The 57,671-nt window shown below is 65.8% G+C and carries 43 protein-coding genes, 1 tRNA gene and 4 pseudogenes (1 of these 48 running past the window's edge); 13 read left to right on the top strand and 35 right to left on the bottom strand.

From position 1 onward, the window contains the following. From ACG02S_RS24170 to ACG02S_RS24125, 10 genes and pseudogenes are all read right to left on the bottom strand, one after another. Window positions 1–543, bottom strand: partial view of a ComEC/Rec2 family competence protein gene (locus ACG02S_RS24170; RefSeq protein ID WP_394473057.1) — the beginning only. 594 nt of this gene lie to the left of the window's left edge; the window shows 543 of its 1,137 coding nt (coding positions 1–543); it begins with the start codon at window positions 541–543; the stop codon falls past the left edge of the window. Between the two features lie 89 nt (window positions 544–632). Beyond that, window positions 633–1,565, bottom strand: coding sequence for a hypothetical protein (locus tag ACG02S_RS24165; protein WP_394473056.1), 933 nt, complete (start codon window positions 1,563–1,565; stop codon window positions 633–635). Window positions 1,566–1,580: 15 nt separating this feature from the next. Beyond that, on the bottom strand, window positions 1,581–2,705 hold the full coding sequence (locus ACG02S_RS24160) for a patatin-like phospholipase family protein (RefSeq protein WP_394473055.1): 1,125 nt from the start codon (window positions 2,703–2,705) through the stop codon (window positions 1,581–1,583). Window positions 2,706–2,976: 271 nt separating this feature from the next. Further along, a pseudogene (locus ACG02S_RS24155) lies at window positions 2,977–3,273 on the bottom strand (IS630 family transposase); the annotation flags it as partial. Between the two features lie 176 nt (window positions 3,274–3,449). Continuing rightward, window positions 3,450–4,559, bottom strand: a complete 1,110-nt coding sequence (locus ACG02S_RS24150; RefSeq protein WP_394473054.1) for a cytochrome-c peroxidase — start codon at window positions 4,557–4,559, stop codon at window positions 3,450–3,452. Beyond that, window positions 4,549–7,509 (bottom strand): TonB-dependent receptor, encoded by a 2,961-nt coding sequence (locus ACG02S_RS24145; RefSeq protein WP_394473053.1) that lies wholly within the window; start codon window positions 7,507–7,509, stop codon window positions 4,549–4,551. Before ACG02S_RS24145 ends, ACG02S_RS24150 begins: the two co-directional genes overlap by 11 nt. 135 nt (window positions 7,510–7,644) lie before the next feature. After that, on the bottom strand, window positions 7,645–8,652 hold the full coding sequence (locus tag ACG02S_RS24140; protein WP_394473052.1) for a FecR domain-containing protein: 1,008 nt from the start codon (window positions 8,650–8,652) through the stop codon (window positions 7,645–7,647). Continuing rightward, a complete protein-coding gene (locus ACG02S_RS24135) occupies window positions 8,649–9,161 on the bottom strand; it encodes a sigma-70 family RNA polymerase sigma factor (RefSeq protein ID WP_394473051.1) in 513 nt (170 codons plus the stop codon). The genes ACG02S_RS24140 and ACG02S_RS24135 overlap by 4 nt, the downstream gene beginning before the upstream one ends. Before the next feature lie 467 nt (window positions 9,162–9,628). Then, window positions 9,629–10,333, bottom strand: a complete 705-nt coding sequence (locus tag ACG02S_RS24130) for a glutamine amidotransferase (RefSeq protein ID WP_394473050.1) — start codon at window positions 10,331–10,333, stop codon at window positions 9,629–9,631. Between the two features lie 60 nt (window positions 10,334–10,393). Beyond that, window positions 10,394–10,939 carry a carboxymuconolactone decarboxylase family protein gene (locus tag ACG02S_RS24125; protein WP_394473049.1) on the bottom strand — a complete coding sequence of 182 codons (546 nt, stop codon included), beginning with the start codon at window positions 10,937–10,939 and terminating at the stop codon, window positions 10,394–10,396. A gap of 137 nt (window positions 10,940–11,076) precedes the next feature. On the opposite strand from ACG02S_RS24125, the gene ACG02S_RS24120 reads away from it, so the two are divergent. After that, on the top strand, window positions 11,077–11,997 hold the full coding sequence (locus ACG02S_RS24120) for an AraC family transcriptional regulator (protein ID WP_394473071.1): 921 nt from the start codon (window positions 11,077–11,079) through the stop codon (window positions 11,995–11,997). A gap of 522 nt (window positions 11,998–12,519) precedes the next feature. Here the strand turns inward: ACG02S_RS24120 and ACG02S_RS24115 are convergent. Both ACG02S_RS24115 and ACG02S_RS24110 read right to left on the bottom strand, forming a co-directional pair. Further along, window positions 12,520–13,275 (bottom strand): hypothetical protein, encoded by a 756-nt coding sequence (locus tag ACG02S_RS24115; RefSeq protein ID WP_394473048.1) that lies wholly within the window; start codon window positions 13,273–13,275, stop codon window positions 12,520–12,522. 290 nt (window positions 13,276–13,565) lie between these two features. Continuing rightward, the gene (locus ACG02S_RS24110; protein ID WP_394473047.1) at window positions 13,566–13,829 is read right to left on the bottom strand and encodes a DUF2024 family protein; all 264 of its coding nucleotides are present in this window, start codon (window positions 13,827–13,829) and stop codon (window positions 13,566–13,568) included. Window positions 13,830–14,064: 235 nt separating this feature from the next. On the opposite strand from ACG02S_RS24110, the gene ACG02S_RS24105 reads away from it, so the two are divergent. Further along, the gene (locus tag ACG02S_RS24105) at window positions 14,065–14,586 is read left to right on the top strand and encodes a redoxin domain-containing protein (protein WP_394473046.1); all 522 of its coding nucleotides are present in this window, start codon (window positions 14,065–14,067) and stop codon (window positions 14,584–14,586) included. Between the two features lie 128 nt (window positions 14,587–14,714). On the opposite strand, the gene norR is transcribed toward ACG02S_RS24105, so the two are convergent. Continuing rightward, window positions 14,715–16,256, bottom strand: coding sequence for a nitric oxide reductase transcriptional regulator NorR (gene norR, locus ACG02S_RS24100; RefSeq protein WP_419964805.1), 1,542 nt, complete (start codon window positions 16,254–16,256; stop codon window positions 14,715–14,717). Between the two features lie 146 nt (window positions 16,257–16,402). Here norR and hmpA point away from each other — a divergent pair, with 146 nt between their 5' ends. After that, entirely contained in the window at window positions 16,403–17,587 is a 1,185-nt protein-coding gene (hmpA, locus tag ACG02S_RS24095) for an NO-inducible flavohemoprotein (protein WP_394473044.1), read from the top strand. On the opposite strand, the gene ACG02S_RS24090 is transcribed toward hmpA, so the two are convergent. The 4 genes and pseudogenes from ACG02S_RS24090 to ACG02S_RS24075 all read right to left on the bottom strand — a co-directional run bounded on the left by ACG02S_RS24090 (window position 17,545) and on the right by ACG02S_RS24075 (window position 19,439). Continuing rightward, window positions 17,545–18,309, bottom strand: coding sequence for an MOSC domain-containing protein (locus ACG02S_RS24090; RefSeq protein ID WP_394473043.1), 765 nt, complete (start codon window positions 18,307–18,309; stop codon window positions 17,545–17,547). The two genes, hmpA and ACG02S_RS24090, sit on opposite strands and share 43 nt — an antisense overlap. Before the next feature lie 11 nt (window positions 18,310–18,320). Continuing rightward, the gene (locus ACG02S_RS24085) at window positions 18,321–18,578 is read right to left on the bottom strand and encodes a hypothetical protein (RefSeq protein ID WP_394473042.1); all 258 of its coding nucleotides are present in this window, start codon (window positions 18,576–18,578) and stop codon (window positions 18,321–18,323) included. A gap of 261 nt (window positions 18,579–18,839) precedes the next feature. Then, window positions 18,840–19,070 (bottom strand): annotated as a pseudogene (locus tag ACG02S_RS24080) (transposase); the annotation flags it as partial. A gap of 9 nt (window positions 19,071–19,079) precedes the next feature. Then, window positions 19,080–19,439, bottom strand: coding sequence for a hypothetical protein (locus ACG02S_RS24075; RefSeq protein ID WP_394473041.1), 360 nt, complete (start codon window positions 19,437–19,439; stop codon window positions 19,080–19,082). Here ACG02S_RS24075 and ACG02S_RS24070 point away from each other — a divergent pair. Then, window positions 19,404–19,541: pseudogene (locus ACG02S_RS24070) on the top strand (ISL3 family transposase); the annotation flags it as partial. The gene ACG02S_RS24075 and the pseudogene ACG02S_RS24070 overlap by 36 nt on opposite strands. 62 nt (window positions 19,542–19,603) lie before the next feature. Here the strand turns inward: ACG02S_RS24070 and ACG02S_RS24065 are convergent. From ACG02S_RS24065 to ACG02S_RS24055, 3 genes are all read right to left on the bottom strand, one after another. Then, entirely contained in the window at window positions 19,604–21,241 is a 1,638-nt protein-coding gene (locus tag ACG02S_RS24065; RefSeq protein WP_394473040.1) for a histidine kinase famiy protein, read from the bottom strand. Between the two features lie 12 nt (window positions 21,242–21,253). After that, window positions 21,254–21,544, bottom strand: a complete 291-nt coding sequence (locus ACG02S_RS24060; protein WP_394473039.1) for a hypothetical protein — start codon at window positions 21,542–21,544, stop codon at window positions 21,254–21,256. Window positions 21,545–21,880: 336 nt separating this feature from the next. After that, window positions 21,881–22,162, bottom strand: coding sequence for a hypothetical protein (locus ACG02S_RS24055; protein ID WP_394473038.1), 282 nt, complete (start codon window positions 22,160–22,162; stop codon window positions 21,881–21,883). Between ACG02S_RS24055 and ACG02S_RS24050 the strand changes: the two genes are divergently transcribed. Further along, window positions 22,162–22,398 carry a hypothetical protein gene (locus tag ACG02S_RS24050; protein ID WP_394473037.1) on the top strand — a complete coding sequence of 79 codons (237 nt, stop codon included), beginning with the start codon at window positions 22,162–22,164 and terminating at the stop codon, window positions 22,396–22,398. The genes ACG02S_RS24055 and ACG02S_RS24050 overlap by 1 nt on opposite strands. A gap of 334 nt (window positions 22,399–22,732) precedes the next feature. Here the strand turns inward: ACG02S_RS24050 and ACG02S_RS24045 are convergent, their stop codons facing one another. The 9 genes from ACG02S_RS24045 to ACG02S_RS24005 form a co-directional block, all read right to left on the bottom strand. Continuing rightward, entirely contained in the window at window positions 22,733–23,929 is a 1,197-nt protein-coding gene (locus ACG02S_RS24045) for a CaiB/BaiF CoA transferase family protein (RefSeq protein ID WP_394473036.1), read from the bottom strand. Next, window positions 23,926–25,746, bottom strand: a complete 1,821-nt coding sequence (locus ACG02S_RS24040; RefSeq protein ID WP_394473035.1) for a glycoside hydrolase family 127 protein — start codon at window positions 25,744–25,746, stop codon at window positions 23,926–23,928. The genes ACG02S_RS24045 and ACG02S_RS24040 overlap by 4 nt, the downstream gene beginning before the upstream one ends. After that, on the bottom strand, window positions 25,743–27,917 hold the full coding sequence (locus tag ACG02S_RS24035; protein ID WP_394473034.1) for a formylglycine-generating enzyme family protein: 2,175 nt from the start codon (window positions 27,915–27,917) through the stop codon (window positions 25,743–25,745). The genes ACG02S_RS24040 and ACG02S_RS24035 overlap by 4 nt, the downstream gene beginning before the upstream one ends. Next, window positions 27,914–28,819: a ribokinase gene (locus ACG02S_RS24030; protein ID WP_394473033.1), complete on the bottom strand. Its 906-nt coding sequence runs from the start codon at window positions 28,817–28,819 to the stop codon at window positions 27,914–27,916. Before ACG02S_RS24030 ends, ACG02S_RS24035 begins: the two co-directional genes overlap by 4 nt. A 12-nt stretch (window positions 28,820–28,831) precedes the next feature. After that, the gene (locus ACG02S_RS24025; RefSeq protein WP_394473032.1) at window positions 28,832–30,991 is read right to left on the bottom strand and encodes a TonB-dependent receptor; all 2,160 of its coding nucleotides are present in this window, start codon (window positions 30,989–30,991) and stop codon (window positions 28,832–28,834) included. Window positions 30,992–31,371: 380 nt separating this feature from the next. Next, complete coding sequence (locus ACG02S_RS24020) at window positions 31,372–32,253, bottom strand: LysR family transcriptional regulator (RefSeq protein ID WP_394473031.1); 882 nt, start codon at window positions 32,251–32,253, stop codon at window positions 31,372–31,374. Between the two features lie 6 nt (window positions 32,254–32,259). After that, window positions 32,260–34,596 (bottom strand): sodium:solute symporter, encoded by a 2,337-nt coding sequence (locus tag ACG02S_RS24015; protein WP_394473030.1) that lies wholly within the window; start codon window positions 34,594–34,596, stop codon window positions 32,260–32,262. Next, entirely contained in the window at window positions 34,593–35,459 is an 867-nt protein-coding gene (locus tag ACG02S_RS24010; protein WP_394473029.1) for an HpcH/HpaI aldolase/citrate lyase family protein, read from the bottom strand. The genes ACG02S_RS24015 and ACG02S_RS24010 overlap by 4 nt, the downstream gene beginning before the upstream one ends. Window positions 35,460–35,764: 305 nt before the next feature. Next, window positions 35,765–36,853: an alpha/beta hydrolase gene (locus tag ACG02S_RS24005; RefSeq protein ID WP_394473028.1), complete on the bottom strand. Its 1,089-nt coding sequence runs from the start codon at window positions 36,851–36,853 to the stop codon at window positions 35,765–35,767. Between the two features lie 647 nt (window positions 36,854–37,500). On the opposite strand from ACG02S_RS24005, the gene ACG02S_RS24000 reads away from it, so the two are divergent. Continuing rightward, on the top strand, window positions 37,501–38,067 hold the full coding sequence (locus ACG02S_RS24000; RefSeq protein WP_394473027.1) for an F-box protein: 567 nt from the start codon (window positions 37,501–37,503) through the stop codon (window positions 38,065–38,067). A gap of 155 nt (window positions 38,068–38,222) precedes the next feature. On the opposite strand, the gene ACG02S_RS23995 is transcribed toward ACG02S_RS24000, so the two are convergent. Beyond that, a complete protein-coding gene (locus ACG02S_RS23995) occupies window positions 38,223–38,990 on the bottom strand; it encodes a DNA/RNA non-specific endonuclease (protein ID WP_394473026.1) in 768 nt (255 codons plus the stop codon). Between the two features lie 389 nt (window positions 38,991–39,379). Between ACG02S_RS23995 and ACG02S_RS23990 the strand changes: the two genes are divergently transcribed. The 4 genes from ACG02S_RS23990 (at window position 39,380) to ACG02S_RS23975 (ending at window position 43,207) form a co-directional block, all read left to right on the top strand. After that, entirely contained in the window at window positions 39,380–40,780 is a 1,401-nt protein-coding gene (locus tag ACG02S_RS23990) for a Fic family protein (RefSeq protein WP_394473025.1), read from the top strand. Window positions 40,781–41,068: 288 nt separating this feature from the next. After that, entirely contained in the window at window positions 41,069–41,974 is a 906-nt protein-coding gene (locus tag ACG02S_RS23985; RefSeq protein WP_394473024.1) for a hypothetical protein, read from the top strand. A gap of 80 nt (window positions 41,975–42,054) precedes the next feature. Continuing rightward, entirely contained in the window at window positions 42,055–42,624 is a 570-nt protein-coding gene (locus ACG02S_RS23980; protein WP_394473023.1) for a hypothetical protein, read from the top strand. Between the two features lie 508 nt (window positions 42,625–43,132). Further along, window positions 43,133–43,207, top strand: a tRNA-Gly gene (locus tag ACG02S_RS23975). Between the two features lie 59 nt (window positions 43,208–43,266). On the opposite strand, the gene ACG02S_RS23970 is transcribed toward ACG02S_RS23975, so the two are convergent. The 3 genes from ACG02S_RS23970 to ACG02S_RS23960 form a co-directional block, all read right to left on the bottom strand. After that, window positions 43,267–44,205 (bottom strand): diguanylate cyclase, encoded by a 939-nt coding sequence (locus tag ACG02S_RS23970; RefSeq protein WP_394473022.1) that lies wholly within the window; start codon window positions 44,203–44,205, stop codon window positions 43,267–43,269. Then, entirely contained in the window at window positions 44,202–46,745 is a 2,544-nt protein-coding gene (locus tag ACG02S_RS23965; protein ID WP_394473021.1) for a response regulator, read from the bottom strand. Before ACG02S_RS23965 ends, ACG02S_RS23970 begins: the two co-directional genes overlap by 4 nt. A gap of 193 nt (window positions 46,746–46,938) precedes the next feature. Next, complete coding sequence (locus tag ACG02S_RS23960; protein ID WP_394473020.1) at window positions 46,939–48,618, bottom strand: bifunctional metallophosphatase/5'-nucleotidase; 1,680 nt, start codon at window positions 48,616–48,618, stop codon at window positions 46,939–46,941. 432 nt (window positions 48,619–49,050) lie between these two features. Here ACG02S_RS23960 and ACG02S_RS23955 point away from each other — a divergent pair, with 432 nt between their 5' ends. After that, complete coding sequence (locus ACG02S_RS23955) at window positions 49,051–52,383, top strand: TonB-dependent receptor (RefSeq protein ID WP_394473019.1); 3,333 nt, start codon at window positions 49,051–49,053, stop codon at window positions 52,381–52,383. A gap of 90 nt (window positions 52,384–52,473) precedes the next feature. Here the strand turns inward: ACG02S_RS23955 and ACG02S_RS23950 are convergent, their stop codons facing one another. Beyond that, window positions 52,474–53,958: an NAD-dependent succinate-semialdehyde dehydrogenase gene (locus ACG02S_RS23950; protein ID WP_394473018.1), complete on the bottom strand. Its 1,485-nt coding sequence runs from the start codon at window positions 53,956–53,958 to the stop codon at window positions 52,474–52,476. A gap of 104 nt (window positions 53,959–54,062) precedes the next feature. Here ACG02S_RS23950 and alaS point away from each other — a divergent pair, with 104 nt between their 5' ends. Both alaS and ACG02S_RS23940 read left to right on the top strand, forming a co-directional pair. Beyond that, window positions 54,063–56,687: an alanine--tRNA ligase gene (gene alaS / locus ACG02S_RS23945; protein WP_394473017.1), complete on the top strand. Its 2,625-nt coding sequence runs from the start codon at window positions 54,063–54,065 to the stop codon at window positions 56,685–56,687. Window positions 56,688–56,974: 287 nt separating this feature from the next. Next, a complete protein-coding gene (locus tag ACG02S_RS23940) occupies window positions 56,975–57,484 on the top strand; it encodes a transposase (protein ID WP_394473070.1) in 510 nt (169 codons plus the stop codon). Between the two features lie 11 nt (window positions 57,485–57,495). Here ACG02S_RS23940 and ACG02S_RS23935 read toward each other — a convergent pair. After that, a pseudogene (locus tag ACG02S_RS23935) lies at window positions 57,496–57,671 on the bottom strand (IS5/IS1182 family transposase); the annotation flags it as partial.

Raw genomic sequence — 57,671 nt, 5'->3', positions numbered from 1 at the left:
CACCGCTGGCGAGGTGGTTTCTCCGAGGACGACACCGTTGGCCGCCACGACATGGGCCTCGGCGCCGTCACCCAGGGCGATGCGCAGGCCCACGGGGATGGGTTTGAACTTCTTGGCCCAGGTCTTCTGCGCCGGATCGAGCCAATGGGACTTCATGGTTCTCGAGATGGACTTCGTCGTGCCGGGTTCGTAGTTCGCGATCGAGACGTTGAAGCCGTCCTTTTCGACGAAATGCTTGTAGCCCAGGTAGTGATCCTTGTCGGCGTGGCTGACGATTGCATAGTGAACGGGGTCACCTTCGCGCATGCCTACTTTCTCCCGCAGGTACTTGCCGATGTTCTTGCCGCCCGGCAGATTGCCGAAGTCATACATGATCTTGGTGCCGTTGGGGCCGACGATCAGTGTTGCGCCGCCTTGTTCGACATTGATGTAGTGGATCTGCAGCTGCTTGACCGTTGCGGCCGTTGCGGCGACTGCAGGCTTGGATTGGGGCTTCGGCTGGGCGAGCGTCGCGGGCTTGGACTGAGCCTGGACCAGGGACATCGCCAGACCGCACAGCAGCCCCGTGGCGACGGCTCGCAGGCTGTGCCGACGCGATAGGCACCTGGGCCGCTGCGCAGTGGCCATCACGCTCACTTTTCCTTGCCGGTGGTCTTCAGATCGGTCAGCATGCCGGTGATCAAGTCGCGGCGCATCAAATCGTTCTGGATCTCTTCCCGTGCCAACTGCTTGGTCAGGAAGATGCGGATCGCATCCGACCCCGGATCTACCTTGCGGACGGAGTCGAGGTTCAACTTCTCACCCAGCACGCTGATCGTCTTCTCGATGGCCCCGTAAACGACCTTCACGCCGACACCGGTCAGGAAGCCAAGCGCGCCGGCCTTCAACTGCAGTCCGCCCGCCGTGAAAGTGGTGGGGTCATAGATGACCTGAACGACGCCACCCAGGATGGCACCCAGCAGGATGCGTGTCGCCCAGCCGCTGGAGATGGTCTCGTCGTAGCAGCGAGCTTCCGTGAAGTCGGACAGGCGCTTGAGCAGATAGACGCAGGATCCCAGTGCGCCCCACAGGAAGGGCTCCAGGACCTCCAGCACATAGCGATGAAAGTTGACGATCCACACGGCTGGTGCCAAATCCTCGGGCTCAGGATCCTCGCCAATCCAAAGGTTCAGCGACTCGTTGGCGAGCACCAGCACAAGGATGACCGCGCAGGTCAGGTAGAGCGGCCAAAGCAGCTTCCACGACGGGCCCACCGTGTCCATCACGCTGCGACCCGTGACCGGCTTGGTGAGCTCCGTCAGCTGGCCGTAGCGAACCATGATGTCGGTCCGCGACTGCCTTCCAGCTTCCCGCGTTGCGCCCCGTTCGGGTCCTTCATCGTCGGCACTTTGCAAGGTCGTGGGTGGCAGGGTGCCGAATTCGTACGTCTGGACCGCATCCATGAGCGGTCGCGTGATGGTTCCCTGAGGGTCGAGCCCTTGATCGGTGGCGTATTGCAGCAGCGCCTTGACCTCGGCCAGGTTCACCGGCTCGGCCTTGTTCTTGAGCTCTTCGTTTTGATCCATAGGTGGGCCCTGCGTTCAGCCGAGATGGAACTCGGGTACCGGCCACTGCGGGGTGGACGCAACGCCGGGCACCACGTGCTTGCGCATCGCTGCGTCTGCGAGTGCGTAGCCCCAGTTGATCAGGTATCCCTGCTCCTGGGCCGTGAAGGTGTTGAGTCGTGTGCGGATCTGGCAGAGGCCATCCGACTTCTTGGAGTCCTTCATCAATGCAGAGGCGAGCCCGTAGTCGTCGATGCGCGTCCGGATGCCCCAGTAGCTGCCCTTGCGGACCTGGTCGATGAAGTCGTTCACAAGCCGGCGCTTGCGCAGGGCTCGCGCTTGATTGGTGACGATGTCCATGACGCGCAGTGACTGCTCAGTCCACGCCGCGGCCGCAGAGGGGACCACGTCCAGGGGCGCCCCGGCATCGCTGACGAGGACGGTGCCGCAGCGGTCCCAGATCCCTTCCAATCCCAGGTTGTCGTAAACGCCGCCGTCCGTGAGCGAGACCTGGGTGCGCAGTTCCACAAGTTCATCAGAGAAGCAGTCGGCACCCTCAAGTGGCTTCCAGGCGTTGGCTGGGAACTTCAGAATCACCGGTGACAACACCGGCGGAAACGCGCTGGACGCTGCGACGGCACTGGCGAGAGACAGCGTGGGCTTCTCGATCATGCCGATGCGATAGTCCGCCAGGAACGGTTGCGAGAACCGGAAGCTGGATCCGGTCTGCAGATTGGTTGCATAGAGCGTGAACCGGGGTGCGCCAGCTCCCTTGGGAAAGTCCTGTAGCGTGGCGTTGCCGAACAGGCCGTCGGCGTACTTCTCGGTGACCTTGTCGCTGATGGAACTGTGGAAGGACAGCAATCCCTCCAGGCCGGCGCTGACGTCAATGCCCTTTGAACAGAAGGTGCGCAAGGGCGTGGCGATCTTGGATACGAAGTGCGGCGATATCCCTTGCGCATCGAACTGCAATTCGTGCCACCGCAGGCCAAGCAACGCCGCCGTGATCGATCCGCCAGACACGCTGCTGTAGCGATTGACTTTTGGTAGCCAGCCCAACTCATTGAGCCGCCACAGGCTGCCCACATGAAACAAGGTGGCGCGAAAACCTCCGCCCGACAATGCAAGTCCGATCTCATCCGATGTTGCTGCCTTTGGCATGAAGCCTCCTCACCGACACGCTGTCACGGTCTTTGCGCCGCCATCAGCGCGCTGGGTCAGCACAGCAGCAGTTTGATGCGGCGAGGGGCGGGCAGGCAGCTGTGTTCAGCGCTTTTCGCCTGCCCATACTCACATTTGAGGATGGGTGGCATTGGGTTGGGGATAGGGTATTCAGCACCAACGCCCCGCCGATTGAGGGGGCATGACCATGGGGCCGCTTCGTCAACTTGTGAGAACCCTCGGCCAAGTTCCTTGGCCTGTATCCACTGAATCAGGAGAATTGGTGGTGTCGGCGCCTGGGGTTGGCGCACTTCCACTGCAGCGTTTCGGGGTTGTTGTTGCGCTGGCGGATGTAGCGCATGAGCTTCTTGTCCAAGTCCCAGATCGAGGTGAAGACGCCACGGCTGATCACGTCGCGCTGGATGCGTTGGGACCCGCTCTCGACCTGAGTGAGCCATGACGAGTTGTTGGGCGTGTAGTGGGTCTGCACGTTCGGGTGCGTGGCCAGAAACGCGTCGACAAGGCCGGTCTTGTGGCTGCCGACCTTGTCGCAGATGACGTGAATCTCTAATGGCACCGATCAAGCCTTGACTGCGGGACGGCTGTGTTGGTGGACAGCTGGCTTGAGAGTCGCGCACCTCGCAACATGACAGAGGGCTCGGCTTGAGGTGCCAGATCCCTGAGATCGACTGTCCATGCCGACCAGCAGTGCATCGCCGGTGCCACCTGCTCGTGCACTGCGGCTCACAAGGTTCTGAGAAAGGCTTCGAGCGCCTGAATCTCGTCCGGCGTGAGCTTCAGTGGTTTGATCAGTGGTGAGGGCGGCGGGATGTCGGGCCGGTTGCGGGGCTGGGGCAGGCCCGCGTTGTAGAGGTCCAGCACGCCGCGCAGCTGCGGCAGCAGGCCGTTGTGCATGTAAGGCGCCGTACGCGCGACGCCGCGTAGGCTGGGCGTGCGCATGGCGCCGGCATCCTCGGCGCGGCGCGTGACGGCCTGGCGGCCCAGATCCTGCGCGGGCCGGCCCAGCAGGCTGATGCCGATCTGGTGGAACGCGTGCTGCGTGAACTGCGGGCCGCTGTGGCAGTTCATGCAGCGCGCCTTGGTGCGGAACAGGTGCAGGCCGCGCAGCTGCTGCGTGGTCAGCGCCTGCGTGCGGCCTTCAATGAACTCGTCGAAGCGCGTGCGCGGCGCCTGCAGCGTGCGTTGGTAGGTGGCCAATGCGCTAGATAGACGGGTCAGCGTCACCGCCAGCGTCCGTCCATGGCCGCCGAAGGCGCGGGCGAAGTGTTGCGGGTAGTCGGTCTCGGTGTTCAGCCGCTTCAGCAGCGCGGGCAGGTCCATTGCCATCTCGACGGGGTTGACGATGGGCAGCAGCGCCTGGGCCTCCAGGCTGTCGGCGCGGCCGTCCCACATCAGCTGCGGCACCAGGCCCACGCCCCACAGGCCGGGGGAGTGGCGCGCCCCGAGCTGGCCCTCATGGCCGGCGGCGAAGCGGCGACCGTCGCCGAACCCCAGGTGCGGCGCGTGGCAACTCGCGCAGCTGATGTCTTGCGCGCGGGACAGGCGCCGGTCATGGAAGAGTTGCTCGCCCAGCGCCACCAGTGCCGGTGGCTGGGCCGGCAGCTGGGGCCTGGGCCCGAGCTCCTCCCATTTCACGCCAGCATCCACATTCGGCGCGGGCCAATCGGTGCGCGGCGCCCGGTAGGCCTGCTCCACGCAGCGGGTGTCGGCCGCCGTGCCGGCGCCCTGGGCCAGCACCGTGGCGCAGTCGTCGGCGCGGGCCGCCGGGGCCAGCAGCATGCTGGCCAGCAGCAGTCCCAGCGCGGCCAGGTTTCGCGAGCACTCAGAAGCCATAGCCCACCTGCAGCGTGGCGGCGCGGCCGCTTTCGTAGCTGACGACGCCGGTGGCGCTGATCGCGATGACGTTGCGCCGGTTGCTCAGGTTGCTGACCGACAGCTGCACAAAGGGCCGGTGGCGGCCCAGGTGCGGCTCCCAGCGCAGCGAGACGTCCCAGGACAGCGTGGCCGGGAAGCGCGTCAGCTCATGCACCGCGAGCGCCACGCCGTCGCGCGTCTCGGTGCGGCCGGTGTCGACCACGCGCTGGTAGCCGCCCTGCCAGCGCAGCGTCTGCACCAGCGCGATGTCGGCCGCCGGGAACTCGCTCTGCAGCTGGGCATGCGCGGCCCAGGGCGCATTGAAGTTCTCGACGGGGCGGTCGCCGTAGCGGATCACCTGGCCGCGGTAGAGGATGGGTTCGTCGGCCTGGGCGTCGGTCAGCGTGTCGTCGTAGGTGTTGTGGTTGCTGCGCCGTTTGGATTGCCCCACCGAGACCTGCCAGCCATGCGTGCCGGCCAGGGCCTTGAAGGGCCGCCACGGCGAGATCTCCAGTGACAGCGTGTCGGCCGAGCCGCGGCCGTTGTTCTGATACGAGTAGGCCTGGTTGTTGGCGTAGTTGCCGCTGGTGTCACGCTCGCGCACGCGTGTGATCTGGTCGCGCGCCTCGCGGTGCACCCAACTGCCGGCCACAGTCAGCCCGCCCAGGAAGCGGTGGCGCACGCCCAGGCGCAACTCATCGTCGTAGGGCACGTCCAGGTCCTTGAGCCGGTTCGCCGGTAGCGACTGGCCGCTGCTCACCCAGGCCCAGTCGCTGGCGCGACGCTGCTCTTGCGTCTGCAGCGTGGCCTGCTTCTCGCGCACGACCATGCCGAACAGGCTGCGGCCGTAGTAGCGGTTGAGGCCGGCATCCAGCTCGGTGGCGCGGCGGGGTCCGAAGGCCCAGGTGGCCGACAGGCGCGGTGCCAGCACGGCGGTGCGGGCCAGCTCATCGCGGTCGGCGCGCAGGCCGGCGCGCACGTTCAGCGCGCCCCAGCGCATGGCGTCCTGCAGCCACAGCGCGTACTGGCCGGCCTGGACATCGAAGCTGCCAGCGCGGTACACGTCGCGGTAGCGCCAGAACTGCCCGCTGGTCGGGAAGCGTGCCGACGGTGCCAGCGAGCAGCCTTCCGTGTCCACCACGCCGAGCGGCGAGGTGCAGGTGCTGGTGGCCACGCGGTAGGCCGTGGTGCCGATGTAGGCCACCAGCGCCTCGGGCCGCGCGTAGAAGGCCTCGCGCTGCGACAAGTCCAGCCCGGCGCTGAGCCGGTGCTGGCCCCCCAGCGCCTCGATGGGCGCACTGCGGGCCAGCTTGAGCTTGTAGGCCGCGTCCCGCTGGCGTGAATCGATGTCGCCCCAGCTGCCCTCGGTGCTGATCGAGGAGGTGCCGCGCGTGCCGTCGCCCCAGTTCTTGTCGGTGGCCGACCAGGACCAGACGCGGAAGACGTCCGCGTCACTGCGGCGCGACTGCCTCACCTCGGTGAAGCTGAGGTCGTGGCGCAGTGTCCAGTCCCCCATCACATGCTGCGCGCCGGTGGTCACCGCACGGCCGCCGCCCTGCACCTCGAAGTTGGAGTTGCGGCCGTTGACGATGAAGTAGCGATCGGCCAGCGGCTGCTCGCGCACGCTCAGCCAAGCGCTGGTCTGCGCATCGGGCCGCCAGGTCAGCTTGACCATGCCGTCACGCTGCGTGCGGCGCTGCTCCTTCGCGGTGAGGGTCTCGTCAGTCGGCGTCATGCTGGCCGCATAGCCACGCAGCGGGATCTTGGACTTGGCATAGCTGCCTTGGGCCACGATGCCCAGCTCAGCCGTCGGCCGGCCTTCGAGTTGAACGGTCCAGAACTGCTTGTCCCAGCGCGCCTGGCGGTCTTCATTGGTGGACTGTTCGAGTGCAGCGGCTTCGGCCGGGTCCACGTACAGCGTCTGCCAAGCGCTGCGCGCCAGCTTCAGCGTCACGCGACCGGCGAGGGCCGCACGCGCCTCGCACAGCTCGGCCTTGACGACACCGCCCTGGAAGTTGCCATGCTCGGCGCTGATGCTGCTGTCCAGCAGCTGCAGCTCGCAGATCAGTTCCTTGTCGATGGGCATGCCCAGCGGCGAGCCCGGCACGTCGGCCACCGAGGTGGCCACGCGGGACACCGGGTCGATGTCGTTGTTCAGGCTCAGGCCGTCCAGCAGGAAGAGGTTCTGGTAGGGCTTGGCGCCGTGGATGGAGATCTCCGGCGGTGCCAGCTCACCCTGAGTCAACGCGCTGTCGCGGGCGTTGGAATAGCGCAGGCTGGGCGACTGGCGCAGCACGCTGAGCACATCGTTGTTGGGTGCCGGCAGCCGGCGGATGGCGACGGCGTCGGTGGTCGTCGTGCCGGGCTCATGGGCGGCGCGAACGCTGACGTGGGGCAGGGTGTCCAGTGGCACCTCGGTCGCGGCTACTTCCTGGTGCACTGGCGTGGTGGGCCGGGAGGGCGCTGGCGGAGCGGGCCGAACCGCAGGCGTGACGGTCTCGCGCAAGGCGTAGCTGCCGTCGGGCTGGCGTTGCGCCTGCAGCCCCGTGCCTTGCAGCAGCGAAGCCAGCGCGTTCGCTTCCGAATGGATGCCGCGCAGCCCCGGGCTCTGTCGCCCCTGCACCAGAGCCGACGGCGCAGCCAGCAGCACGCCGGACTCGGCGGCGAAACGCGCCAGCACGGCGCCAAGTGGGCCGGCCGGGATGTCATGGCGTTGGGCCGGGCCGGCCTGTGTCGCCGTGGGCGGCGCTGATTGCGCAGCGGTGTGGCCGGTGGCCAGTGCCGCAGCGCCGCAGAGCGCGAGGCGCAGCGCAAGCGCCAGTGGCGCCGGGCGCAGAGGAGGGCGGGGTAGGGAAAGCGGGTGAAGCATGACGGTGAGTGCCTGCGTCAGGCAGGGCGTGGCGTTGAAGGGCGGACCTTCGCGACTCATGCTGGCTGCCTGAGCTGGACGCGCGCGGCGCGCGTTTCACCGCTGGGTGGCTGGAGATATCGACGATGGAGAAACGGGGTCACCCGCCTGATCGGATGAGCCGTGCAAAAGCGGAACCGCGTCGGCGAAAAAAGTTCAGCGTCGCGCCTCGACCGCCGTCCACCACGGCAGCGGCTGGCGCAGGCGGATGGGCAGGACGCCGGCGAGCATGGCCAGCGCCCGGTCAGTGTTGGCCAGCGGAAAGCTGCCATGCACCCGCAGCCCGGCCACCTCGGGCGCCACCGCGAGATGGCCGGGCCGGTAGCGGGCAACCTCGGTCAGCACGTCGCCGAGGGACATGTCCTGGGCGAGCAGGATGCCGCGGGTCCAGGCGTGTCCATTCGGGTCCGCCGGTGTGACGCCGTCCAGGGTATGGGCGTCGAAATTGCGCTGCTGACCGGCCTGCACCACAGTGGCGGCGGCGCTGCCGGCCGTGCGCAACTCGACGGCACCGTCGTAGACGGCCAGCGTCGCACGATCGTCCGCGAGCATGCGCACATGGAAGCGTGTGCCCAATGCCCGCAGTCGGCCCTGGGGGGTGTCGACGATGAAGCGGCGGTGGGCGTCCGGGGCGGTGTCGACGAAGAGCTGGCCGGCCAGCAGTTGCATCCGACGGATCTGGGTGCCGAAATGCAGCTTCAGGGCAGCACCAGGCGCCAGCCAGATGCGAGAGCCGTCGGCCAGCACACGAGAAGCTAGCTCGCTGCCTGCGGCACGGTGGTCGGCCGTCCAGTGCGCTGCTAGCAGGGGCAACTCGGTGCACCGCCAGGCCATCCAGCCGGCAACGCTGCCGCCCGCCAGCCAGCTCACGCTGCGCAGCACGTGGCGTCGCGTCGCCCGGCGCTGGCGGGCCGTGGCGAGAGCACCGACAGTGGCCTGCGGATCGTGGCTGTCGCGCAGCGGCACGAAGCGCAGGCTGATGCGCTCGACGCGGGCCCAGGCCTCCCGGTGGGCTGCTCCGGCGGCCAGCCAGTCGTGCCAGCGGGCCTGATCAGCCGGCGTGGCCTCGCCGGAGCGCAGTAGCGCGAACCAATCTGCAGCCTGGGCCAGCGCCGCATGCGGCAAGGCAGCGTCGCGAGAGGTGCCAGCGTGGTCCGCCGTCATGCCATGTCCAGCTGCAGGCACAACAGCATGGCTTGCGCGACGTACTTGCGCACCATGCGGGACGACACGCCCAGTGCGTCGGCGACTTCCTGGTCCGTCATGCCGCAGGCCTGGGCCAGCACGAAAGCTTGCGCGGCGCGGGCGGACAGGTCTTGCAGCAGCCGATCGATGTCCTGCAGTGCCTGCAGCACGGCCGCGTGGTCTTCGGCGGACGCCGCCAGGCTTTGGGGCTGCGCCGCCAGCGTGTCCAGCCAAGCTTGCTCAATCTCGCGGCGGCGCCACAGGTCCACGCACAGGCCCTGGCCCATGGTTCGCAGGTAGACACGCGCCTGCGGCGCGCTGTCGAAGGACACAGGCCGGCGCAGCAAGCGCACAAAGGCATCTTGTGCGAGCTCCGCCGCGTCAGCTGCATTGCCCAGCCGTCGACGCAGCCAAGCCTGCAGCCAGGCGTGGTGATCGCCGTACAGCGTGGCGATGGATGGCGGTGCGAGAGGGGTTGAAGCGCTCACGTCGTGATGGCCGCCGGCGAGACGCGTCGATTGACGGGTAGCAGCTGTACGGCATGGCATTAAATGAGAATGATTCGCATTATTCTAGGGCTAACGGCGGGGAGCTCGGATGTTCTTGATCGCGCCGGACCTGACGCACCGGGATGCTGCCCATTGCGTGGCCTCCCTGATGGCCGCTCTTCACTCCTACGAGAGGCTGCATCGAGCCAGGCGGCTGCAAATCACGCTTGGCAAGCGCATCGGTCGGACTAGCAGGCAGCTGGGATGGCTACGGCTGCCCAGCACGTCCCGCCTCAACTGACGGCATTGCCGCCTCGCTGCACGCAACGCTCAATATGCCCATCCCCTGTTGCAGCGCCGTTGCCATACCGGTGCGTCCGAGCCTGGAAGGTGTTGCTCATCGTTCCGGATGCTGTCTGCGGCATGTCTGCCCATCACCCAACCGGGCACGCCGCAATGCAGCCGCGTCATGCAAGGAGACTGAGCCGTGTGAACCAATCCTCCATCACTGCGTCCAGTGCAGTGGCCAGCCCATCGCGATGGCGAGCGGCCTCCCGGCGCAGCGCGTGGACGTCGACCCGCTCACTGTTGAGCTCGCCAGCATGGCCGATCAGCCACTGCTCGATGCGGGCCGCGTCCACTTCCAGATGGAACTGCCACGCCATCGCGTGGTCGCCGACCATGAAGGCCTGGTGCGGGCAGCGGGGTGTCGCAGCGAGGCTTTCAACGCCGTCGGGCAGCGCGAATTGATCGCCATGCCAATGCAACACGGCCTGCGCGCCTATCTGCGCGAGCGGCGTCTGCCTGTCTTGCGGGGCAAGGGTCAATGGCGCGAAGCCAATCTCCTTGGCGCCCATTGGCGCCGAGCGGGCCCCCAACGCGCGGGCCAGCAGCTGAGCGCCCAGGCAGATGCCCAGCAAGGGTCGACCGCTCTGCAGTCGCTCGACAATGAGTCGGACCTCGTCGGCCAGGTAGGGATAGAGGGCGTCGTCCTCCGCGCCGATCGGGCCGCCCAGCACCACGAGCAGGTCGACCTGGCTCAAGTCAAGCCGCCACAGCTCATCGACGCCTACGTCAAGGTAGTGGACGACCCAGCCACGGCGCTTCAGCCAGGGCTCGATCAGGCCGAGATCCTCGAATGCCAAGTGCCTGAGCGCGACAGCCGTCTTCATGTTTCGTCCTCGTGATGTTGCTGGCGCGTCGGGAACTGACCGGCCGGCGCGTTGCTCCTGTCAGACGGCCTTGCGCAGCTTCACCGAAGGAAAGTCCAGTGGCACAGCGAACGCCACGTTCACGTAGTTGGTGAACAGGTTCAGCGCGACGTGAGCGAGGATCTCGACCACTTCCTCATCATTGAAGCCAGCGGCGCGCAGCGCCTGGACATCCGCATCATTGACCTGGCCGCGATCGTTGACCAGCTTGAGCGCGAAGCGCAGCGCGGCGGCGGTCTTGGGGTCAGCGGACTCGCCCGCCTGGGCCGAGGTCATCTCCTGCGCGGTGGCGCCGGCCTTGCGGCCCAGTGCAGTGTGCGCGGCGAGGCAGTATTCGCAGGCGTTGCGGTCGGCGACGGCGACCGCGATCTGCTCGCCCAGCTTGGCCGGGATGACGCCGCCACTGAGCGCGCCAAAGCTGCCCCACATGCTCTTCAGGGCGGCAGTGGAGTTGGCGACGGCCCGGAACATCGCGGGCGTTGCGCCGAATGCGCCATGGATTTGCTCAAGCACTTGCTTGCGCTCGCCGGCGGCTTCGGACGGGTTGATCAGTTGAACGCGGGGCATGGTGGATTCCTTAGGGATTGGGGGCGATGGATCGTTGGGAAGGCGGTCGTTGAAACATCCGCTGGTTGTCAGTGTCTGCCTCGATTCAGTACCATTGGTTTCTCATCGTCCTCATGGCGTACCAATTCGTCCAGACCATGGCCCCAGCGCCGATTGACCGCCTGTCCAACCTGCTAGAGCGCTTCAAGGTTCGCGCCCGCCTGTTCAACAACGGGCCGCTGTGCGGCATCAGCCAGTTCCCCGCTGTTCCGGGGCGGGGGTTCTTGCACGTCATGCGTCGTGGCGAGCTGGAGCTTCGGCACGGCAACAGCACAGGCCTGCCGCGCCGCCTCGTCATCACGGAGCCCACGCTGCTCTTCTATCCACGTCCGACGACGCATGAGTTCCGCAACCCGCCGGTCGATGGGTCTGATTTCGTCTGCGCGGAACTGGACTTCGATGGTGGCGACCGAAACCCGTTCGTGCGCGCGCTGCCGCCGCTCATCGTGCTGCCTCTCGCGCAGGTCGACGGGCTCGAGCAGGCGCTGGCCCTGCTGTTCGGCGAAACCGAGCGGCTGCGGTGCGGCCAGCGTCTGCTGGCGGACCGCCTGTTCGAGGTGGTGCTGATCCAGCTCATGCGCTGGTTGATTGACCACCCCTCAGCTGCCGGCGTACCCAAGGGCCTGCTCACCGGCCTGGAAGACGCGCGGCTGTCCCGGGCGCTCGTGGCCATGCACGAACGGCCTGGCGCGCCCTGGAGCCTGGCGTCGATGGCCGCCGAGGCCGGCATGTCGCGCAGTGCGTTCGCTGTCGCGTTCAAGACGGTAGTCGGCCAGCCGCCGGCCGACTACCTGGCGGACTGGCGCATCAGCCTGGCGCAGAGCCAATTGCGACAAGGCCGTCAGGTCAAGCAGATCGCGGATGAGCTGGGTTATGCCAGCGCGCCGGCGCTGTCCCGTCTTTTCACTCAGCGCCTCGGCTGCTCGCCGAGGCAATGGCTGGAGAGCGATACCGCTCAAGACGACGCCGCCTGCGCCAATGGTGCAAGCCAGAGCGCCGCGAGGATGCGAGCCTTGTAGAAGGCTGGCACAACCGACAATCTCCGCCGGGTGCACCGTCAAACTGCAGGTGCACGAGGCCGCCGTGGAGCCCGTGGCAGTGCGACAAAGGGCGGCGGGGACGGCGTCCAGGCCGCCCGTCAGGCTGCAAGGCTGCCGCGAGTTGTGGTGCATTTGGCTCGCCTGCAGAGCAGTTGCGCGGGATCACCACCCAGCGCTGCGCGCACTCCGTAACCCACCCCACATGAAGGTTGCCGTTTCGCACCCGCACCCTTTGTAGCGCGAGGTGACCACACCTCCTGGCGGACCGAAATTCCGGTCCGGCAAGTGGGGGCAGGCAGCTTGTCGACGTTGACATCCCCGCGATGAGAGACATGTGCGTCTAGCTACTTTTCCCACGGCAATGCCGACGAATTGATCGCCTGCACGGGTACTGTAGGCGGGCCCCGTCACCTCAGCGAGGCGGCCGAGATGTCCATCATGAACAGCGCGCGCGATCGGGCCGCAAGGCCCGGTCGGGCTCTAACTGACTGACTTCAAGGCTCACTTGTCAGGATGACCCGGCAGCGACAGGTTGCCGGAAGCCGCCTTGAACACATCGACCACGCAGAGCAGCGGCGCGTGAACGCTCGCGTTGACCCGGAGCCCCGCGGTGACGCCGTCGAACTTCGATTCTTTGACGACGCCGATGTCGTCGAATGGGACGCGCACCTCAAGCGTATCGCCCTTGAAGGTGGGGCTCCAGCCCGGGCTGTCGAGCAGGATGGGCAAGCCGGGCCAGGTCTTGGGCAGGCGCGGCTTCGCGCCGGCGGGAATGTCGACGACCTTCAGCGCGCCTTTGCCGCAGGCATCGTCCGGCGTCAGGACCACCCAGTGGGAATGCCAGAGATCGCCGTCGTTGCCCACGTCGCCGTCGCCGTTCTCGTCATACAGCGGCGTGTCGTCGAAGTCGGGGTGCGACGTCACCGCCAACGCGAGGATGCCGGCCTTCGGCTCGAAGCCGACCACTGAAGGGTCGATGGTGGTCGGCCAGACGTACGAGAACACTGAGCTGCCGGCCAGCTTGCCCGATGCGGTCGGGCGCGTCGCGCCGGCCTTGCCCGACACAGCGATGTGGAAGATCGCGATATTGCCTTTGGTCGAGATCTTCGTGTGCACGATGTCGAACGGCGCCGCCACTGCCTTCGCGGCCTCGGTCTTGATGCCGCCGGCGTGGTGGGCTGCGTCGTGCGCCAGCGCGGTGGACGTGGCGAGCGCCAACGCGGCGGCCAGGTAGAGGGTGGACCAGGCATTCTTCATCGTTCTGTGCTTTCTCAAGATTCGCGGCACGGGGCCGCATGCAATGGCCGCAGCGGAGTCTCAGAGAAGGCTCAGCGGCGTACCGATGGCGCGTTGGTTGGACGCGTGGATGTTGTTCCGCACTGGCTCGTGCCGGCGCTTGCGCTTCAGTGCGCTGAGCCAGTCGTCAGTCAGGGCGCTTGATGGATCCTTGCGGGTGCGGTGGGCCTTCAGGCTGGATCGGTACTCGATGGGCCGCCACTGTCGAAAGGCCGAGAGCACCGTCTACCGGCTCGCGGACCCATGCCCGCTCAGTCGCAGTTCTCCAGCTCCAGGATGGCCACGCCATCGGCGGAGATCACCTGCGCAATCTCTTCATTGGCCAATTCGGTATGGCAGAAGCGGCACTCCCGTGTCGTGAGCGGGCCTGCCTCGATGCCGCGCGCTCGCAGGTAGGCCTCGCCAAACGCCAGTACCTGCGCGTCGGTCTTGGTGCCGTCGGGAACGAGGATGTCGAAGTGCATCCGACGGCCGTCGCGGCGGGTCACGTAGGTATCGAAAACGGCGATCTTCATCTGGGCCTCTGGATCAGCTGTGTTGAGGAATGCAGCGAGTCTGAGGACCTCTCGCGTTCATGCAGCTTCTCGACGTCCGGCACGCGTACCTTTTCGTCCAGCAACGACGCTACGCATTCGGTGAGACCGGCATCTGGACGAATGGGCAGTTCTGCTGGACTCGCAGTGCCCCCGGCTGTCTGCGCCGTCTTCAAACTCTTCGCATCGAATGCCCCACGGCGAAAGGAGTTCCACCATGACGTCACCCCTCCCGGTCCTGCTGCCCCATGTGCCCGAGCTGCAGGTCGAGCGCTGGTTCAAAACGGACGCGCCGCTCAGCCTGGACTTGCTACGCGGCAAGGTGGTGGCGCTGCACGCCTTCCAGATGCTCTGTCCCGCGTGCGTGGCCCACGGCCTGCCCCAGGCGCAGCGCATGCATGCGTTGTTCGGCGGCCGGGGGCTGCAGGTCATTGGCCTGCACACGGTGTTCGAGCACCACGAGGTGATGGAGGAGGCCCAGGCGCTGCAGGCTTTCGTGCACGAGTACGGCATCAGCTTCCCCGTGGCCGCGGACAAGCCCCAGGGCCGCATCCCCACGACCATGCGCGCGCTGGAGCTGCAAGGCACGCCGAGCCTGTTGCTGGTCGACAAGCAAGGCCGCTTGCGCATGCACCAGTTCGGCCGGGTCGACGACATGGTGGCAGGCGCGGCCATCGGCGAGCTGCTTCAGGAGCCGGAGGACGACTGTTCTGCGGACGGGTGTCGCGTCAACCGATGATCGGGTCAGGCGGCTGCCGGACGGGGCGGTTACGCCCGTTGGCCGATGCGCGGGGGACTGCGAGCCGCAGACTCAGCGGGCGAGCCTGCAGCCTGCCGCCTGCAGGAGGCGCCGCATACCGGCTCGCTTCAGTCCACGCCTTCAGCCGTTGGCCGCAGACCTAGCCGCTTGGCCAGACGCAGCAGGTTGCTGCGGTCCATACCCGCCTCGCGCGCTACAGCGGCGAGGCTGCCGCCCTGTCGCTGCAGCGACGCCGCGATCCACTGCCGCTGGAAGGCCTCGGTCGCCTCGCGCAGCCCTTGGCCTTCAATCAGCGGAAGTGGTGCGGCGGCATGCGCAGGCGCAGTAGCCGCCACCGCAGGCCCTTGCAGGTCCAGTCCAAGGTGCCGCAGTTCAATCGCGATCCAGCGCCCGCCTCGGGGTTGCTCCGACCAGGCCCGCAGCGCGGCCCGGCTGATGAGGTGCTCCAGTTCGCGCACATTGCCCGGCCAGCGCTGGTTCAGCAGCGCTGCCGACGCCGCCGGCTCTAGGCGCAGGTTGCGTGCGCCCAGCCGGTGCTGGTTTTCTTCGAGGAAGCCTCCCGCCAGCGCCAGCACATCGCGACCCCGATCGCGCAGCGCTGGCACCAGCAGTGGATAGACCGACAGCCGGTGATAGAGGTCGGCACGGAAACGCCCGCGCGCCACCTCCTGGGCCAGGTCGCGGTTGGTGGCGGCCAGCACGCGCACGTCCACGCGTTGCAGCCGGTCGCTGCCGGGCCGCTGCAGCTCGCCGCTCTGCAGCACCCGCAGCAGCTTGGCCTGAACGGCCAGCGGCAGCTCACCCACCTCGTCGAGGAACAGCGTGCCGCCGTCGGCCAGCTCGAACTTGCCGATGCGGTCGGCCACCGCGCCGGTGAAGGCGCCGCGCTTGTGGCCGAACAGCTCGCTGTCCGCCAGCGTCTCGGGCAGCGCGGCACAGTTGATCTGCACCAGCGGCCGGGCCTGACGCGCCGAGGCGGCATGCAGGCGCTGCGCCACCAGCTCCTTGCCCACGCCGGTCTCGCCGAGGATGAGAACGGTCAGGTCCGAGCCCGCCACGGTGTCGATCTCGCGCCTCAACTGGCTCATCGCCGCGCTCTTGCCGAGCAGCTCGCGCCTGTGCCCCGACTGCCATTGCGCCTGCGCGACGGCCTGGGCCTGCGCGGCATGCGCGGCCATCGACTGGAGGGTCTGCTGGGCGGCAATGCCGGCTTCCAACATACGAACGATGGCCTGCAAACGCCCAGATTCGACGCCGTCGAACGCCCGCGGATTCAGCGCGTCCAGCGTCACCAGGCCCCACAGCTGGTCGCCGCAGCGCAGTGGCATGCCCATGCAGTCGTGCACCGCTTCCAGTGCCTGCTGGTTATCGAGCAGGCCGTCGTACGGGTCGGGCAAGCCGGCATCGGCCGCGAAGCGCAGGCCCTGCGGGCCGCTGGCTAGCAGTCGCGCCAGGCGCGGGTGCGCCGCCGCGGCGAATCGCCGCCCCAGCGCCTCGTCGGCCAGCCCATCGACCGCCACGGGCTGCAGCACCGCTTCGCCCGCGTGTTCGGGCAGCAGGCGCAGCAGCGCAACGGCGTCGCAGGCCACCAGGCTGCGCACGGCGGCGAGCAGCTCGCGGTAGTGGGCGTCCGTTGTCATATCGACCATACGATGTCATTTCGACCTGGGTTTGGATGCGGTCGATTTGACCTGATTCAAAGAAACTTGTTTTGTGACAAGGTCTTGCGTGAGTACGCCTCCAGGCATGGATCTTGGCTACGGATGGGTGTCACCACAAGCCAAGGAGCGCTTCGATGTTCTCGCCCAAGACCATTCCCCTGATCCAGGCCACCGTGCCGCTGCTGAAGGCACGCGGCGAGGAGATCACCCAGCATTTCTACCGGACCATGCTCAATGAGCATCCCGAGCTGAAGGCCTTCTTCAACGAAGCCCACCAGGCCCAGGGCACGCAGGCGCGCGCGTTGGCCAGCGCGGTGCTGGCCTATGCCAGCCACATCGACCGCCTGGAGGCGTTGGCGCCTGCGTTGCCGCGCATCATTCAGAAGCATGTGTCGCTGGGCGTGCAGCCCGCGCACTACCCCATCGTCGGCGATAGCCTGCTGCGAGCCATCCGCCACGTGCTGGGCGAAGTCGCCAGCGACGACATCATGGCAGCCTGGGCCGAGGCCTACGGCAGCCTCGCGCAGTTGCTGATCGATGCCGAAGAGGCGGTCTACGCGCAGACCGCCGCGCAGCCGGGCGGCTGGCGCGGCGAGCGCACGATGCGTGTGCTGCGCAAGGTGCGCGAGAGCGACATCATCACGTCTTTCTACCTCGTGCCCGCAGACGCCCGGCCGCTGGCACCCTTCATCGCGGGCCAGTACCTGACCCTCGTGCTCAACGTGGACGGCCAGCCGCTGCGGCGCAACTACTCGCTGTCGGACGCGCCGCATCAGCCGTGGTACCGGATCAGCGTCAAGCGCGAGCAGGGCGGGACAGTGTCCAACTGGCTGCACGACGAGGTGGAGGCCGGCGCTCTCCTGCAGGTCCAGCCGCCGGCGGGCGAATTCACGCTTGACGCCCAGGCGCAGCGGCCGCTGCTGCTGGTGACCGGCGGCGTCGGCATCACACCCGCAATGGCCATGCTGGAGGCCACAGCGGCCAGCGGCCGGCCGATCCGCTTCATCCACGCGGCCCGCCACGGCGGTGCGCATGCGTTCCGCGAGCGGGTTGACCAACTGGTGCAGGCGCATCGCAACGTCGAGGCGGTCTACATCTACGACGAACCTCGAGCCGAAGACCGTCCGCACGCAGTGGGCCGCGTCGACCGCGACCTGCTGGCTCGCCAGATGCCCGACGACCGGGATGTGGACCTCTACCTGCTGGGTCCCAAGCCCTTCATGCAGGCCGTCTACGCCCACGGCCTGGCTCTCGGCGTGCCGGCGGGCCAGCTGCGCTATGAGTTCTTCGGACCCGCCGAAGAGCTGCTGGCCGCCTGATCGGTGCTGGCGGCGTCGCCTTCCATGCGACGCTGCCAGCATTCGATCTGGCCGCTGTCCAGCCGGGCCCGGAAGAGCTTGTGCCAGGACGGTGGCAGCGGCAGGGCCAGCACGGCGCCCAGCGTGCGCGGATCCCGGTCACGGTCGGCAATGACGCGTAGCAGCCGGGCCAGCGGCCAGTCCGCGTGCTGGCGTGCGACGAGTCGGACGGTGTCGCCGGCCCTCACCTGGCCGGGCTCCAGCACACGTAAATACCAGCCGGTACGCCCGCTGTGCTGAACGCGCCGGGCCATGCCGGCCACGCCGAAGCGATCATTCAGCTTCCAGCAGGGCTGACGCCCCTGGCTGACCTCGAACAGCGCTTCGCCGATGGCCCAGCGGTCGGCGATGCAGACATCGTGCTCGTCCAGGCCAGCTTCAACGCTGAAGTTCTCGCCGAAGGCACCCGGCGCCTGCAGCAGCGCGCCCGCGACCGGTCCTGTCAGCTCACGCCGCCAGGGGGCGTAGTGCGACCAGGGGTAGCAGTGCACCGCCTTGTCGGGCTCACCGTGCACGCGCGGGTCGCCTTGCTCGTCGCCTGCCAGACCCAGTGGGCCGGCCGCCACCGGCCCATGAACCGGATGCTTGTGGATCGCACTGCGGCTGTCAGCGCGCGTGTAGGGCCGGGCCAGGCCGACCAGCACCGCGCGCAATCGGCCAATGACCGGTGCCCCTGTGCCCATATCAGCGCGAGTCAGCCGAAGTCGCTGAGTCGCGACTCGTCGACGGACAGCAGCCGGTCCAGGCGCACGCGCTCGCCGCTGCCGAGCAGCAGGTACTCCGCCCCGTCGCGGCTGTAGACGTCGGCGACGTGGTCATGGCGCTGCTGGACCACAGCGTCGTCACCCACGAACCGAATCTGGGACTGGCGACGCGTTGTGGCCAGCTCCTCCAGCAGGTCGTGGAAATCGCAGCTGATCGGCTGGTAGGTGGGTTGTTCCGTGGCTGCCATGGTGCCTCCTGGTTTGTGAGTCCGTCGCGGTGGCGCCCCACCGCGTCCGAGTAGGGCGCCCTGTCGAAGCCTTGGCAAGTCTGATTCGCAGGCGCTTCTGCGGCAACTCTCGCCGTCCAGCGGGCATATCCGTTCGTCCAGACACCGGACCGGTGGTTACCGCTGAGCTTGGTCGCGTCGTCACTTGCACGCCCTGGAACGCTGCCATCGCCATGGACGGCTCGCTCGGCTGATCACGAGTACTCAGATCAGCCTAAGAACTTATCCGTAAAGTATGTTTACGCTCGACGGCACTTTGCGGAACGCGATGATTGCCGCAGCGAGATGGTTCAGCGCGAGGAAGCTGCGCTCGAGTTTCTCGTAGCGCACGAGCAGTTTGCGGAAGCGGTTGAACCAGCTGTGGCACACCTCGACCACCCAGCGCCTGGCCTTCTTCGTCGGGTCGAGACGCTTGGCGTCCGCTTCCTTGCGTCGGTCGACGACGTGAGGGATGTACCGTGGTCACCAACTTCGTCGCGTCTTGATGCTGACCTGCCAGCGGTCAGCCAAGTGTTTTTGGGTCATCGCGAGGTAATGCTCGTAGAACTGCTTGGCGCGGTCGTGGAGGGCGTGGACGAGCAGCGCCCGGACACCGTCGTTCTGCGAAACGCTCACCGCGCGACCGACGGCGTCCTGCAGCAATGAGACTCCAAGTTTCATGCCCTGGGCTCGATGGTCGACGGCCAGCCGAGCCAGAACCATCACCGGCACCGGATCAGGCATAGTGCGGCGGACTGCGCTTGTGGCGGCCCGATGTGAAACCGCGCCCGCCGCCATCGCGTAGTAGCCATCAACGTTCGGTTCCAGGCTGCCAAGTGTCACGCACGCGGCTTCTCACGCCTGTCGACCATCAAGACCGTAGTCTTCCTCAGTGCCGGCAGGCTCGACTTCCAGGCGATCAACCAGCACGTCAGGCAACCCACCGGAAACTCAACAGAGCCTCCTTGTTTGACGCCGGCCAACGGTAGGTCGACAGGCCGGCCGGCTCAGAAGGTCGCGCCCGTTGCACCGTCCAGCACCGTACGCACCCGCAGCGCCAGTTCCTTGAATCTGAAGGGCTTGCGGAGCACATCAAACTCTTCCGTGATGCCTGGCTCAATGCGGCCGCCAAGATCCCCGGCATACCCCGTGGTGAGGAGCACGCGGATGTTAGGGACGAGTTCCTGCATGGCACGAGCGAGCACGTAGCCATTCATGCCGCCGGGCATGATCACATCGGAAAAGAGCAGTGCCGGCCTCTCAGCAGCGGGCATCCGCTTGACTGTTTCAAGCGCTTTTTTGCCATCACTGGCGAGCGTGACGGTATAGCCAAGGGACTCCAGCATCTCCGTGGCCAACTGGGCAACTTCTTCACGGTCATCAACCACGAGGATTCGCTCAGTCCCACCCCGATACATAGGCGCCAGATCGACGGGCTCTCGTGACGCCGCCTCCGGCACCGCAGGAAAGTACATTTTGACGGTCGTCCCGACTTTCTCTTCGGAGTACAGCGTGAGGGTTCCACCTGACTGCTTCGCGAATCCGAAGGCCATGGACAGTCCTAGACCTGTGCCTTTGCCCTCTTCCTTGGTAGTGAAGAACGGATCCACCACCCGCGCAAGCAGATGTGCGGGGATGCCAGTGCCCGTGTCGGAGACGGAGATCGTGACGTACTTGCCGGGCTGCAGCAGTTGGGTCAGTTCGCCATCGTTCTCGACGATGTGCGAGTTGCTGGTGGCGATGCTGACATGTCCGCCGCCGGGCATCGCATCACGTGCATTCACCACCACATTCAAAAGCGCTACCTCGAGCTGCGTGGGATCTAGCGTGCAGTTCCACAGGTCAGGCGCCAACTCTCGCTTGATCTCAATGTCAGTCCCTATTGCTCTGTCCACCATCGGGACGAACGCTTCAACCAAGTGATTGATGTTGATCACTCGCCCCACCAAGCGCTGCTTGCGGCTGAAGGAGAGAAGCTGAGAAGTCAAGGTCGCGGCCTTGCCGACCGCGTCTCGGAGCTTCTGCGCTGCGACCACTGCAGCGGCGGAGTCCAACTTGTTCATGCGGGCTTTGAGTGCCATCAGGTCGATCTGCCCGCTCATCACCTGCAGTAGGTTGTTGAAGTCGTGCGCGATCCCGCCTGTGAGTTGGCCAAGCGCTTCCATCTTCTGAGCCTGATGCAGTGCGGTCTCTGCATCCCGGCGACGGCTCACGTCAAGTTGGGAAGCGAAGAAGTAGACCAGTTCACCTGCCTTGTTAAAAACGGGCGAGACGTACAGCGCGTTCCAAAAGCTGCTTCCGTCCTTTCGGTAGTTCAAGATTTCAACGGTGATGTCGTGTCGGGCATCAATTGCCTCACGCACTGCAGCAACCGTGGCCCGGTCTGTACCTGGGCCTTGCAGAAAGCGGCAGTTCGTCCCCAGGATCTCAGACTCTTCATACCCTGTCATCTGCAGGAATGCGCGGTTGCTGAAGATGATCGGGTTGTCTGGCTGATGAGGGTCAGTAACCAGCATTGGCATGCGCGTCGTCTGCATGGCCGCGAAGAACATGTCGTCGCGCTCATGTTCCATGCCTTTCGCTCCGTGGATGCCTTCTGATATCCGCGGCGGCGCGCCTTTCAACTCTGGTTTTTCGTTCTTCATCGGTAGCAAAAATCAGATCATTCTCAGAGCTGGGCCATTGGAAGTACTCAACTTTTCACTGGCCTTCTGCTGCTGGAGGCCCAGATTCATTCGCTTGCTACGGTCGCGTTGATCGAATGCTTCGCGGCGAGCTTCTTCGGTACGCCGTTCACCGTGCTGTCTTGGATGATTGAGCTTCATATTCTGCTTGGTGGTGAGGCAGAGCGCATGGTCAACGAGGCTCGACTGTCGAAGCGGATATGGAGTCCGAATCGGCCGCAGCGCTATCTGTGACGTGTTGGCTGGAGTTTTGACGAGAAGCATGGCTGAGTCCGTCGATACTGAGTGCCAGTGCTGACGTCACAACCAACGGTGCAAGTCCCCACAATGGCCAGCGAGGCAGGCGCAACAAAATCAGGCCATACGTTTTCATCTGTGACTCCATGGGCTGTTTGATGTGAGATGCTTCCAAGTGTTCTGCTTGCCCAAGGGTGCGGGTGACGGAATCGATGTGCTAATGACGTAGGACATGAGGTGCTGGTTGTCGGCTCTTGCTCGACGTCGCTTGTGCAGTACGACATACTTCAGCGCAGCCGTCGCGCCAACTGTTGGGCGTAGGAGAAGGACGGTCGCACCGATGCCACCAGCTGATCCGCATGATCAGCGTTCTTGAATAAGTGCATCCCGTTCACGCAGCAGTCGTTCCCGCTGCTGCGCAACGTGGCGAGCCGACAGGCAAATGCATTCACGCGCCACATCCGGCTCGATGCCCAGTCTGACGGCGCCGGATAGCAATCTGGGAAGGCCGGTTCCGCTGAGGCCGTCAGCGCTCGTGGTCATGGCCAGGATGGGGCCATCAGGGTAGGCCACCATCTCGTCCGGTGTGATGCCGAAGGCGATCGACCAGCCCCTTATCGGCCTGCCGTCAGCGACCCGGTCCAATGCCCGACATCCTCGCCCAGGCCCGCATCGCTGAGCTGCTGCGTCATCTGAACCAACTCACTGGACGAGAACACACCAGAGTGCATCCTTACGGCAAGCACCCGCTGATTCAGATGAGCCGTGAAGGCGACGTCGACATCATTGCGCGATTGACTGAGCTTGGCGCAATCGCTATGTCGCCGAATTTTTCAGCCCCACTGGGCGCTGGGAGCCATTGCCGATTGATGGCGATCTGAAGCAAGCGGCGGGCGCAGTCGCCATGCTCTTGGCGTCTTATCTCGAACCGTAATACACGGACTTACTTACGGGATGTTGTGCGAATCCGACCAGCTGACGCATAGCTACGTCACTCTCAGCACTCGATGCTAGACAGCGACGCGTGGTCTCACCGCGTCGTCAAGATGTGATCGCCAGCCGCTTGCCGCTCATCTGCCACGCAGAGTGACTTGGGGTACGCAGACCTTACATAGAAGTCAATGTTGGCAGCTCAGCTTCTGCAGTATTGCCGCCGCAACGAGCGGAAGGTTCGCCGCCTCTGGTTGCCCTGCCGATCCGCGATGCGACTTTTGGCTATCGCACCGCACCGTCTTGCTTCAGCTGGGCAGTGCCGACGGCATCTATGCCCATCTCGCCGAGCAGATCATCGGTGTGCTGCCCGAGTGCGGGCGCGGCGAACGGCGCGGGCCCAGGCGTTCGGCTGAAGCGGATGCTCCGGCTCAGCCCGCGGTAACGCCCGACGACCGGATGCGACATCTGGGCAATCATGTCCTCCGCGATGACCTGCGGATGCTCGAACATTTCCTCGATCCGGCGGGCTGCGGCGCAGGGGACGTCATCGCCGAGGGCGGCCTCCCACTCGATGGCGGTCCTGTGGCTCAGCGCGCCATGCAGGCGCGGGATGAGTTCGCCAGCATGCGCCGCGCGCTTCTTCACACTGTCGTAGCGCGGGTCCGTGGCGAGGTCGGCCAGGCCAGTGTTCTCGCACAGCGCGCTCCAGAACCTCGCCGTGTTGGCCGAGATGTAGAGGTAGCCCTCGCGGGTGGGATGGATGCCCGTTACCCCGCCCGAGCGCATGTCGCGTCCAACGTCCATGCCCTCTCCCTCGGCCCAGACGAGACGTGCAGACTGCATAGCCAGCGCGCTGCGCAGCAGCGAGATGGACACCTGCTGCCCCAGGCCGCTTCGCTCGCGTTCGTACAAGGCGGACGACACGCCCCCGGCCAGCAAAGCCGCTGCGTAGTAATCCACCACCGAGCCGTACAGGATTTCCGGCGGGCCACCGGGCTTTCCCTGCAATGCACACATGCCTGTCATTGTCTGCAAGACCTGGTCGTAGCCGGCCTTTTCCTTCATGGGGCCGGTTTCGCCATAGCCCGTCACAGCACAGTAGATCAGCCGAGGGTTGAGGGACTGAAGAGCCTCGAAGTCGATGCCCAAACGCTTGGGCACGCTGGGGCGGAAGTTGTGGACGAGGACGTCGGCGTCACCGACAAGACGCAAAAGCAAGGCCAGGCCGTTGGGCTTTTTGAGGTCCAGCACGATGCCCCGCTTGCTGCGATTGACGCCCAGAAAGGCGCGGCTTTCGTCTCTCAGCGTTGACGGGTAGTTGCGCAAGTTGTCTCCGTCGGGTGGCTCGATCTTCAAGATCTCAGCTCCTTGGTCGGCCAGGAGCGCGCAGCCGTACGGGCCGGCTATATAGGCGCTGAGGTCCAACACGCGCACGCCGGCGAGAGGTCCAGCAGCAGTTCCAGTAGGTTTGCCGTTCATGTTGCGTCCGGAGCCAGCGAAAGCCAGGTCAGTCGCCAGGCTCCGTCGCGGCGACCGCCGGCTCGGTAATAGGGTTGGAATCTCAGGTCGGGGCGGTAACCCAGCACCATGGCGATGCTCGGGGCCCCGTCCTCCTCTGAAGCCGACTCGAGGCGCTCCTCGAGCGCTTGCGGGAGGCGCACGGTTTCCTCGGTCTTGAAGCCGTCGATGAGTTCGGTCGCGTAGACCAGCGGCCCGCGCGTCACGGCCAGGTAGGCGTGGTGCAGCACCTGCTGCGAGACGGGGCTGCCGTCCGGGGCGCGCGACTCCTGGATGTTCTCGTTGACGCGCCGGTGCAGCCGCGGTGCCATGGGGAAGTCAAGCGTCACCAGGTGTTCACCCCGCCAGGAGTGAGCAGCGATCTCTGCGTACCGGCCCGGCGCTGGCGCCTGCTGTGCGTGGCCGTCGAGGCTGATCGTGGCGCCGTCCGCCCAGCTCGGGATGCGCAGCCGCAGCGTGAACCGTGCGCCGGCCTCGGGCGCGCGGATGCGCAGCTGCACACGGCCGCTGGCCGGGTAGTCTGTGTGCTGACTGAAGTGCAGCGGCCCCAGGGTCATGCTGCCCGGGCCATAGAGGTTCACCGTGACGATATCGCCGCCATTGTTGACCGTGTACGCAACGTCCTGCAGTTCCTCCAGGGCCATGGCGCCGCTGGACTTGCAGCAGCGCCAGTAGGTGGTGTGAACGCGCCGGCCATTGGGGAAGGAGTAGTAGCACCAGTCCTCGCCGTTGGGGGCCATGGCGCCCAGCAGGTCGTTGTACGCGGTGCGCTCGATCTCCTCGGCGTGCACCGCATCTCCGGTGATGCGCAGCATCTCCCGGTTCAGCTGCAGCCAGGCCAGCGTCGAGCAGGTCTCCACATAGCCTTGCGGGCTGAAGGTGCCGGGGGCGTTGAAGACCTCGCGGGAGCGGTGGGCGACGCCGCCCCAGGGGCCGCCGCCCAGCGTGAGGTGCTTGTCGCGGATGCTGTGCCAGAGGCGCTCGATGACTTCGCGGCACGCTGCGTCGCCGGTGGCGCGGTGCAGCTTGGCCAGGCCCACGAGGTTCCAGAGGAGTTGATAGGCCTTGCCGGTGGCGATGTCCGCCGCATCCACGCCGGCCTGGGCCCGCTTCAACAGCGCGAGCGCGGGGTTGGCATCGGCCTGCGCCAGGATGCGCTGGGCCAGGTCCAGGTAGCGCCCGTCGCCGGTGGCGAAGTGCAGTTCCATGGCCGGGTCCATCAGCACGGTAGCCGACATGCCGTGGTGGTTGCCCAACTCGTTGATGTCGATGCCGCCTTCGGCCAGCGTGTGAAGGCAGAGGTCGCCGATGCGGCGGGCCGCGGCCAGCCAGCGTTCGTTGGGGAAGAGGCGATGGGCTTCGAGCAGCCCCAGCACGAGGTAGCTGTGGGTCCAGATGTCCCAGGTCCGCAGGCTGGGCTCTCCGTTCCAGCTCAATGGCTTGAGTGGCTGCGGCACCATGAAGCGGCGCGGCGCGGCATAGGTGCCCAGGTAGCCGTCGGGCATCTGCACCGCCACCAGGTAGTCCGCCACGCGTTGCACCTGTGCCAGCAGCACCTCGTCGCCGCTGCGGGCGGCCGCCTTTGCCGCGGCGTACAGCCACTTGCCTGCGTGTTCCCCGTACCAGTCGCCCTCGAGGTTGTGCTCGCGCCGCGCTGGCGAGAACACCGCGATGGCTGGGCTGTGCTCGTCCTGTATGAACTGAAACAGGCGGCCGCGCCGGTTGGCTTCCATGGCCTTGCCGAGCAACCCCCCGAGCATCGTCTGGCAACGGGTCATGGCTGCGCCACCGCGTCGACCACGCAGCGAAAGCCGATGGCGCCCGAGCGGTCCTTGCTCGGGGCCATCAGGAGGTACTTCCCGTGCTGGTCGAGCCGGTAGGCCTGAGGGAAGTACCAGTGCGAGGTCTGGGCCAGGTAACTGCTACCGCCGCGCACGATGGCAGCCCGGGTGTGCTCGTCCTCGAACTCGTCCGTCCACTGCCAGACGTTGCCGATCAGGTCTTGCACGCCGAAGGGGCTGGCGCCTCGGGGATGGGCGTCCACGTCGTCGGGCGCGTGCAGCGTGCGGCCCCGCTGCGGCGCCGGGACGGCATCGGCATCCCAGTTGGAGCCCCAGGGGTACGCCCGGCCATCCGTGCCCTGGGCGGCGTACTGCCATTCCCATTCGCGCGGCAGCCGCTTGCCGGCCCAGGCGGCGTAGGCACGGGCGTCCTCCAGGCCGACCCAGGTCACGGGCTTGTTCTCCCAGCCCGGCCGCGGCGCGCCGTCGACCCAGTCGCGCAGGAAGTTGTGGGCGTCGGCCGGTGCATACCGGGAGGCGTCCATGAATCGCTTGAACGCCGCGTTGGTGACGGGATGGCGGTCGATGTGGAAGGCCGACAGCGTCAGCCGGTGCCGATGGGCGCGGCGCGGGCAGCTTTCCCACGGGTACTGCACGTCGACGCCGGCCCAGGTCTGGCCCTCGATCTCGATGCCTCCAACGACGAACTCGAACTCGCCGCCCGGGATGCTCACCATGCCCTCGGGGGGCGCGGCCTGAGCTACGGTGGGCGTCAAGTCCCGCAGCCGTTGTGGCAGCGCGGCCCAGCGCCCGGACAGGGACTGCAGCGGCACGCGCGAAAGCTCGGCAGCACGGGCCAGGTAGGCCGGATCGACAACGACGCCGTCATCCGTGGCGAGCACCGCGCCATAGCCCTGGGGCTCCAGGGCGAGTTCGATCAGCGCTTGGCCGTCGAGGATGCGCGGCTGCAGCTCACGCCCGTTCCAGAGGTCGAAGTAGCGGCGCCCGGCCTCGTGAGGCAGCGCCATCTGTTCCCCCACGATCTCGTACTCCATGCGGTTGACCAAGGTCCAGAGCGTGCGGCCGGTGCCGGGGAAGCTGCTGGCGAAGACACCGGCTTGCAGCGTCGGCGCGTAGGGCCGCCAGTCCATGCTGACGAGCAGCGGCGCGAAGGCGCGTTGCAGTGCTGCGATGCGGCGCAGCGTCTCAGCGTCCCGGGGCGTGAACTGGTTCCAGATGCCCCAGATGTTCTCCCAGGCGTTGTAGCCCACCCCGTTGAAGTGGATGTACTGCAGATCGTTCGTGCGATTGCGGCCCCAGCGATTCTCAACGTTGATCATGTGCCGCGGCTCCAGCCACTTCCACTTGGCGACGGAGGGTATGACGTCCGACGGCACCTTCTTGCCCCAGCTCTGCACGTTCCAGATCAGCTGCTCTTCCGACGAGATCGTCGATTCGGGCTGCAACACGACCGGGCAGCCCACAGCATCACAGGCGTCAAAGAAGGCGCGGGGGACGCCGTTGTAGGTGTCGCCGTTGATGCCATCTGCGCCGACGGCGCGGATGAGGTCCGCGATGGCGTGCCAGTCGCGTTGGCCCTGGGGCCGCGTGCCGTTGTCCCAGGGCTTGGTTGGCAGGAAGACCCGCACGCCGCGGCGGTGGAAGGCGTCCACCGCCAGCTTCAGGCCGGCCAGGCCCCCGGGCATGTCGTGGGCGAGATCGGTCTGGTTGCGGTCATCCACGCCGATGTTGGGGTAGATGTACCAGATCAGCACGGAGTCGACGCCCCCGAAACGCGCCTCCAGGTCGTCGAGGTAGCGGTCCACCGTGTACTCGCCCTTGACGGGGTCGTAGAAGTAGCGGTCCTCCACCATCATCTGCACATGGACGAAATTGCGCTGCGCCCACTGCAGCTCGGGGCGTCGGTAGTTGGCGTCGTCGTAGCCGATGCGGATCAGGTGCTCGCGCCGCCAGTCGATCAGCTCCCGCACCCAGTCGTCGGCGCAGGCCTTGGTGTCGATCTTCCAGTGGCCGATCTCGGCGAAGGGCCAGCCCGGTGCCTTGCCCGGCACGGGCAGGTAGCGGCCCGTGGTGACGTGCGAGAAGCGGAACTCGGTGCGCAATTCGCCGCGGTCGTCATCGCCTGGCGGAAGGATGTGGTCGGTCATGCGGGAATGGTCGCGGATTGCTGGGCGAGCAGGGTGTCGACTTCACGGGCGTGTGGCACGCTGGCCTGGGCGCCGGACCGGGTGCAGGCCAGCGCGGCGGCCGCGCCGGCCCGACGCAGTGCGGCACGCAGGCTGTCGCCGCGACTCAGCGCAGCGACCAGCACGCCGCAGAAGGTGTCTCCCGCTGCGGTGGTGTCCATCGCGTGGACCGGGAACACGCCCATGCGGATGAGTTCGCCCTCGTGCCGCGCCAGGCAGCCCCGACTGCCCAGCGTGACGATGACCGTCGGCACTTCGACCGTGGCGAGCGCCGCTTCCACGCGCCTTCCCGTGCCGGCAATGGCCGCCAGCTCGCTTTCGTTGACGACCAGAATGTCGACGGCTTCGAGCAGTTCGGCGGGTAGCGGACGGGCCGGCGCGGCGTTGAGCACGACCGCAACACCGGCAGCGTGCGCACGGCGCGCGTAGGCGGTGACGGTGTCCAGCGGGATCTCCAGCTGCAGCAGCAGGTGGCTGACGCCCTTCAGCGACGGCAGGTGCTCGTCGCGCAGCGCGTTGTTGGCACCCGGCGCGACGGTGATCGCGTTTTCGGCGTTGTCCGAGACGGTGATGAAGGCGCAGCCCGTCGGTTCCGCGTCGTCACGCACCACGTGCAACTGGACCCCGGCGTCCTGCAGCGACGCTTCGAGCGGCGCCGCGTGGGCGTCTTGCCCCAACGCCAGCAACATGCGCACGGGCGCCTCGCCGGCGCGGGCCGCGGCCAATGCCTGATTGGCGCCCTTGCCGCCGGGGAAACAAGCGAAGTCGCGACCCAGCACCGTTTCGCCGGGTGCTGGCACATGGCTGGTACGGACGACGAAGTCGAGGTTGGCCGAGCCAGCCACCAGAACGCTTCGAGACATGGAGGCTCCGGATTAGAAGGTGACGGTCTGCGTCAGAGAGAACACGCGGCCCCGGCCGGAGAAGTAGTTCTTGAAGCCGGGCAGCTGAGACCAGCTCAGCACGTAGAACTTGTTGGTCAGGTTCTCGACGCCCAGCGTGGTCTTGCCGTAGCGGCCCCAGTCGTAGTTGGCACTCAGGTCGAACAGTGTGTGGCCGCGAGTTCGCTCCTCGCCAGACAGGCCGATGTTGAGATCGCGGCTGAGCAGCTTGGTGAAGCCCAGGTTCACGTCGCCGCCCTCGACGAGTTTCCACGAGACGCCGCCGCCAATTTTGTCGGGACTGGTGTCGTTGACTCCCATGCGCTTGGTGAGCGGCCCGCCGGAGACGAAGGTGGTCTTGCCGAGGATGCGTGAGTACAGCGCGTTGACCTTGACCTGGGGGGTCAACTGCACATCGCCGGTCATCTCGAAGCCGCTGATCTCCACCGGCGCGCGGTTCATGACGAAGTCGTTGCTTACCGGATCGACGGACAGCGACACGCCCAGGCTGGAGTACGACTGGTAGACCGATGCGCCGAAGCTGGCCTGCTTCCCGCGCCAGTTCACGCCCACCTCCTTGTTGCGCACGATGATGGGCTGCAGGTCCAGGATGCCGGCAACATTGGTGTTCTTGGAGTTCTTGTTGATGTTGCGCAGCGGGATGCCGACGTTGGGGAGCGTGAAGCCCTTGCCCAGCGATGCGAACACCGACAAGTTCGCTGGCAACCTCAGCACGGCGCCGATGTTTGGCAGCGTCGCACCGTAGTCGAGCTCACCACCGGTGACATTGATCCGGTCGCGGTAGTAGGTCGTGGTGTAGTTGTCCACGCGAAGCGTCCCGTCCTCGCGGCGCACGCCGCCCGACAGGGTCAGGGGGCCGGCGTCCCAGGACAGCTGGGCGTAGGGGGCGACGCTGCGATAGATCATCGGTGGCACCCAGAGCCGGTCGGTCAGGGCCAGGCGCTGCTGGGCGTTGTCCTCGGTCAGGTCCACGCCGCCGCGGACTTCGAGTCCCTTGATGCCGAAGGCGTCCGCGCGAGTCCAGGAACTGCGCAGGCCCTTCTTCTTGGCCAGGATCTCCGACTGGTCCCACAGGGTGCCTACCGGCGCGATCAGCGGGTCCTGGCGGTCGGCGCCATCCTCCGCGGGGTAGCGCATGGCCTGGCGGGCGATGTAGGCGTCGAGCTGCAGGGCGCCACCCCACAGGTCGGCGTTGCTGTATGACGCCGTGAACTGCTTGAAGTCGTTGAATTCAGCCTGGGAGCCGGGAACGCTGCCTCGTTCCGAGGTGTTGGTCATCCCTGTGTCGCGGTTGCCTTCAACCAGACGGTAGCCGTTGTTGCCCTCGACCTTGAACGCGCTCACTGAAAACTGCAGACGCTGGGACTTGTCGGTGCCGAAGTCAAAGCCCAGCTTGCCGAAGAAGTTGTTGGACTTGCTGTCCATCAGCGAGCCGCTGGTGTTGAGGCCCACGCGGTTGCCGTTGCCGTCGTAAGCGATGCCACGGTCGATGTGCGAGGCCGACATGACGAAGTCGTAGTCGTCGGTTTTGCGCAGCCAGTTCAGGCTAACTTTGTAGCCGGTGCTGTCGTCCTTGCCCTCGGTGGTGAAACGCGTGGTGAGCTGGAACTCATCGCCCTGCTTGGTCGGCACCCGGGAGATGTAGTTGATGATGCCGCCAGCCGCACCGATGCCCTCGGAGGCCGACGGACCGTTGATGACCTCGATGCGACCGACGAGGCCCATGTCGGTGAAGGTGGCGTTGCGAGTACCTTCACGCAGCGGTGAGCCTTGCGGCACACCGTCGAACAGCCGCAGCGCGATCCGCCCGCGCAGGGTCTCGCCAGTGTTGCTCATGGCCTGCGACGACTCGGAATAGCCAGGCACGACGCGCGACAGCACAGCCGTGGCGTCTTCGGTGACCGCCAATGTTTGCGCCAGCTCAGTCCTGCCGATGACGTTGATCGCGCCAGGAATTTTGTCGATGGCCTTGGCCGTTCTCGTGCCGGTGACGATGGTGCGCTCGAGTTGGTTGGTGTCGTCGACAGCCGCGGCAGCACTGGCGGCAGGACTGGGCGGCTTGACAGGCTCTTGGGCATAGGCTGACGAGATGGCTGCAGCCAACGTGAGCGTGGCGACGGGAACGTGCTTCATGGTTTTGTCTCAGCTGTGGTTTTAGATGTCACAGGCCAACCCCTCGCGGCCCATGGTGGAAGCCAGTCTCGGCCAGGCGAAAACAAACAGGAATGGCCTGGATCTATGTTCAGACGACAGCTTTTGTTGCTTCTGTGGGGGCGCCGCGAAGCTCGCTGGCGTTGAGGTGCGGCATCGGTCGAGTCGGGGCGCCAAAAGAACACCCGCGGCGGAGCTCGCCGCGGTGCCAGCGAATTGCTCAGCAGCGCGGCAGCCTCTCGCACATCGACAGGCCCGTGCCTGGCGCCCACGTGCGCAGGGTTCAGCCAGGAGCCAGCCGGCTCCGGGTGGGCTGGCTGAGCAGCAGTGATGGCGCTGGCAGTTTGAAAGCCAGATGCTGGTCAGGCATTGGAGCTGGCCATGGCTGCCCGGCTCTCCTGCAAAAAGGCTTGGACAAGCCGGATGCGTATCGTTGAACGGGACCAGATGACGCCGATCCGGCGTGGCTCGCAAGGCATCGGTAGCGGGAGGCGCACGAGGTTGAGCCCCTCCGGCCATGGCCGGGCCCAGTCTGGCACGAGTGACACGCCGAGGCCGCGGTCGACCATGACGGCGATGGCGTTCAGGGCATTGAGTTCAAAACGCTCGCGGGGCGTGATGCCCGCCGTGCGGAGGTACTGGTCCGCCTGGCGTCCGCCCCACTGGCTTCGGTCGTAGCGGATGAGGGGCTCCGTGGCGAGCAGCTCGTGCGGATCTCTATCGGCCATCCGAGCAGGCGCCAGCACGACCAGCGGCTCCTCCCGCAGCAGCTCCCAATCACAGGTCTTTGGCAACGCGAAGGGAGCCTGCAGCACGACGGCGGCGTCGAGATCGCCGTTGTCGACCGCGCGATGAAGCTCCGGCGAGTACCCGGGCTTGATGAACACCTGGATGCCGGGGAAACGGCCCACCATGCGTGCCAGGATGTCCGGCAGCATGCCCGTCAGTGCATTGGTGCCAGCGCCGAGCCTCAACTCGCCGGCGCTCGGGTCGTCCTTGGCCACGGTGCGAAGGTCTGCGACGTCTCGCAGCAGTGCACGAGCCCGAGGCAGCGCACGCGCACCGGCCTCCGTGATGTTCACGGTGCGGCCCACGCGGGCAATGAGCGGCGTTCCGATGCCACGCTCCAGCGTGTGGATCTGCTGGGCGACCGCCGCGGGCGTGATGTTCAGCAGGCGGGCCGCCGCCGCCATGGAGCCTTGGTCAACAACGGCAACGAAGGTGCGGAGGAACTCCGTGTCCATGTGGTGTCAGTCGTCTTTGTAGATGGTGAGGCCCTTCAAGGACTGGCGGGGCGGAGGGAACAGCAGGCTGGCCAGGTAGCCGATGACGATGCACAGCAGGATGGAGATGGCCAGGTAGAAGTAGGGATGCACCAGCTTCATCCACCAGGCCACGGTGGTCAGCAGTATGGCCGAGGCCACTCCGATGGCCACCCCGGGCGAATTGGCACGGCGGGTGAACATGCCCAGCGTGTAAGCGCCGGCGAAGCCGCCGCCGAGCAGGCCGGCGAGCTCGATGGACACGTCAAAGAGCGAGTGGATGTCGTAGCGCGACAGCAGCAGCGCAAAGCCGACACCGATCAGGCCTGCCGCGACTGTCATCAGTTCAGCGAACAGCACGCTCTTCTTGGGATCCGGGTTCTTGACCAGCTTCTCATAGAAGTCCACCGAGGCCAGCGTCGCGACGCTGTTGATGATGCTGGACAGGGTCGCCATCGCAGCCGCGAAGATGCCGGCGATGATGAGGCCCGTGACCCCCATGGGAAGCTCGGCGGCGATGAACATCGGGAAGGTCGCGTCGATGCTCAGCAGCGGGTTCATGCGCTCAGGGTTGGCCTTGTAATAGACGTACAGAGCCGTGCCGATGCTGTAGAACACGAACCCCCCGGGAATCATGATGGCCGCGAACGCCCAGATGGACCGGCCGGCGTCGCGGTCGTCCTTGGTGGACAGCGTGCGCTGCATCAGCACCTGGTCCTTGGGGAAGGTCAGCACGACGTCGAAGACCACCAGGAAGATGAAGCCCCAGACCGTGGCCTTGGTCAAGTCGAAGCTGAAGTCGAACATCTTGGTCTTCTGCGCGGCGGCCGCCTCGCGCGCAATCTCGGCCAACCCGCCGTCAAGGTGCCAGACGACGAAGCCGATGGCGAACAGCGCACCCCCCATCTTCACGATCAGTTGCACGACGTCGGTCCAGACCACGGCCTTCATGCCGCCCAGCGCCGTGTACGCGATGGTGAAGCCGCCCATCATCAGGATGCTCCACACCATGTCAATGCCGGTGATGGTTGCGATCGCCAGCGACGGCAGGAACAGGATCACGCTCATGCGGCTGCCCAGTTGCACCAAGATGCACAGCGCGCTGGAGAGCATGCGGATCGCCGGGTGGAATCGAGTTTCGAGGTAGGAGAAAACGCTCATCAGGTCGAGCCGGCGCAGCAACGGCACGATCCAGACAGCGACGAACATCAAGCCCACCACGGCAATCAGGTTGTTGGTCAGGTACTGCCAGTTGGTTTCAAACGCCTTGGCCGGAATGGCGATGTAGCTGATGGAGCTGGTGTTGGCCGCGTACAGGCTGACGCCTGCAGCCCAGAAGGGAATCGATCTGCCGCCGACGAAGAAGTCAGACGTGGAATTGCGCTTCTCCCGCAAGTAGAAATACAGCCCCATGCCGAGCATCGCGACCAGGTAGACCACGATCACCAGCCAGTCCAGCCAGCGCAGCATCAGCTTGCCGGCCTCGACCTCCGCGCTAGCCAACCGTTGCTCGCCGCGCTCGTCTGGCCCCTGCAGCCAGGCGATCCCTGTCTTCCAGGTGGCAGGCTGTCGGGCGTCGCCAGCCAGGTCGCTTCGCAGCGCGGCCCAGGAGCCCGTGATGGTGTGGAAGCTGATCAGCTGCTTGGCCTGCCCGGGTTCACCCGCCAGATAAAGCACGTGGGCCTGCCCGATGGGGCGCCCAGATCCCGCGACCACCGGCGCGATGGGCGATGGCTGGCTGCTCCACCCAAGGTCAGCCGACCAGCGGAGTTGTCGATCTGGCAACGAGAGGAAGAGCGCCCGGGTCTGTCCTACAAGCGCCTGGGGCTCGCCGGCCTGCGGCCAGGCCTCCAGCGGCGTCCAGACGGGGGCAGGTGCGTCCGGGTTCAGCTTGTAGAAGCGCGGCTCGCCTTCTGCGTTCAGTCCGGCCACGAAGATCGCCTCGGCGAGATTGGCAGTCTGCGCCTTGTGCAGCTGCTCGGGCAGCGGCGGAAGGGCCTGAAAGGTCAAGCTGTCTGCCGCCACCTTGGCGCGCGCGAGCGTGACACCGTCTTGAGGCAGGCTGGCGCCAAGTAGCGCCACGTCGTCGGGCCGACGCTGCGCAGAGCCCCACACCGAGCCATCTGCTGACAACATCCAGACCTTGCTCCGGCCGATTGCGAGCAGCCTGCCATCCGCACTCAGGAGGGCTTCGATAGTTTCGTCAGCCTGCAGGGCCGGCAAGGCCTGAGTTCGGACGGTCACGACCTGTTCTGCGGCAGCCCGCGCCGAGATGGCGACCGACAGCATGGCGAGCACGGTCAGGAGACGTGCGAGAAAACTCATGGGCTACTCTGCTTTCCTTGAACTGAGAGCAGGAGCCGCCTGGCACGCTGCAGAAATGGGGGGTCGATCATCTGGCCGTCGACAAGGAACGCGGCGCGTCCCGAGGCTGCAGCCGCATCTGCTGCTGAAACGATGCGCCGTGCCTGCTCGATCTGAGCCGGGTCGGGCTGAAAGATCTCATTGGCCATTGCGATCTGGCTCGGATGGATGCAGCTCTTGCCGACAAAACCCAGCGCGTGCGCCATCGCGGCCTCGGCCCGGAAGCCGGTCACGTCCTTGACATTGGGGTAGGCGCCGTCGCAGCAGAAGATGCCGGTCTCAGCGGCCGCCAGGCTCAGCTGGAACATGGCTGCATGGACATTGGCAGCCGTGCGCCGGTCGATCCCTGCCGGCTCGAACAGGTCGCCCAGCCCCAGTTGCAGCCCGACCACCCGTGGATGTGCGCCGGCGATCTCCGCGGCCCGCCGCAGCGCGACGGGCGTCTCGATGTTCGCCAGCACGGTGGTATCTGCCGCGAGGTGCGCGGCGTCCATCGCTTGAATGGCGGCCCGCACGTCGCCCGCGCTCTGAGGTTTTGGAAGGTTCAGCATGTGCACCACCGAACCCGTGAGGGCATGAAGATCGGCCAGGAAATGAGGCGTCCCCGCGGCATTGACCCTGACGATGATTTGCTTGGTACAGCCCCTGAGCGCGGGGCTGCTGAGAAAGCGGCCGACCTCGTTGCGGGCCTCCTCCTTGCGGCTTTCCGGCACGGCGTCCTCGAGGTCGATCGAGATTGCATCGGCAGCGCTTGCCAGGGCCTTGGCGAACAGCTCGGGGCGTATAGCAGGGACAAACAGCTTGCTGCGCATGGCGAAACTCATCAGATGCGCTTCAGTATCTTTTCAGAAAAACTTTCTTGCTGTACTTTCAGAAGATAGTATTTCTATCTTTATGAAGGCTTGGCCCCGACTCGGCGCTGGCGTCTTTCGAAGTCAATTCGGGCTTCTCAGTGAAGTCCGCCAGCCATACGGCCGACCTGGGCGCATGTCAAACCGACCGGCCGACTGCACACGCAGGGGCCGGCCTGACCCGCGTCAGACGGATCCGACCGGGTCTTGCAGACGCACGTGGCGCGCCGTGGAAGCGCTGTTCGCGCTGGGTCGGCACCACAGGCTGTAGCCTGCGCTCAGGCCGGCTTGGACATCGTCTTGAAGATGTACGGCAGCGCCTCGCGCAGCACCGGTTGCCAGACGGGCCAGTCATGCTCTCCATCGAGGATGCGCAACTCGGCCTTGATAGGCGCCACACGCGATACGCGGTTGAACAGCAGGTGGGCCTCCATGTCAATGTCGTTCATCGCTTCTGCGGCGTTCGGTTCCTTGTACTCGTCGTCGCCGGCCGCGATAAACATGCGCAGTTGAAGGTTCTTGGCGGCAAAGCCGGGGAGCAGTGCTGGATAGGTCTTGCTACGGTAGATCTCATCCACGAACAGCGCGTCGCCACTGCCAAAGGCACCGAACTCCCGCGTGCTCGAGCCTGCAGGAGGCAGCGGCGTGTACACGGCGGGGCTCATGACGATGGTGGCGCTGAACTGCTCCGGGTAGGCGAGTGCGAAGCGCAGCGCGCCGTACGCACCCATGGAGTAGCCGGCAAGCGCACGCGCATCGCGCTGCGGCAGCGTGCGGTAGTGTGCGTCCACATAGGGCACCAGTTCGGTCATGAACGCCGTCTCCACCTTTGCGCCGGGCAGGCGGCTATTGGTGTAGGCGGAGTCCACGTAGTAGCCGCCTCGGTTGCTGGACGGCGCGTCCGGCATCACACCGATGAACGGGGGGATGTGGCCAGCGGCGATGAGTTCGTCGAACATGGCCTGGTTGCGGCCCCACGCGGACAGCGTGTCGCCCCGACCGTGAAGCATGTAGAGGACCGGATAGCGCAGGCCCGACGTCGCGTAGTTGGGCGGCAGATAGATCTTCACCCAGCTCTCGTCGTTGAGCGCTGACGAGCGGTAGTTGATCTCGGTGATGGAACTGGGCGAGATCGCTGTCGGTGGCGGTGGAGCCGTGGTGGGTGGCGGGGAAGGAACGGGTGCAACCACGCCCAGCGTGTCTTCGCCGCCGCCGCAAGCGGCGACACCAAAGCTGCCAAGGCCCGCAAGCACGAGGCCGCGGCGGTTCAACAGGGCCGAAGGGAACGGGGCGGTCCTCGGGACGGCTGCGATCTCGGGTCTGGGGGCCGGGATGGGGCAGCCGAGTTCATCGATGGGGGTGGTCATGCTCGTCTCCTGTTCTTGTGAGCGACGAGTTTGCGGGGCGTGACGAGGACGATGAAGTAGTGCAGCGTACGTTCTGATGACAGTTTTAGTTTTGTTCCGGTTCGCGCCTGCGACTGACCAGCTCGGGATTTTGGGTCAGGAATTCCAGGACAGGCGGGCGTCCATGATGGGGCGGATGACAGCGATTCTTGCCAATGTGACCGGTCGGAGAGTCGCCGTGATCGCAGAACCATGCCGTGCCTGATCGCTGAGTTGTTCGCCATCCAGTCGCTGATGCCACCCTGCCTGACCGAGGCGAAGTCCTTGACTGAATCTAGAGACCGAAATCCCCGGCAGTACGCCAAGGCGGTGGTGCATGTCGGAAGAATGCAGCTTTCTACGTTCTTGGTGGTATGGGCGGGTAAGTCGCGCTTGTGCGCGCCCTCGAGTTGGTGGCCTGGTCCATCCCACGTTGGGAGGGTGATGGTCCCGCCCAGTCTGGTTTCGGCCAAGAGCCGAAGCTGAGCGGCAGCCTGGGCAATAGAACTTGTCAGTGTTGTTGATTGGTTAGTTCTTTGTAGAACTTTGGAACCCATGCGGTTGGGTCGCCACTCAGGATGGCGGCTTGCGCATTGCGGCCGCTCACCCTTTGCACTGAGGAGATAGCCATGGTTACTCAGCTGATGACAATGCCCAAGGACGTCCTGCTCGTGATCCTGGACAAGATGGACCTTACGGATTTGTGGAGTGCGTCCCAATCGTCGAAGAAGCTGCAGGCCTTTGCCAGCACTGTCTGGGCCAAGGGAGGGAAAGACATCGACGTGCTCACCAAGCGTGTGCGCGAGCTCAGCGACAAGATTGACCGCGGTGGGAAGCGCGTTGCCACAGGCAGGCTGAACATGCAGGCGCTGGCCAAGCGCGCGCCGAACTTCGAGCCTGCGGATCTCACGAATGCAGCGACAAAGATCGACAAGGCCGTTCTGACGACAACAAAGGAGATGCAGCTCTTCACTGCATGGCTTGGTCAGATGCAGACTCAGGCAGCAAAGCTGAGAAAGTCCGCGGCAGCATTGGATGCTGGTCCCCGCAAAGAGTTGATCAAGCAAGTGGATGCTCTTGATGGCGAGATGAAATCCCTGATTTCAACGTGCGGAACCTGTAGTGCGGATGCCATGCAGATTCGGGAGACGCTGGTCAAGCTTGTAAAAGGCAATGGAAAGACGCTGACCGGTTGACTTGAATCGACGCCGGTGGGCAGGCTGCCGCGTTGCGTCTGCTGAGCTTGCCTTTTTCGCATCCTGCTCTGTTGCTGTCGCGTCTGCTTTCGCTGGTGGCCGCCATCAGGGCGCGTCGAACTGCGCTGCTTGCGTTTCTCGCCAATCGTTTGGTTTCAGGCTTTGGACGGGCGGTTGATCATCGGCAGCCATTCGATGGAAGTCCGGCGCACAAGCTCCTCGTAGCTGATCGGCTTGCCTGGACGCTCATCATCCTGGTTTGCTTGCCAATGCGCCCAGGTCTGCCCGGTGTGTGCATCGTGAACGAGCTTGAACAGGTGGGTTGGCACGCCCACGCGGCTGGCGCCGATCCGCTCGCCCTTCGCACTGAAGACGGCGCCGGTGACCACAAACACGTCGCCCTTTGCGCGCTGGACGTACTTGCGTGTGTCCTGCTCGATCTTTGACCAGGCGCCGGAGTTATGCCGGATGGATTGCGGGACCATGTTGGCCAAGGAGAAGGACTGGGCCATGGCCGCTTCCGTGGCCATGTCACCGGAAGGCGCCAGGTGCCCGCGGGAATAGCCTGAACGCTTGTAGTCCTCGAGCGTTGCGCGTTCTGCGAGCGGCAGGCGAGCGTCCGTAAAGAAGCGATCCGACCTCTGACGCTTGCGACCGCTCAGGGATTGCCGGTTCAGTCGCTGTGCCGCATAGACCGGCGTCCTGGTCTCACCGCTGTGCAGCACGGCAAAGGACTCGAAGCAAAGCTCGCGCAGCTTGGGTCGGCTGGCAACTGCTGGCGGCTTCTGCCCGAGGAAGAAGCCCGGGCACTGGGCAAATGAGGTGGGCAGTCCGGCGACTTCAGAGGGGTCAGCACCGGCCAGAGCTGGCAACGCGATGGTCAGGGACGCAAGAAGGCGGAGGCAGTTGGAGAGGGTGAACACGGCAAAAGGATGGGAAGTCTCAACGGGCGCACATCGAACAGTCGCGTAGTTTCCCAGTACGACGCTCAGCGGCTCGTGGAAGGTCGAGCGGCGGAGCCCTTGACACCGCGCCCGCGGATGCACTTATTGATTCGGGCCAGGAACGTCGCGCCCTCGTACAACTGCGCCTATTTCCAGGGGCATCGTCCTTGTCACGGATGGCGCCTAGGGCTCGCTTACTGAGCTGGCGTATAAAAAACTCTTCAGAATCCGAATTCCGTACAATTTTCTTAGTCCGTCGAAGAGGAATACTTATGGTTCGGAGAGTTGGATACGATTTTCTCGCGACCGCTCTCGACAGCGGAGCATTCCCAACAGGGCGTCCCGCCCAGACGGGGCCAGTCACACGCGTGACCGAGCGCGCGGATGTCCTCCTCGTGCCTCCAGCCGTTGCTCCTGACGGCGACGATCCTCTGACGCACCTCTTGTTTGCATTGAAGCACGAGGGCATGAATCTGCAGGCTGCCATCCTGGCTTTGAAAAAGATTCCCGCACAGTCGGTGGCTCAGGCCTTCCAGAGATCGCCCAGCAGCGGTTACGCCCGAATAGCCTGCTACCTCTGGGAGATCGCCAACGGTCAGCGGCTGGAAGACTTGCCACCAGCTGTCGGTGCCTACGAAAAGCTCTTCGACGAGGCCAGCTTCGTTACAGATCGGACGCAGCGCGACTCACGCTGGCGAGTCGACTTCAATGGCATCGGGTCGCCTTCGTACTGCATCTCCGTTCGCCGCACGCCGGCCTTGGTTGCAATGCTCGAAGCCGACGTCCTTGGTCAGGTCGAGGAGTTCGTCTCAAGTATCGACAAGGGAATATTGGATCGGGCTGTCCGCGGGGCGTACTTGAGTGAGACGGACAACAGCTATGCCATCGAGCGCGAGAAGCCATCCGCCTCGAAGGCTGAGGCCTTCGCGAACTTGCTGTCGAGGGCGCATGATGCTGAATCGATCAGCGAGAGCTACTTGGTGGCGTTGCAGAATCTGGCCGTCAGCAACCCGCTGGATCAGGCCGACGGGTTTCGGGGAGAACAGAACCGCCTGCGCAATGAAATGCGAGGGGCCCTCGGCGTCACATATCTGCCCCCACCTCCGGAACTGGTGCAGTCGGTAATGGACGCCGTGATGGCGCTCTGCAACGACCGAGAGAGCAAGATTGATGCGCTCGTAAGAGGGAGTCTCGCAAGCTTTGCTTTCGTCTTTGCCCATCCCTTCATGGATGGAAACGGCCGACTCTCACGTTTTCTGTTCCACAAGGTGGCTTGCGCAGATCCACGGTTGGCGAATGGCCTGGTGCTGCCGGTTTCCATGGCCATGAAACGCAACGAGCGGGACTACCTCGCGGCGTTGCAGTCGTTCTCGAAACCCTCGCGCGCGTTCTGGGACGTCACTTTCATCTCAGACGACCAGATCTATGAGGACTTCCGTGGGCAGCCAGAGATCTATCGCTATTGGGACGCGACAGCCTGCGTAGAGTTTGGTCTTCGCATGGCTGATGAAGCGCTGCAGCGGGATCTTCGTCAAGAGATGGATTTCCTGCGCCGATTCGACGTGGTTTATCAGGCCATCAATGACGCCGTCGACATGAACAACAACGACTTGGTGCTCGTAGCCAGGACGATCGCTGAAAAGGGCGACCTGTCCAACAACCGCACCAAGCAACTGATTGCCAAGGGACACGATCCGGCGCTTGTTCGTGCTGCCATCGATGCTGCCCTGGAGGCACTTGCGGACATGGACGAAAAAGGGGACGGCTGAGACCCTGGATTCGACAGGAACACCAAGTCCGCCAACAAACCAAACAACGAGTGGCCTACCTGCGGCAGCATGGCCGATCTGGCCGCGACCAATCAGGCTTTGCCGCTACACAAGGCCCGAATCCGGGGCGCGGGGTAGGCGCTTGGCCCTGTTGGAAGGTCTCAGAAGTGCTGGAGGAGTCAGAGCGACTGACCTCAGCTTTGAGGATGCGGTGTTGAGCCTCGTCCATGACAGTCGGCCGCGGCTTCAATCCGTCAACCCTGGTCCAACCACCATTGGCAGCTCGTCATGCCCAACGCCTCTGAACTCTCCTTGCTCGCCGACTTGCTCTACCCGATCCAGGTGGACAGGGGAAACCCTCCGGCCAGTCCGACGAATGCGGAGTACGAGTGGCACCTGATTGCCGAAGGTGATTCGTGGTTCTCCATCGGCGGAATCCCGTCCACGAACGTGCTGTCAGATCTGCGGCTTCCGCGATGGACGCAGGTGTTCAATGTTGCCCATCCGGGCGACACGATCAAGAACATGTCGAGCATCGTGACCAACCCCGATTTCAAGAAGTACGTCGCCAAGAGGAACTTCGACTATCCGTTTCACGGCCTGTTGCTGAGTGCGGGCGGCAACGACCTGATCGACCACGCAGGCAGATTGATCATTCCGAGAAAGAAGGGCAGCCCTGCGACGGCTCCATCGAGCTATGTCGACCTGAACGCCCTGAAGAACCTGCTCGACACGATCGTGACACAGATCGGTTTGGTTCATCAGCTCTGGAATTCCAGGACGAGCCTCAGTGCCGGGCGTCCGATCTTCATGCACACCTATGACTACCCGACGCCCCGCAATGCGCCTGCGCTGTTCCTGGGCGCTGCCAAGCTGACCGACCCGTGGATCTACAAGGCGTTCTCCGGCATGAAGTTGCCCATCGAGTTGCAGCAGCGCATCACGGATTTCCTCTTCGATGCGCTGGCCGATACGCTGCTTAAGCTGGACAGCAGCTCGGGGGACGGCAGCGCGCTGACCAATATGCATGTGGTCAACACCCGCAACAGCCTGGTTCGTGCGAATCCGACGGAGGTCGGCAACAGCAACGATTGGCTCAATGAGATCCATCCCAATGCTGGCGGCTACCGCAAGATCGCAGCGCGCCTAGCGGACCGAGTCGCACAGGTACTGTCCGCTGGAAGGCCAACGTGACTAGCCGTCGGTGGCAAGCCTGCCTGGGTGCCTTCGCCGCAGCGCTGCTGTCGGGTTGCTGCGTCCCGAAGAAGGTGGATGTGGCATTGCAGGACGAAGCGATCAGGTCACTTTCCCGTTGTGACAGCGGGTGGGTTCTGGGACCTGGCGAAGCCTGCCGATTCCTCGTGAATGCAGGCACCGTTTCTACGTCACTGCCGCTCAAGATGGAGGCCGGGGTCAGCTACCGCATCGAGGTCCCAGCGAACCAATCGTGGACGGACTGGTTCGTGCCGGCAGACCCGCTGCAGGGTGATGACGGCAACTGGCTGATCAACTTGGTCGACGGCAAACGACGATTGCCGACCCAGCCCTGGTTTGTCCTGGGCGTGGCGGAGCGGCGATGCAAAGGCGACGAGGACTGTGCAGAGACGAGCGCGCGGCCCGTCGGGACGGACATGCTCATCACCGCACCTGTCGACGCTGAACTGGTTTTCTTTGCCAACGACGTTCCGTGCGCCTACTGGAACAACTGCGGCTACGTGTGGGTCAAGGTGCAGCGTCAGCAAGCGGTTGGAAACTCGTCTGGGAAGGCCGGCGATACGGCCACGGAGATCGTGCACCCGCTCTTGCCGTCCTCAACGAACACGGGTCGACGGTCGTTGAGCTGACAGTCTGCTGCGAATCACCGGACGCGGGCCGATGCCCCAATGTTGGGGCTCGTCCAGCTTCTGGACTGCTTTGTACGCCGATGTGTGGCGAGCGTCGTGGACGGCATGCTCGCCTCACATGGACCACGTGCGCCCGGTCGTTCTTTCCGACGCTGCTACATCGTTGGACGCCTTCAGTGCTTCCGCACTGACCTGCCCCCAGAACCCGTACCAGTCGATTCGAGGATCCGCTGTGCGTATTCGACTGATCGCGGACACGCCTTCCAGGCTGATCGCGGACGGTGTTCCAGGCGATCGCGGACACCTTGAGTGGGGTGCCTGAGTGACGGACAGGGCGGTAGGTCACGCGCCCGTCTGCTCGGCGGGAGGCCGCCGCAGGCCTGGAAATCGTGGCCTGCGATGCGCTGATCGGACGCGATGGCTCCTCACGAACAGGTCACAACCCCATCGTCCGTCGTGCACGGGGGCTGCAGACCTGTCCTCGCCCGAGGCTAAGATGCGAGCCTGTGCGGGCGTCGTATAACGGTCATTACTCCAGTTTCCCAAACTGGTAACGAGGGTTCGACTCCCTTCGCCCGCTCCAGGTGACAAGACAAAGCCCGAAGTGGCCATTTCCCTTGCGGAGCGGGGCAGCGCGCGGCTTCAGCCTTCCAGCCAGCTCACGCGGCCGCGTCCGGCGGCTTTGGCCAGGTACAGGGCCTTGTCGGCCATCTCCACGAGATCCTTTCCCTGGTGGCCCGCAGCGACACCCAGGCTGATGGTGACCGCGCCCTCAGTCGCCGGGTGCGGCAATGCCAGCGCCCGCACGCGGTCTTCCATCAGCTGCGCCACGCCGATGGCGCCGGCCAAGTCGGTGTCGGGCAGCAGGCAGACAAACTCCTCGCCGCCGTAGCGGGCCAACAGATCCGTGGGACGGCGCAGGCAGGCGCGCAGCGCGGCGGCGATGCGGCGCAGGCAGTCGTCACCGGCGAGATGGCCCAGCGCGTCGTTGTAGCGTTTGAAGTGGTCCACGTCGGCAAGGATGACCGACAGGTGCGCGCGCGTGCGCTGGGCGCGGCTCGCCTCCGCCGAGAAGCGTTCGTCGAAGTGGCGGCGGTTGTGCACGCCGGTCAGGCCGTCGACGAAGGCGAGTTCGCGCAGCAGGTCGGCCTGGGCCTTCAGCGTCAGCTGGGTGCGCACGCGCGCCCGCACCACGGTGGCGTTGAAGGGCTTGGTGATGAAGTCGGCCGCGCCGGCGTCCAGTGCGCGGGTTTCGTCGTCGGGGTGGTTGTGCGCCGTGACGAAGATGATGGGAATGCTGCGCAGCAGCGGGTCGGCCTTCAGCTCGGCACACAACTCGTGGCCGTCCATGCCGGGCATCTGCACGTCCAGCAGCACGACATCTGGCTGGCGCTCGCGGCACAGCTGCAGCGCGCGCGGCCCGTCGGTGGCCATCAGCACCTGGCAGTCCGCCGCGAAGACGCGGTGCAGCGCCTGGATGTTGACGGGCTGGTCATCGACCAGCAGCAGCCGCGGCCGGCGGCCGGGGGCGGCGAGTCCGGGCATCAGCGGCGCATGCCCGGGCTGCGAGATCTGCATCATGCGTGGGTCTCCAGCGTGGCACGCGCCCGCTCGCAAAGCGCTATCGCGGTGCCGAAGTCGAGCGAGCCGATGGCCGCCTCCAGCGCGGCGGCGGTGGAGGCGTCCAGTGCGCGCTGCAGCTGGGGGTGCAATGCGGCGTGCACATCCAGTGCCTCCAGGTCGGATCCGGCCAGCAGCGTCGCGAGGGTTTCCAGCCCTGTGGCCAGCGTGTCGGCGACGACTGGCGCCGTGGCGGACGATGTGGCGGGTGGCATGGCGGGCGGTGATGGGCGGTGCAGCAGACGGCCGGCCAGGCGGTCCAGGGCGTCGAGGTCGGCATCGCGGCGTTGCACGAAGCGCTGGCGCCAGTCGGCGTCAGGCACCTCGCTGTGCTCGCCCTCGGCAGCCAAGGCGGCGAGTTCCTCGGCGCCCAGCATCGCGGCCAGGCCGCGGAAGCCGTGCAGGCCACGCGCGGCCGCGGGGCCGCCTTGCTGCAGCGCCACGGTCAGCTGGCGGTCTTGTTCGTGCAACGCGGCCAGCGTGCGCTCGAACAACTCCACGCGGCCGGACATGCGGGCCAGCGCCTCGGCCAGCGCGATGCCCGCGCGACCGGCATCGTCCAGCAGCGCCGGGGGCAGGTCAGGTGCGTGTCCGCAGCGACTGACAGGGGCGGTTGGCAACGCGGCGCCGCAGCGACGCCGCAGCATGGCGACGACGCTGTCCGGGTCGAAGGGCTTGACGATGTGCTCGTCCATGCCAGCCTCCAGGCAGGCGTCGCGCTCGGTGGCCAGCGCGCCGGCGGTCATCGCGACGACGGGCAGCGCCAGGCCCAGCTGGCGGCGGATCAGCCGCGTGGCGGTGATGCCGTCCATGAGGGGCATCTGCACGTCCATCAGCACGGCGTCGAAACCGGGGCGTCCGCGTGTCTGCGCCAGCTGCGTCAGCGCCTGCTGGCCGTCGCCTGCCAGCGTGACGCGTGCGCCCTCCAGTTCCAGCAGCTCGCGGGTGACCTGTTGGCTGCAGGGGTCATCCTCCACCACCAGCAGGCGCAGGCCCGCGAGGCGCCGTGGCGCGGGCTCGGCGCGCAGGTCATCGCCGCTGCGCTGCTGCCGCGCGGCGGTGACGGCGTGGCTCAGCACCGTCGCCGTGACCGGCTTGACGATATAGCCGTCCAGCAGCGCCTGCTCGGCGGCGCTGCGCTGCGACAGGCGCTCGCGGTCATGGCTGGTCACCATCAGGATCAGCGGCGCCGGCCCCAGGCACTGGCGCAGGCGCACGGCGGTCTGCCAGCCGTCCAGGCCGGGCATGCGCCAGTCCAGCAGCACGAGGTCCGGCGTGGCCTGCTGGGCCAGTTGCAGGGCTTCGACGCCGCTGGCGGCCAGCCGCACCTGCCAGCCCAGCGTCTCGCCGAGCGCGCCGATGACACGGCGTGCCTCGGCATGGTCATCGACGATCAGCGCCTGCAGCCCCTGGCTCGGCAGCATTGGCACCGTCGCGGCGGGCAGCGCGAAGCTCAGCGTGAAGCTGAAACAGCTGCCGTGACCGGGTGTGCTGTCGACGTGGATGTCGCCCCCCATCAGCCGCACCAGCCGGCGGCTGATGGCCAGCCCGAGGCCGGTGCCGCCGAAGCGCCGCGTGGTGGAGGCCTCGGCCTGGGTGAAGCCGGTGAAGATGCGCTCCAGCTGGTCGGGCGCGATGCCGATGCCGGTGTCGCGCACCGAGAAGTCGAGCGTGACTTGCGTGGCCGTCTGGGCCACCCGCCGGATGCCCAGCACCACGTCGCCGGCCGCGGTGAACTTGACCGCGTTGCCGGCCAGATTGACCAGCACCTGCTGCAGCCGCAGTGCATCGGCGATCACCACGCGCGGCAGTGCGGGGTCGACGTCGAACAGCAGTTCGATATCACGCCTGTCGATGTTCGCGACCAGGATGACGGCCAAGTTGCGCAGCAACTCCTCCGGCCGCATCGGATGCGGGTCCAGTTGGAGATGGCCGGCATCGATCTTCGAGAAATCCAGGATGTCGTTGAGCAGGCCCAGCAGGCCGCGGGCGGCGCCCTCGCTCTTGACGGCGTAGTCGCGCTGCTGCGGGTCCAGCGTTGTCTTCTGCAGCAGGCGCAGCATGCCCAGCACCGCGTTCATCGGCGTGCGGATCTCGTGGCTCATGTTGGCCAGGAAGCGGGTCTTGGCCTGCGAGGCGCGCTCGGCAGCCAGGCGCGCCTGCGCCTGCGGCGTGAGGTCCAGGCAGGTCAGCACCCAGCCTCCATCGGGCAGCGGCGCGGTGCGGGCCTCGATGAGACGGTCGCCAGTGCGGTAAGTTTCAAGCCGGCTGGCACGCCGGTCGCTCCCCAGCGCCAGTGCAGCGTCGACGGCGGCGCGGGCGGCGTCGCCCTGGCCGTAGTCGCCGCGGGCCGCGAAGAATGCGATCAGGTCGTCAAAGCGCAGTGGCGGCTCTTCGAACAGCGAGGCCGGCACATTCAGCAGGCGTTCGAATTCGGCGTTATGGACGAGCAGGCGGCGCTCGGCATCGAACACCGCCAGACCACAGGGCAGGTGGGCCAACACCTCCCGGATCAGCGGGCTGGCAGCTGGCGTGTGACGGTGCCCCGTCGCCGCGCTCTCCTGATCATCTCTGGACCACATCGCGCCCCCGCACCGCTGGCGTCCGGCCTGCGGTGCCGGACGCGCCGAGTCTAGGGCGACCGCCTCATCCGGCCAAGATGGGTCGCTGCAAGCAGGGACGGGTTTGCCCTGGTCATTCGCGGACGATGCGGCCCGGGGCGACCTGTTCGACGGCCTGCGGGTTCGACTTCAGCAGCTCCACGAGCGTGTCGATGTCGGCACCCAGCACGGCGCGGTCGCGGCCGTGCTTGAAGCCGGTCTGGTCGTCGCCACCCTCCGCCACGAAGCTGTTCACCACGATGCGGTAGTCGCGCGTGCGCTCCAGCGGCTTGCCATCGACGAGGATCTCGCCCAGCTGTGGCGTGCCGTTCACGCTGCGCCAGCGGTAGCGCAGCGTCGACGAGGGCTGCAGCAGGCGCGGCTGAGCGTCGCCCTTGGGCAGCGCGCGATGCAGGATGTCCCACAGCTGCTGGCCGGTCAGCGTCAGCGCGACGATCTCGTTGCCAAAGGGCAGGACGGCCAGCACATCGCTCATGGTGGTGGGCTTACCGGGCGTCACGACCAGGTCGGCGCGGATGCCGCCCGGGTTCATGAAGGCGATGTCGGCGGGGCCTTGCTTGCGGGCGAAGGCAAGCTGGCCATCGGCGATCAGGTTGCCCAGCGGGGAGTCGCCGTTCGGCTCCTTGGGGATGCGCACGGCGCCGCGTGGCAACGTGGCGACCGGCTTCATGCGGGCGGCCTCGGTCAGGGCGGCGGCCTGCGCCACCAGCGCAGCCAGTGCGGGATTGGGCGCGTAGACCGACTGCAGCACCGGGTGATTGACTGCCTGGGCCTCGAGCACGCGGCCGCTGGCGTCCAGCTTCAGGCGGCTCTCGGTGATCCAGCCGCCGTAGCTGCCGGCCTGAACGACCAACCGCCCGTTGATCTTGCAGGTATAGGCCTGATGCGTGTGGCCGCCAATGATGATGGCGTAGGCCGGGTCCAGGCGCTTGGCGATGTCCAGCACGCGGCCGGTCAGCGTGGGGCAGGCGTAGCTCGGGTCATTGGCGCTGCCATTTTTGCCCTGCACGCCGCCCTCGTGCATCACCGCCACCAGCACCTGCGCGCCCTCGGCCTTCAGCTGCGGTACCAGCGCATTCAAGGTGTCGACCTCATCGGCGAATCGGATGCCCTTGACCGCCTTGGCCATGATGACTTGCGGGGTGTCCTTGGTGGCAACGCCGGCGATGGCGACCTTCAGCGTGCCGGCCTGCTGGATGCTGTGGGTGGGCAGCAGCGGCTTGCCCGTCGCGGCGTCCAGCACGTTGGCGCCCAGGAACGGGAAGCCGGGCCCCTTGTAGCCGGGCCACAGACAGCCGCCGGGCGCGCATTCGCCACGCGTCTGGCGCAGCAGTTCGGGCAGGCCGGCATCCAGCTCGTGGTTGCCCAAGGCACTGGCAGCGATGCCCAGCTGGCCCATCGCGGCCAGTGTGGGCTCGTCGCGCAACAGGTTGGAGATTTGCGGCGAGGCGCCAATCAGGTCGCCGCCGGCGACGATGACGGCGTCGGGATTCTTGGCCCTGAGCTGCGCCATGGCCGTGGCCAGGTGCGCCACGCCGCCGGCGGCTTGCGGCTTGATCTGGCCGGTGGCCGGGTCGGGCAACCGGGGCATCAGCGGCGTCGGCTGGGCCGGCTGGATGTTGCCGTGGAAGTCGTTGATGGACAGCAGCGTCAGCTCGGTGCTGCGAGGCGGTTGCGGCGTGGAGCAACCAGCCAGCAGGGCAGCCGCCATGGCGGCGGCTGTGAAGAAGCGCAGGAAGTGGGGGGTGACCATTGGCGTCGCGGCGTGGATGGGGCGCCGATATTAGGAGTGGGCGTGTTGTAGAAGTTTGTCGCGAAACTGCGACATATCGGCATATTTTTACAAAGAAGTCCAAATGCACTTTGTTGGTGCATTTGACGCCGTTTCTGGGGGCATCCGCTGCGCCGGACGACCGGCTAATCGTTGTTCGTGACAGGCCTGTGACGCACTGGGGCAGTGCCTGACGCGGGTGGCGATGTGTCTCAAAGAGGCCACTTCTGACTTACCCGTAAAGTTCTGTCACAGAAAGTCATGACAATTCCGTCACCGTAGCGGCCCAGCCCTTTTCGAGGGGCGCTGGCGACGCGACGACCGAAACGCAGCGGCGGGCGCCGTGTGACGTTTCCGTGACGAATTTCGACATCAGCCGCGCGTCGTTTCGCGCGCAAAACAGGAGTGATTGGGATGAGCAACAGGTTTGGGTCCGCGTTCCCGTTGTCGGCGCTGTGCGCCGCCGTCGCCATCGTGGCCGCCGCGCCGGCGATGGCACAGAACACCACGGCCGCCATCGGCGGCCGCGTGACGGCTCCCGGTGGCGCACCGGTGTCCGGCGCCACGGTGACCATCGTTCACCGCGAATCGGGTTCGTCCAACACCCTCGTCACCGATGCCGATGGCCGCTACACCGCGCGTGGTCTGCGTGTTGGCGGCCCCTACACCATCACGGCGACCAAGGGCGCTGACAAGGACGTTCGCGAAGATGTCTACCTGACGTTGGCTGAAACCACCAACCTCGACGTCACACTGGGCGCCAACCAACTGGCCACGGTGGTCGTGTCCGGTTCCTCCACCGCCAACGCCAAGTTCGCCAGTTCCACCATGGGTGCGGGCACGAACCTGAGCCGCGCTGACATGGACAACTTCGCGTCCATCAGCCGCAGCCTGGCCGACTATGCCCGGACCGATCCCCGCCTGTCTCAGACCGACAAGGAACGTGGCGACATCTCCGCTGCCGGCCAGAACGCCCGCTTCAACTCCGTCACCATCGACGGCGTGCGCATCAACGACACGTTTGGCCTGGAATCCAACGGCCTGCCGATGCTGAAGCAGCCGATCTCGATCGACGCTATCCAGGCGGTGCAGGTCAACATCTCCAACTACGACGTGACCCAACAGGGTTACACCGGCGCCAACATCAATGCCGTGACCAAGTCGGGCACGAACCAGTTCAAGGGCAGCGTCTACTACGTCTACCGCGACACCAGCTTGGCAGGTGACCGCTATAACCGTCAGGCGGGCACCTATTTCACGTCGCCGAGCTTCAAGGAAGACTTGAAGGGCTTCACGCTGGGCGGCCCCATCATCAAGGACAAGCTGTTTTTCTTTGCCAGCTACGAAGAACTGAAAAGCAGCCGCAACGCCCCGAGTTTCGGGCCTGTTGGCAGCCCGCAGGCCAATGTGGGCATCACCAACGAGCAGATCGCGGCAGCGCAGGCGGTGGCCAACGACACCTACAAGATCGACATCGGCAGCTTGGCCATCCCCACGGGCGTGCAACTCGTGGCCAAGGACACGCTGCTGAAGCTGGACTGGAACATCTCCGAGAGCCACAAGGCGAACCTGCGCTACACCAAGTCCGAGGAAAGCAACCCGATCTTCCCCGGCTTTGCGAACAATACGCTGACCATGTCCTCGCACTGGTACAACCAGGACAAGGTGCTCGAAACGGTCGTGGGTCAGCTGTTCTCGGATTGGACAGACAGCTTCTCCACCGAGCTGAAGATATCTCAGCGTGACTACACCAGCTCGCCCAAGAACAACAGCGACCTGCCGCAGATCAGCCTGATCTGGACAACGCAGGCGCCCGCTGGAACGGCGACCGGCAATCGCACGCTGCGATTCGGCACGGAGTCCAGCCGCCACTTCAACAGCCTGGAGACCAAGACGCTGGATGCCTACTTCGCAGGCAACCTGCTGCTGGACAACCACGAGATCAAGGCCGGTGCGGACCTGCAGAAGAACGAGATCTTCAACGCCTTCCTGCAGAACACCAAGGGCACCTACACCTTCAGCGGGACCGACCCTGTCGCGCTGTGGCGCGAGAATCGGGTGACCAGCTACACGGTGCAGCTGCCGCTGGCCGGCAACACGCTGACCGATGGCGCGGCCAACTGGACGCTGAACAACGTCGGCGTGTTCTTGCAGGACACGTGGACCGTCAACCGCCGCCTGACGCTGACCGGCGGCATCCGTGTCGACATGCTCAGCACCAGCGACCGTCCCAAGGCCAACACCGCGGCTTCCTCGGTGTTCGGCTACGACAACACCGCCACGCTGGACGGCGACAAGCTGGTGCAGCCGCGCTTTGGTTTCAACTACGCGCTGGACCCGGTGGACAAGCGCAAGTCGCAGATCCGTGGCGGCTTCGGTCTGTTCATGGGCTCTGCAGCCTCCGTCTGGCTGACGAATCCCTACCAGAACACGGGCGTGACGACCGCCAACTTCACCTGCAGTGGCACCAGCTCGCCCACTTGCACGCAGGCCAGTGTGTTGTTCAACCCGAATCCCAACGCCCAGCCTTCGCTGAGCGGGCAGCCGCCGGCAGCCAACGTCGACTTCATCGCCCCGGGCGTCAGCCAGCCGTCGGTCTGGAAGATGAACCTTGCCTGGGACGGCGAGCTGCCGTGGTACGGCCTGGTCGCGAGCGCCGAGTTCCTGCACACCAAGGTCGACCAGGGTCTGTACTACAAGCACCTGAACCTGGGCGCACCGACCGGTACGTCTCCGGTGGACGGGCGTGAGATGTTCTACAACGCCCGTGGCCGCGACCCGCTGTGTTTCGCTGGTGGCAACGACAGTAATCCGACCGGCTGCCTGAGCAGCCGCGCCAACCAGAACCGCAGCTACAACACGGTCACGGTCGTTGAGAGCACGAAGAAGGGCAGCGGCAATGCGTTGACGCTGTCGCTGAACTCGCCCACACGCGGCGGCTTCGGCTGGGGCGTGGCGTACACCCGCACCTCTGCCACTGAAGTCAGCCCACTGACGTCCTCCACGTCGAACTCGAACTGGCTGAACCGTTCGATCTTCAACCCCAACGAGGAAGTGGCCGCCAATTCGGCGTCGCTGATCCGCAACCGCTTCAACGCGCAAGCCAACTGGTCCAAGGCGTTCTTCGGCAAGTACAAGACCAGCTTCGGCGTGGTCTATGAAGGCCGTGATGGTCGCCCGTACAGCTGGGTGTTTGCCAACGACATGAACGGTGACGGCGTGTCCGGCAACGACCTGCTGTACATCCCGAAGGGCCCGGGCTCGGGTGAGGTGCTGTTCCGCCTGCCCAACACCGGCTCCACCATCACCAGTGCTGCCGCGCTGAGCGCATTCCAGCAAAGCACCGCCGGCGAGGCGGAGGCCAAGTTCTGGGCCTTCGTGGACAGCCAGCCGGCGCTGCGCAACGCCAAGGGCGGTGTGGTGGGGCGCAACTCGGCCTATTCCAAGTTCACGAACAGCTTCGACGTTCGCGTCAGCCAGGAAGTGCCCGGCTTCTTCAACAACCACAAGGGCGTGTTGACGCTGGACATCCTGAACTTCGGCAACCTGGTCAATAAGCGTTGGGGCCGTATCGACGAAGCGCCGTTCGGTGCCGGCAACAGCCGCACCTTCGTGCGTTACGCCGGTGTCGACCCGACCACCGGCAAGATGATCTATTCGGTCAACGACCCGCAGGACTTCATCAACAAGCAGACCCGTGGTGAATCGTCGTGGGCCATGCAGCTCACCGCCAAGTACGAGTTCTGACATCGAGCAAGAAATGTCCGGGCCGCCTCATCGGCCCGGACAATGCAGAGGGGGCCCCACAAGGGCCCCCTTTTTTGCCTGCGTGCCAGGCTACTTCTGGATGTCGCCCAGGCAGAGGTACTTGACCTCTATGTAGTCGTCCATGCCCTGGCGCCCGCCCTCGCGGCCCAGGCCCGACTGCTTGACGCCACCGAACGGCACCTCGGCGGTCGAGATCAGCCCGGTGTTGACGCCCACCATGCCGTACTCCAGCGCTTCGCCGACGCGGAAGATGCGGCCGATGTCGCGGCTGTAGAAGTAGCTGGCCAGGCCGAACTCGGTCGAGTTGGCCAGGCGGATGGCGTCGTCCTCGGTCTGGAACCTGAATACCGGCGCGACCGGGCCAAAGGTCTCCTCGCGCGAGCACAACATCTCCGACGTTGCGTCCGCCAGCAGCGTGGGCTCGAAGAAGTGGCCCGCCGCGCCCTCGACCCGCTTGCCGCCGGTCAGCACCTTGGCGCCCAGCGCGATGGCGTCGGCCACGTGCGTCTCGACCTTCTCCAGCGCCGCCGCGTCGATCAGCGGGCCGACGTGGATGCCAGCCTCGAAGCCGTTGCCGGTCTTCAAGACAGCGACCTTGGCCGCGAACTTCTCCAGGAAGGCGTCGTACACGCCGGCCTGCACGTAGATGCGGTTGGCGCAGACGCAGGTCTGGCCCGCGTTGCGGTACTTGCTGGCGATGGCGCCGTCCACGGCCGAATCCAGGTCGGCGTCGTCGAACACGATGAAGGGTGCGTTGCCGCCCAGCTCCAGGCTGAGCTTTTTGATCGTCGGCGCGCACTGGCGCATCAGGATGCGGCCCACCTCGGTGGAGCCGGTGAACGACAGATGGCGCACCACGTCACTCTCGCACAGCACCTGGCCGATCTCGATGGACTGCTGCGAGTCTGCTGTCAGCACGTTCAGCACGCCGGACGGCATACCGGCGCGCTGCGCCAACTCGGCCACGGCCAGCGCCGTCAGCGGCGTGGCCTCAGCCGGCTTGATGATGACGGTGCAACCCGCGGCGAGTGCCGGCGCGACCTTGCGCGTGATCATCGCCAGCGGGAAGTTCCACGGCGTGATGGCCGCGCACACGCCGATGGCCTGCTTGATGACCAGGTAACGCTTGGTCGGGTCGGTGGTCGGGATGGTCTCGCCGTAGACGCGCTTGGCTTCTTCCGCAAACCAGTCCAGGAAGCTGGCGCCGTAGACCACCTCGCCGCGCGCCTCGGCCAGCGGCTTGCCCTGCTCGGCAGTCATCAGCCGGGCGAGGTCGTCAGCATGCTTGACCAGCAGCTGCTGCCAGCGCACCAGCACGGCCGCGCGCTCCTTGGCGGGCTTGCCTCGCCACGCGTTCAGCGCGTTGGCGGCGGCGGCGATGGCCGTGCCGGCCTCGGTGCGACCCAGGTTGGGCACCTGGCCCAGCTCGCGGCCGGTGGCCGGGTCGGTCACAGCGAAGCTGGTGGCGCCATTGACCCATTCGCCGTTGATCAGCGCCTGGCTGCGCAGCAGGCTGGCGTCGTCGAGCGCGCCGAGCGGGGAATTCGCATCCATCGGGGTTCTCCAGTCGTGTTGGCGATCACTCTACCCGGGGCAGACAAAGGCCTCTCTCTACAATCGCCCCTCTTTGTCACCGACCTTTTCCAGGAAGCCCCGGAATGAAAGCCGCCGAGATCCGCCAGACGTTCCTGAAGTTCTTCGAGTCGAAAGGACACCAGATCGTCGCGTCCAGCCCCGTCGTGCCGGGCGACGACCCGACGCTGCTGTTCACCAACGCGGGCATGAACCAGTTCAAGGACGTGTTCCTGGGCTTCGACAAGCGCGCCTACACGCGGGCCACCACCAGCCAGAAGTGCATCCGCGCCGGCGGCAAGCACAACGACCTGGACAACGTCGGCTACACCGCGCGCCACCACACCTTCTTCGAGATGCTGGGCAACTTCAGCTTCGGCGACTACTTCAAGAAGGATGCGATCAGCTACGCCTGGGAGCTGCTGACGGTCAACTTCGGCCTGCCCGCCGAGAAGCTGTGGGTCACCGTCTATTCCGAAGACGACGAGGCCTACGAGATCTGGAACAAGACGGTTGGCGTGCCCGCCGAGCGCATCGTGCGCATCGGCGACAACAAGGGCGCGCGCTACATGTCCGACAACTTCTGGATGATGGGCGACACGGGCCCTTGCGGCCCTTGCACCGAGATTTTCTACGACCACGGCCCCGACGTGGCCGGCGGCCCGCCGGGCTCTGCCGAGCAGGACGGCGACCGCTACATCGAGATCTGGAACAACGTCTTCATGCAGTTCAACCGGACTGAAGACGGCGTCATGCACAAGTTGCCCAAGCCGTCGGTGGACACCGGCATGGGCCTGGAGCGGCTGGCCGCGGTGCTTCAGCACGTGCACAGCAACTACGAGATTGACCTGTTCGTCGCGCTGCTGGCGGCGGCCAAGTCCGCGGTGGACGCGGCCGGCGGCGGCAACTGCGATGCCGAGAGCCCGTCGCTGAAGGTCATCGCCGACCACATCCGCGCGTGCTCGTTCACGGTCGTCGACGGCGTCATCCCCGGCAACGCCGGCCGCGGCTACGTGCTGCGCCGCATCGCCCGCCGCGCCATCCGCCACGGCTACAAGCTGGGCGCGCGCACGCCGTTCTTCCACAAGCTGGTGGCCGCGCTGACCGCCGAGATGGGCGATGCCTACCCCGAGCTGCGCCAGGCCGAGAAGCGCGTGACCGATGTGCTGAAGCAGGAAGAGGAGCGCTTCTTCCAGACCATCGCCACCGGTATGGAAATCCTCGAAGCCGCGCTGGCCAAGGGCGGCAACGTCGACGGCGACACCGCCTTCAAGCTGCACGACACCTACGGCTTCCCGGTCGACCTGACCGCCGACGTCTGCCGCGAGCGCGGTGTGACGGTGGACGAGGCGCGCTTCGACGAACTGCTGGAAGAGCAGAAGAACCGCGCCCGCGCCGCCGGCAAGTTCAAGATGGCACAAGGCCTGGCCTACAGCGGCGCGCCGACCGCGTTCCACGGTTACGACGGCCTGCTCGTCGAGACTGCCACCGTCACGGCGATCTACGTCGATGGCGCGCAGGTTGACGCAGCGAACGCCGGCGACGACGCCGTCATCGTGCTGGACCACACGCCCTTCTACGCCGAGAGCGGCGGCCAGGTCGGTGATGCCGGTGAACTGCGCAACGGCACGACCCGCGTGGTCGTCGCCGACACGCTGAAGATCCAGGCCGACGTGTTCGGGCACCACGGCCAGGTCGTGGAAGGCGCGGTCAAGGTCGGCGACGTGTTCACCGCCCGCGTGGACGCCGAGCGCCGCGCCAAGACCGTGCGCAACCACAGCGCCACCCACCTGATGCACAAGGCGCTGCGCGAAGTGCTGGGCGCGCACGTGCAGCAAAAGGGCTCGCTCGTGAATGCCGAGCGCACCCGCTTTGACTTCGCGCACAACGCGCCGATGACGGCCGAGGAGATTCGTGAGGTCGAGGCGCTCGTCAATGCCGAGATCCTGGGCAACGCCGGCGCCGAAGCCAAGGTGATGGCGTTGGACGACGCGCAGAAGTCGGGCGCCATGATGCTGTTCGGCGAGAAGTACGGCGAGACCGTGCGCGTGCTGAGCATCGGCTCGTCCAAGGAGCTGTGCGGTGGCACGCACGTGAAGGCGACCGGCGACATCGGCCTTTTCAAGATCGTGGCCGAGTCGGGCGTTGCGGCCGGCATCCGCCGCGTTGAGGCCGTCACAGGCGACAACGCGCTGACGTACCTGCAGTCGCTGGAGACCACGGTGCAGGGCGCGGCGATGACGCTGAAGACCACGCCGCACGAGCTGGGCGCGCGCCTTCATGCGGTGCTGGAGCAGGTGCGCCAGCTGGAGAAGGAACTGACGGCCGCCAAGAGCAAGCTGGCGTCTGCCCAGGGCGACGAGCTGTTGTCTCAGGCTGTCGACGTCAAGGGCCTGAAGGTGTTGGCTGCCAAGCTCGAAGGCGCCGACGCCAAGACGCTGCGCGAGACCATGGACAAGCTGAAGGACAAGCTCAAGACCGCTGCCATCGTGCTGGCCGCCGTGGACGGCGACAAGGTGCAGATCGCGGCCGGCGTGACCGCCGACAGCATTGGCAAGGTCAAGGCCGGCGAACTGGTCAACTTCGTCGCCCAGCAGGTGGGTGGCAAGGGCGGCGGCAAGCCCGACATGGCGATGGCTGGCGGCACGCAGCCGGCGGGTGTGCCGGCCGCGCTGCAGAGCGTCGCAGCCTGGGTCGCCGAGCGCGTCTGACCCTGTACTGCGTACGCCGCCCGGCGCACGCCACTGCCGTCAGGTCGTCGAAGGTGTTGCACCAGAGCCCGTCGTTCAGCGGCGGGCGGATCCCTCGCTCGATCGGTAGTGTTCAGGGGCCCTCCGCCGCCTTGACGAGGGCCAGCACGTCTTTGAAGCGCTCCTGCCGGCAGTGCTGCGTAAGCGGCGAGCGGCCTCATGTTGATCTGCTGAGCCGTGCCTAGGATGCTCGTATCCATCAACGACTGAACTGACCCCGAAAAGTTGGACTCAATCGAGAAACCAACCTGAACAAATACTCAGAGCAGCAAAAATTGGATGCTGTCGAGACCTACCGCTCCGGCGAGCTGGGCCTTCGAAAGACAGCGGAACTCCACGGTGTAAACGTGGCTTCACTCCGCGCATGGGTCGCCGGCTTCGAGGCGATGGGATTGGCTGGAGTTCTGCGAAAGCGAAGACAGTCCTACGACCTAAAATTCAAGATCGAGGTGCTTCAGCGAATTGAAGCCGAGAATCTCTCTCATCGGCAGGCTGGAGCGCTGTTCAACATTCGCAACTTCTCCCGAATTGCCGAGTGGGAGCGAGACTGTCAAAAGGACGGAGTTGCGGGTCTGATGCACCGGAGACTCCAAGGGAATGGACTACGCAATTCTGGCGGCGCTGTCTTCGAAGGCCGCGCACCATATACAGCGCGCACGAGCCCGGAGTGGCGATCTGGCCGGAGAAGCGCGAAGCGCAGCCGATCAGGACCGGCCAGTGCGCCTAGCAGGCCGTTTCCGCGTAGCGGCAAGGGATAGGACTGCGCATTCAAGGACTTGTACTTGCCTCGGTGGATGAGCTCCACCGGGGTGATGTCCGCATCGACACCGCGGTAGCCCAGGTCGACGACGGCTACCTTGGGCTTGACGCCGAGATCCTGCATCAAGGTGCTCGTCTGCTCGAGCTGGGCGCTGAGTGTGTGGCCATCGAACGGGTTGCCGGGGA

This window comes from Pelomonas dachongensis (assembly GCF_043555865.1).
GTDB classification, from domain to species: domain Bacteria; phylum Pseudomonadota; class Gammaproteobacteria; order Burkholderiales; family Burkholderiaceae_C; genus Pelomonas; species Pelomonas dachongensis.
The sequence above is the reverse complement of the archived record's forward strand: the minus strand, read 5'-3'. Positions and strand labels throughout refer to the sequence as shown.

Excerpts from the sequence above, each read along its gene's own strand:
- ACG02S_RS24020 (WP_394473031.1), bottom strand. The coding sequence starts at position 32,253 with ATGGACACGGAGTTCCTCCGCACCTTCGTTGCCGTTGTTGACCAAGGC.
- ACG02S_RS24050 (WP_394473037.1), top strand. The coding sequence starts at position 22,162 with ATGCCCGACATCCTCGCCCAGGCCCGCATCGCTGAGCTGCTGCGTCAT.
- ACG02S_RS23970 (WP_394473022.1), bottom strand. The coding sequence starts at position 44,205 with ATGATGCAGATCTCGCAGCCCGGGCATGCGCCGCTGATGCCCGGACTC.
- ACG02S_RS23950 (WP_394473018.1), bottom strand. The coding sequence starts at position 53,958 with ATGGATGCGAATTCCCCGCTCGGCGCGCTCGACGACGCCAGCCTGCTG.
- ACG02S_RS23960 (WP_394473020.1), bottom strand. The coding sequence starts at position 48,618 with ATGGTCACCCCCCACTTCCTGCGCTTCTTCACAGCCGCCGCCATGGCG.
- ACG02S_RS24090 (WP_394473043.1), bottom strand. The coding sequence starts at position 18,309 with ATGGGCACAGGGGCACCGGTCATTGGCCGATTGCGCGCGGTGCTGGTC.
- ACG02S_RS24010 (WP_394473029.1), bottom strand. The coding sequence starts at position 35,459 with ATGAGTTTCGCCATGCGCAGCAAGCTGTTTGTCCCTGCTATACGCCCC.
- ACG02S_RS24035 (WP_394473034.1), bottom strand. The coding sequence starts at position 27,917 with ATGACCGACCACATCCTTCCGCCAGGCGATGACGACCGCGGCGAATTG.
- ACG02S_RS24140 (WP_394473052.1), bottom strand. The coding sequence starts at position 8,652 with ATGACGGCGGACCACGCTGGCACCTCTCGCGACGCTGCCTTGCCGCAT.
- ACG02S_RS23985 (WP_394473024.1), top strand. The coding sequence starts at position 41,069 with ATGCCCAACGCCTCTGAACTCTCCTTGCTCGCCGACTTGCTCTACCCG.
- ACG02S_RS24005 (WP_394473028.1), bottom strand. The coding sequence starts at position 36,853 with ATGACCACCCCCATCGATGAACTCGGCTGCCCCATCCCGGCCCCCAGA.
- ACG02S_RS24085 (WP_394473042.1), bottom strand. The coding sequence starts at position 18,578 with ATGGCAGCCACGGAACAACCCACCTACCAGCCGATCAGCTGCGATTTC.
- ACG02S_RS24110 (WP_394473047.1), bottom strand. The coding sequence starts at position 13,829 with ATGAAGATCGCCGTTTTCGATACCTACGTGACCCGCCGCGACGGCCGT.
- ACG02S_RS24150 (WP_394473054.1), bottom strand. The coding sequence starts at position 4,559 with ATGGCTTCTGAGTGCTCGCGAAACCTGGCCGCGCTGGGACTGCTGCTG.
- ACG02S_RS24105 (WP_394473046.1), top strand. The coding sequence starts at position 14,065 with ATGACGTCACCCCTCCCGGTCCTGCTGCCCCATGTGCCCGAGCTGCAG.
- ACG02S_RS24130 (WP_394473050.1), bottom strand. The coding sequence starts at position 10,333 with ATGAAGACGGCTGTCGCGCTCAGGCACTTGGCATTCGAGGATCTCGGC.
- ACG02S_RS24025 (WP_394473032.1), bottom strand. The coding sequence starts at position 30,991 with ATGAAGCACGTTCCCGTCGCCACGCTCACGTTGGCTGCAGCCATCTCG.
- ACG02S_RS24160 (WP_394473055.1), bottom strand. The coding sequence starts at position 2,705 with ATGCCAAAGGCAGCAACATCGGATGAGATCGGACTTGCATTGTCGGGC.
- ACG02S_RS24065 (WP_394473040.1), bottom strand. The coding sequence starts at position 21,241 with ATGAAGAACGAAAAACCAGAGTTGAAAGGCGCGCCGCCGCGGATATCA.
- norR (WP_419964805.1), bottom strand. The coding sequence starts at position 16,256 with ATGGTCGATATGACAACGGACGCCCACTACCGCGAGCTGCTCGCCGCC.
- ACG02S_RS24125 (WP_394473049.1), bottom strand. The coding sequence starts at position 10,939 with ATGCCCCGCGTTCAACTGATCAACCCGTCCGAAGCCGCCGGCGAGCGC.
- alaS (WP_394473017.1), top strand. The coding sequence starts at position 54,063 with ATGAAAGCCGCCGAGATCCGCCAGACGTTCCTGAAGTTCTTCGAGTCG.
- hmpA (WP_394473044.1), top strand. The coding sequence starts at position 16,403 with ATGTTCTCGCCCAAGACCATTCCCCTGATCCAGGCCACCGTGCCGCTG.
- ACG02S_RS24000 (WP_394473027.1), top strand. The coding sequence starts at position 37,501 with ATGGTTACTCAGCTGATGACAATGCCCAAGGACGTCCTGCTCGTGATC.
- ACG02S_RS24045 (WP_394473036.1), bottom strand. The coding sequence starts at position 23,929 with ATGAACGGCAAACCTACTGGAACTGCTGCTGGACCTCTCGCCGGCGTG.
- ACG02S_RS24145 (WP_394473053.1), bottom strand. The coding sequence starts at position 7,509 with ATGAGTCGCGAAGGTCCGCCCTTCAACGCCACGCCCTGCCTGACGCAG.
- ACG02S_RS24115 (WP_394473048.1), bottom strand. The coding sequence starts at position 13,275 with ATGAAGAATGCCTGGTCCACCCTCTACCTGGCCGCCGCGTTGGCGCTC.
- ACG02S_RS24030 (WP_394473033.1), bottom strand. The coding sequence starts at position 28,819 with ATGTCTCGAAGCGTTCTGGTGGCTGGCTCGGCCAACCTCGACTTCGTC.
- ACG02S_RS24120 (WP_394473071.1), top strand. The coding sequence starts at position 11,077 with ATGGCCCCAGCGCCGATTGACCGCCTGTCCAACCTGCTAGAGCGCTTC.
- ACG02S_RS24060 (WP_394473039.1), bottom strand. The coding sequence starts at position 21,544 with ATGCTTCTCGTCAAAACTCCAGCCAACACGTCACAGATAGCGCTGCGG.
- ACG02S_RS24165 (WP_394473056.1), bottom strand. The coding sequence starts at position 1,565 with ATGGATCAAAACGAAGAGCTCAAGAACAAGGCCGAGCCGGTGAACCTG.
- ACG02S_RS24040 (WP_394473035.1), bottom strand. The coding sequence starts at position 25,746 with ATGACCCGTTGCCAGACGATGCTCGGGGGGTTGCTCGGCAAGGCCATG.
- ACG02S_RS24015 (WP_394473030.1), bottom strand. The coding sequence starts at position 34,596 with ATGAGTTTTCTCGCACGTCTCCTGACCGTGCTCGCCATGCTGTCGGTC.
- ACG02S_RS23955 (WP_394473019.1), top strand. The coding sequence starts at position 49,051 with ATGAGCAACAGGTTTGGGTCCGCGTTCCCGTTGTCGGCGCTGTGCGCC.